Origin of the sequence: Streptomyces sp. 4N509B (assembly GCF_052245655.1) — a bacterium.
In the GTDB taxonomy this organism is placed as follows: domain Bacteria; phylum Actinomycetota; class Actinomycetes; order Streptomycetales; family Streptomycetaceae; genus Streptomyces.
The window spans coordinates 54,818-111,196 of sequence record NZ_JBQQBZ010000008.1; the positions used below are offsets into that span (position 1 = coordinate 54,818).

General features: G+C 73.7%; 50 protein-coding genes and 1 pseudogene (2 of these 51 only partly in view). 19 read left to right on the forward strand and 32 right to left on the reverse strand.

Annotated features, from left to right (window positions below):
- The 6 genes from ACTWP5_RS10850 to ACTWP5_RS10875 form a co-directional block, all read right to left on the reverse strand.
- Positions 1-674, reverse strand: the 5' portion of a protein-coding gene (locus ACTWP5_RS10850; RefSeq protein ID WP_443220623.1) for a serine hydrolase domain-containing protein. The gene continues 448 nt to the left of window position 1, outside the view; the window shows 674 of its 1,122 coding nt (coding positions 1-674); the start codon lies at positions 672-674; its stop codon lies beyond the left edge, outside the window.
- Positions 671-1,603 (reverse strand): DUF6895 family protein, encoded by a 933-nt coding sequence (locus tag ACTWP5_RS10855; RefSeq protein WP_443220624.1) that lies wholly within the window; start codon positions 1,601-1,603, stop codon positions 671-673. Before ACTWP5_RS10855 ends, ACTWP5_RS10850 begins: the two co-directional genes overlap by 4 nt.
- On the reverse strand, positions 1,600-2,337 hold the full coding sequence (locus tag ACTWP5_RS10860; RefSeq protein ID WP_443220625.1) for a hypothetical protein: 738 nt from the start codon (positions 2,335-2,337) through the stop codon (positions 1,600-1,602). Before ACTWP5_RS10860 ends, ACTWP5_RS10855 begins: the two co-directional genes overlap by 4 nt.
- 92 nt (positions 2,338-2,429) lie before the next feature.
- Positions 2,430-2,597, reverse strand: a complete 168-nt coding sequence (locus tag ACTWP5_RS10865; protein WP_443220626.1) for a hypothetical protein — start codon at positions 2,595-2,597, stop codon at positions 2,430-2,432.
- A gap of 287 nt (positions 2,598-2,884) precedes the next feature.
- Positions 2,885-3,787 carry a hypothetical protein gene (locus ACTWP5_RS10870; protein ID WP_443220627.1) on the reverse strand — a complete coding sequence of 301 codons (903 nt, stop codon included), beginning with the start codon at positions 3,785-3,787 and terminating at the stop codon, positions 2,885-2,887.
- Positions 3,784-4,866, reverse strand: coding sequence for an SPFH domain-containing protein (locus ACTWP5_RS10875; RefSeq protein ID WP_443220628.1), 1,083 nt, complete (start codon positions 4,864-4,866; stop codon positions 3,784-3,786). Before ACTWP5_RS10875 ends, ACTWP5_RS10870 begins: the two co-directional genes overlap by 4 nt.
- A gap of 145 nt (positions 4,867-5,011) precedes the next feature.
- Here ACTWP5_RS10875 and ACTWP5_RS10880 point away from each other — a divergent pair, with 145 nt between their 5' ends.
- Entirely contained in the window at positions 5,012-6,832 is a 1,821-nt protein-coding gene (locus tag ACTWP5_RS10880) for a pectate lyase (RefSeq protein ID WP_443220629.1), read from the forward strand.
- Between the two features lie 158 nt (positions 6,833-6,990).
- Here ACTWP5_RS10880 and ACTWP5_RS10885 read toward each other — a convergent pair whose 3' ends face one another.
- Complete coding sequence (locus ACTWP5_RS10885; RefSeq protein WP_443220757.1) at positions 6,991-7,497, reverse strand: gluconokinase; 507 nt, start codon at positions 7,495-7,497, stop codon at positions 6,991-6,993.
- 363 nt (positions 7,498-7,860) lie between these two features.
- Between ACTWP5_RS10885 and ACTWP5_RS10890 the strand changes: the two genes are divergently transcribed.
- Complete coding sequence (locus ACTWP5_RS10890; RefSeq protein WP_443220630.1) at positions 7,861-8,889, forward strand: zinc-dependent alcohol dehydrogenase; 1,029 nt, start codon at positions 7,861-7,863, stop codon at positions 8,887-8,889.
- Positions 8,890-9,092: 203 nt separating this feature from the next.
- The gene (locus ACTWP5_RS10895; RefSeq protein WP_443220631.1) at positions 9,093-9,887 is read left to right on the forward strand and encodes a FadR/GntR family transcriptional regulator; all 795 of its coding nucleotides are present in this window, start codon (positions 9,093-9,095) and stop codon (positions 9,885-9,887) included.
- Positions 9,888-9,912: 25 nt separating this feature from the next.
- On the opposite strand, the gene ACTWP5_RS10900 is transcribed toward ACTWP5_RS10895, so the two are convergent.
- From ACTWP5_RS10900 to ACTWP5_RS10935, 8 genes are all read right to left on the reverse strand, one after another.
- On the reverse strand, positions 9,913-10,695 hold the full coding sequence (locus ACTWP5_RS10900; protein WP_443220632.1) for a thioesterase II family protein: 783 nt from the start codon (positions 10,693-10,695) through the stop codon (positions 9,913-9,915).
- A gap of 130 nt (positions 10,696-10,825) precedes the next feature.
- Positions 10,826-11,632 (reverse strand): ABC transporter permease, encoded by an 807-nt coding sequence (locus ACTWP5_RS10905; protein ID WP_443220633.1) that lies wholly within the window; start codon positions 11,630-11,632, stop codon positions 10,826-10,828.
- Positions 11,629-12,696, reverse strand: coding sequence for an ABC transporter ATP-binding protein (locus tag ACTWP5_RS10910; protein ID WP_443220634.1), 1,068 nt, complete (start codon positions 12,694-12,696; stop codon positions 11,629-11,631). Before ACTWP5_RS10910 ends, ACTWP5_RS10905 begins: the two co-directional genes overlap by 4 nt.
- Positions 12,693-13,241 (reverse strand): YceI family protein, encoded by a 549-nt coding sequence (locus ACTWP5_RS10915; RefSeq protein ID WP_443220635.1) that lies wholly within the window; start codon positions 13,239-13,241, stop codon positions 12,693-12,695. Before ACTWP5_RS10915 ends, ACTWP5_RS10910 begins: the two co-directional genes overlap by 4 nt.
- A 216-nt stretch (positions 13,242-13,457) precedes the next feature.
- On the reverse strand, positions 13,458-13,763 hold the full coding sequence (locus ACTWP5_RS10920) for a transcriptional regulator (RefSeq protein ID WP_443220636.1): 306 nt from the start codon (positions 13,761-13,763) through the stop codon (positions 13,458-13,460).
- Complete coding sequence (locus ACTWP5_RS10925; protein WP_443220637.1) at positions 13,760-14,266, reverse strand: hypothetical protein; 507 nt, start codon at positions 14,264-14,266, stop codon at positions 13,760-13,762. The genes ACTWP5_RS10920 and ACTWP5_RS10925 overlap by 4 nt, the downstream gene beginning before the upstream one ends.
- 152 nt (positions 14,267-14,418) lie before the next feature.
- Positions 14,419-15,024, reverse strand: coding sequence for a cold-shock protein (locus ACTWP5_RS10930; RefSeq protein ID WP_443220638.1), 606 nt, complete (start codon positions 15,022-15,024; stop codon positions 14,419-14,421).
- Between the two features lie 455 nt (positions 15,025-15,479).
- Positions 15,480-16,118 (reverse strand): GNAT family N-acetyltransferase, encoded by a 639-nt coding sequence (locus ACTWP5_RS10935; protein WP_443220639.1) that lies wholly within the window; start codon positions 16,116-16,118, stop codon positions 15,480-15,482.
- Between the two features lie 325 nt (positions 16,119-16,443).
- Here ACTWP5_RS10935 and ACTWP5_RS10940 point away from each other — a divergent pair.
- Positions 16,444-16,605, forward strand: a pseudogene (locus ACTWP5_RS10940) (AAA family ATPase); the annotation flags it as partial.
- Between the two features lie 271 nt (positions 16,606-16,876).
- The gene (locus ACTWP5_RS10945; RefSeq protein WP_443220640.1) at positions 16,877-18,760 is read left to right on the forward strand and encodes a LuxR C-terminal-related transcriptional regulator; all 1,884 of its coding nucleotides are present in this window, start codon (positions 16,877-16,879) and stop codon (positions 18,758-18,760) included.
- Between the two features lie 165 nt (positions 18,761-18,925).
- On the opposite strand, the gene ACTWP5_RS10950 is transcribed toward ACTWP5_RS10945, so the two are convergent.
- From ACTWP5_RS10950 to ACTWP5_RS10960, 3 genes are all read right to left on the reverse strand, one after another.
- Positions 18,926-19,948 carry a 3-oxoacyl-ACP synthase III family protein gene (locus tag ACTWP5_RS10950; protein WP_443220641.1) on the reverse strand — a complete coding sequence of 341 codons (1,023 nt, stop codon included), beginning with the start codon at positions 19,946-19,948 and terminating at the stop codon, positions 18,926-18,928.
- A complete protein-coding gene (locus ACTWP5_RS10955) occupies positions 19,948-20,610 on the reverse strand; it encodes an SRPBCC family protein (protein ID WP_443220642.1) in 663 nt (220 codons plus the stop codon). The genes ACTWP5_RS10950 and ACTWP5_RS10955 overlap by 1 nt, the downstream gene beginning before the upstream one ends.
- A gap of 73 nt (positions 20,611-20,683) precedes the next feature.
- Positions 20,684-22,414: a thiamine pyrophosphate-binding protein gene (locus tag ACTWP5_RS10960; RefSeq protein WP_443220643.1), complete on the reverse strand. Its 1,731-nt coding sequence runs from the start codon at positions 22,412-22,414 to the stop codon at positions 20,684-20,686.
- Between the two features lie 206 nt (positions 22,415-22,620).
- Here ACTWP5_RS10960 and ACTWP5_RS10965 point away from each other — a divergent pair, with 206 nt between their 5' ends.
- The 5 genes from ACTWP5_RS10965 to ACTWP5_RS10985 are packed head-to-tail and all read left to right on the forward strand — an operon-like array spanning position 22,621 to position 27,088.
- Entirely contained in the window at positions 22,621-22,872 is a 252-nt protein-coding gene (locus ACTWP5_RS10965; RefSeq protein ID WP_443220644.1) for an acyl carrier protein, read from the forward strand.
- Positions 22,869-23,765 (forward strand): class I SAM-dependent methyltransferase, encoded by an 897-nt coding sequence (locus ACTWP5_RS10970; RefSeq protein ID WP_443220645.1) that lies wholly within the window; start codon positions 22,869-22,871, stop codon positions 23,763-23,765. Before ACTWP5_RS10965 ends, ACTWP5_RS10970 begins: the two co-directional genes overlap by 4 nt.
- Before the next feature lie 6 nt (positions 23,766-23,771).
- Positions 23,772-25,094 carry an FAD-dependent oxidoreductase gene (locus ACTWP5_RS10975; RefSeq protein WP_443220646.1) on the forward strand — a complete coding sequence of 441 codons (1,323 nt, stop codon included), beginning with the start codon at positions 23,772-23,774 and terminating at the stop codon, positions 25,092-25,094.
- Positions 25,091-26,092 (forward strand): SDR family oxidoreductase, encoded by a 1,002-nt coding sequence (locus ACTWP5_RS10980; protein WP_443220647.1) that lies wholly within the window; start codon positions 25,091-25,093, stop codon positions 26,090-26,092. Before ACTWP5_RS10975 ends, ACTWP5_RS10980 begins: the two co-directional genes overlap by 4 nt.
- A 27-nt stretch (positions 26,093-26,119) precedes the next feature.
- Positions 26,120-27,088, forward strand: a complete 969-nt coding sequence (locus tag ACTWP5_RS10985) for an SDR family NAD(P)-dependent oxidoreductase (protein WP_443220648.1) — start codon at positions 26,120-26,122, stop codon at positions 27,086-27,088.
- Between the two features lie 161 nt (positions 27,089-27,249).
- Here ACTWP5_RS10985 and ACTWP5_RS10990 read toward each other — a convergent pair whose 3' ends face one another.
- Positions 27,250-27,882 (reverse strand): TetR/AcrR family transcriptional regulator, encoded by a 633-nt coding sequence (locus tag ACTWP5_RS10990; RefSeq protein ID WP_443220649.1) that lies wholly within the window; start codon positions 27,880-27,882, stop codon positions 27,250-27,252.
- 90 nt (positions 27,883-27,972) lie between these two features.
- On the opposite strand from ACTWP5_RS10990, the gene ACTWP5_RS10995 reads away from it, so the two are divergent.
- The 7 genes from ACTWP5_RS10995 to ACTWP5_RS11025 all read left to right on the forward strand — a co-directional run bounded on the left by ACTWP5_RS10995 (position 27,973) and on the right by ACTWP5_RS11025 (position 36,594).
- On the forward strand, positions 27,973-29,442 hold the full coding sequence (locus ACTWP5_RS10995; protein WP_443220650.1) for an MFS transporter: 1,470 nt from the start codon (positions 27,973-27,975) through the stop codon (positions 29,440-29,442).
- A 62-nt stretch (positions 29,443-29,504) separates the two neighbouring features.
- Entirely contained in the window at positions 29,505-30,512 is a 1,008-nt protein-coding gene (locus tag ACTWP5_RS11000; RefSeq protein WP_443220651.1) for an acyl-CoA desaturase, read from the forward strand.
- Positions 30,509-32,191 carry an AMP-binding protein gene (locus ACTWP5_RS11005; protein WP_443220652.1) on the forward strand — a complete coding sequence of 561 codons (1,683 nt, stop codon included), beginning with the start codon at positions 30,509-30,511 and terminating at the stop codon, positions 32,189-32,191. Before ACTWP5_RS11000 ends, ACTWP5_RS11005 begins: the two co-directional genes overlap by 4 nt.
- Before the next feature lie 22 nt (positions 32,192-32,213).
- Entirely contained in the window at positions 32,214-33,395 is a 1,182-nt protein-coding gene (locus ACTWP5_RS11010; protein WP_443220653.1) for a pyridoxal phosphate-dependent aminotransferase, read from the forward strand.
- Positions 33,396-33,399: 4 nt separating this feature from the next.
- Positions 33,400-34,056: a DUF6875 domain-containing protein gene (locus ACTWP5_RS11015; RefSeq protein ID WP_443220654.1), complete on the forward strand. Its 657-nt coding sequence runs from the start codon at positions 33,400-33,402 to the stop codon at positions 34,054-34,056.
- A gap of 39 nt (positions 34,057-34,095) precedes the next feature.
- Positions 34,096-34,737 (forward strand): hemerythrin domain-containing protein, encoded by a 642-nt coding sequence (locus ACTWP5_RS11020; RefSeq protein ID WP_443220655.1) that lies wholly within the window; start codon positions 34,096-34,098, stop codon positions 34,735-34,737.
- A 261-nt stretch (positions 34,738-34,998) separates the two neighbouring features.
- Positions 34,999-36,594, forward strand: a complete 1,596-nt coding sequence (locus ACTWP5_RS11025) for a PQQ-dependent sugar dehydrogenase (protein WP_443220656.1) — start codon at positions 34,999-35,001, stop codon at positions 36,592-36,594.
- A 119-nt stretch (positions 36,595-36,713) separates the two neighbouring features.
- Here the strand turns inward: ACTWP5_RS11025 and ACTWP5_RS11030 are convergent, their stop codons facing one another.
- From ACTWP5_RS11030 to ACTWP5_RS11050, 5 genes are read right to left on the reverse strand one after another with little or no spacing between them, the layout of a single operon-like run.
- A complete protein-coding gene (locus tag ACTWP5_RS11030) occupies positions 36,714-38,045 on the reverse strand; it encodes an ABC transporter substrate-binding protein (RefSeq protein ID WP_443220657.1) in 1,332 nt (443 codons plus the stop codon).
- Positions 38,042-39,019 (reverse strand): hypothetical protein, encoded by a 978-nt coding sequence (locus tag ACTWP5_RS11035; RefSeq protein WP_443220658.1) that lies wholly within the window; start codon positions 39,017-39,019, stop codon positions 38,042-38,044. The genes ACTWP5_RS11030 and ACTWP5_RS11035 overlap by 4 nt, the downstream gene beginning before the upstream one ends.
- Positions 39,016-40,653, reverse strand: a complete 1,638-nt coding sequence (locus tag ACTWP5_RS11040) for a VWA domain-containing protein (RefSeq protein WP_443220659.1) — start codon at positions 40,651-40,653, stop codon at positions 39,016-39,018. Before ACTWP5_RS11040 ends, ACTWP5_RS11035 begins: the two co-directional genes overlap by 4 nt.
- A 42-nt stretch (positions 40,654-40,695) precedes the next feature.
- The gene (locus ACTWP5_RS11045) at positions 40,696-42,885 is read right to left on the reverse strand and encodes a tetratricopeptide repeat protein (RefSeq protein ID WP_443220660.1); all 2,190 of its coding nucleotides are present in this window, start codon (positions 42,883-42,885) and stop codon (positions 40,696-40,698) included.
- On the reverse strand, positions 42,882-44,642 hold the full coding sequence (locus ACTWP5_RS11050) for a S1 family peptidase (protein WP_443220661.1): 1,761 nt from the start codon (positions 44,640-44,642) through the stop codon (positions 42,882-42,884). Before ACTWP5_RS11050 ends, ACTWP5_RS11045 begins: the two co-directional genes overlap by 4 nt.
- 101 nt (positions 44,643-44,743) lie before the next feature.
- Between ACTWP5_RS11050 and ACTWP5_RS11055 the strand changes: the two genes are divergently transcribed.
- Positions 44,744-45,037 carry a trypco2 family protein gene (locus tag ACTWP5_RS11055; protein ID WP_443220662.1) on the forward strand — a complete coding sequence of 98 codons (294 nt, stop codon included), beginning with the start codon at positions 44,744-44,746 and terminating at the stop codon, positions 45,035-45,037.
- A 96-nt stretch (positions 45,038-45,133) separates the two neighbouring features.
- Here the strand turns inward: ACTWP5_RS11055 and ACTWP5_RS11060 are convergent, their stop codons facing one another.
- Positions 45,134-46,390 carry an MFS transporter gene (locus ACTWP5_RS11060; protein ID WP_443220663.1) on the reverse strand — a complete coding sequence of 419 codons (1,257 nt, stop codon included), beginning with the start codon at positions 46,388-46,390 and terminating at the stop codon, positions 45,134-45,136.
- A 257-nt stretch (positions 46,391-46,647) separates the two neighbouring features.
- Between ACTWP5_RS11060 and ACTWP5_RS11065 the strand changes: the two genes are divergently transcribed.
- Positions 46,648-47,895 carry a PP2C family protein-serine/threonine phosphatase gene (locus ACTWP5_RS11065; protein WP_443220664.1) on the forward strand — a complete coding sequence of 416 codons (1,248 nt, stop codon included), beginning with the start codon at positions 46,648-46,650 and terminating at the stop codon, positions 47,893-47,895.
- A gap of 147 nt (positions 47,896-48,042) precedes the next feature.
- Here ACTWP5_RS11065 and ACTWP5_RS11070 read toward each other — a convergent pair whose 3' ends face one another.
- The 7 genes from ACTWP5_RS11070 to ACTWP5_RS11100 form a co-directional block, all read right to left on the reverse strand.
- Positions 48,043-49,005 (reverse strand): TIGR03557 family F420-dependent LLM class oxidoreductase, encoded by a 963-nt coding sequence (locus ACTWP5_RS11070; RefSeq protein WP_443220665.1) that lies wholly within the window; start codon positions 49,003-49,005, stop codon positions 48,043-48,045.
- A gap of 103 nt (positions 49,006-49,108) precedes the next feature.
- Positions 49,109-49,519, reverse strand: a complete 411-nt coding sequence (locus tag ACTWP5_RS11075; RefSeq protein WP_443220758.1) for a ChaB family protein — start codon at positions 49,517-49,519, stop codon at positions 49,109-49,111.
- 173 nt (positions 49,520-49,692) lie between these two features.
- Positions 49,693-52,344 (reverse strand): FAD/NAD(P)-binding protein, encoded by a 2,652-nt coding sequence (locus tag ACTWP5_RS11080; RefSeq protein WP_443220759.1) that lies wholly within the window; start codon positions 52,342-52,344, stop codon positions 49,693-49,695.
- Positions 52,345-52,935: 591 nt separating this feature from the next.
- Entirely contained in the window at positions 52,936-53,190 is a 255-nt protein-coding gene (locus ACTWP5_RS11085) for a hypothetical protein (protein ID WP_443220666.1), read from the reverse strand.
- Positions 53,187-53,504: a hypothetical protein gene (locus ACTWP5_RS11090; protein ID WP_443220667.1), complete on the reverse strand. Its 318-nt coding sequence runs from the start codon at positions 53,502-53,504 to the stop codon at positions 53,187-53,189. The genes ACTWP5_RS11085 and ACTWP5_RS11090 overlap by 4 nt, the downstream gene beginning before the upstream one ends.
- A 241-nt stretch (positions 53,505-53,745) precedes the next feature.
- Positions 53,746-54,945: a helix-turn-helix domain-containing protein gene (locus tag ACTWP5_RS11095; RefSeq protein ID WP_443220668.1), complete on the reverse strand. Its 1,200-nt coding sequence runs from the start codon at positions 54,943-54,945 to the stop codon at positions 53,746-53,748.
- Positions 54,946-55,301: 356 nt separating this feature from the next.
- Positions 55,302-56,379 carry the 3' portion of a helix-turn-helix domain-containing protein gene (locus ACTWP5_RS11100; RefSeq protein ID WP_443220669.1) on the reverse strand. Its footprint extends 143 nt past the window's final position, so only the last 1,078 of its 1,221 coding nucleotides appear in the window; its start codon lies beyond the right edge, outside the window; its stop codon occupies positions 55,302-55,304.

Below are 56,379 nucleotides of genomic sequence, written 5' to 3' on the forward strand. Positions count from 1 at the left end.
GTCTCACGCAGCCCGAGGGGCTGGAGGATCCGCGTCGTGAGCAGCGTGTCGAACGGTGTGCCGCCGGCCGCGTGGGCGAGGGCGTGGCCCAGCACACCGACACCGAAGTTGGAGTACCGCATGCGCGTGCCGGGCGTGCTCCGTGGACGGCTGCGGGCCAGCGCGCGGAACACGTCCGCGGTCGTGAAGTCCGCGTAGGGCTCGACCATCAGGCGCGGCACGGGATGACGCAGCAGGAGGGGCAGGAGGCGAGGCAACCCGGGCGGGGTGTGGGGCAGCCCCGAGGTGTGGGTGGCGAGGTGGGCCAGCGTGATGGCGGTGCACCGGGCCGGCAGCACGGCCGCTGCCGGGAGGCGGCGGGCGAGGGGATCGTGGTGGTCGAGTACGCCGCGGGCCGCCTGTTCGGCCAGGAGCAGGGCTGTGAACGTCTTGGTGATCGACCCGATCTCGAACCGGGTGGAGCTGTCGGCGAGCACACCGCCGTGGTGCGCGGTGCGCCCGCGTACCACCAGCGCGCGGCGGCCCCTGCGATGGAGTCCGACCGCGACGGTGCTGGCGCCCGGCGCCGAGGACAGCAGGGACCGGGTCGCCTCCCGCACCGTGGCGGGGTCGAGCCGGTGGCTCGCGTCCTCCGGCGGCCCGTCGACGGGGGCGTCGTCGGCGGGCGGGGTCATGCCTGGCTCGCGAACGAGCCGGGGTCGCCCAGCACGCGGGCGAGAGCGACGGTCGCGGCGATGGCGGCCACGATGGTGGTGTGCTGGTGGTCGCGGAAGCGGGTGGCGGGGTCGTCCTCGACGGGCTGACCGTCGCGGGGCGTGAGACCGTCCGGGTGCTGGAGGTCCGCGAGGCGCCGCCAGTCGTCGACCTCGGCGCGTGGTGCGGGCAGGCAGCAGTCGGCGACGAGGAGTTCGCCCACCAGGTCCCACTGGCGCGCTTCCGTCCAGACGTCCAGCCACACCGGCAGCCAGCGGGTGAGGTACGCGACGATGTCGTCGGGAAGGCCGCTCGGCCGTCGACCCCAGTCGGTGAGGTGGAAGACGGTGTGGGTGACGGCGTACCCCGTCGTCCAGTCGATGTGCCAGGGCTGGGGGGTGCCGCCGAGCCAGGTGGCGCGGGTCAGCGTCTCCCAGGCGAGGGCCGCCGCGCCGCGGTCGTGTCCGGTGACGCGCAGGGCGTTGGCGACGGCGAGGCGCCGGTTGGGGACGTGCTCGACGATCTGTGCGGTGCCCGCCGCGGCGAGGTGGGGGATCAGCCGTTCCAACCCGGGGTGACGGAGCCCGGAGCGGGCGAACGGCACGTAGAACTCGACGGCGTCGGTGGTCAGGGGATGGCGCAGCAGCCGCTCGTACAACAGCGCTCCCTCTCCCACCTGGGCCCAGCAGAACTCCAGGAGCTCGCGGGCCAGGGACCGGTCGCGACTGCCGGCCGCGCCGTCGCGCAGGACCAGACACGCGGTCAGTGCCGTTTCTCCGAGCGCCTTGTAGGCGTCCAGGTTCTCGCTGAGGTCCTCACCGGTCAGCGCCCCGAACCGGCGGTGGGTGTGGAGCCAGCCGAGGGCACGGGACCTGACCTCGTGGGCGATCCGGGCCAGGTCCGTGGTCATGAGGGCTCCAGGCCGAGCAGTCGGACGGCGACGGCCGCGTCCAGCAGGCAGCGGTCACCGCCGCCGCGCAGCGCGATGTGCCGCGTCAACAGGGCCGCGTCCAACGGAAGCGCGGCGCCGTCCGCGGACAGCCAGGCCAGCCATCGGGTGACGCGTGCCGCGGTGGCGAAGTCGCCCCGCAGGAGCGCGCGGGTGGCGCCACGCGCCAGGGCGAGGGCGCCGTGCCGTGCGGCGTGGTGTACGGGACCGTCCAGGCCGGGCAGGGCCAGCGATGCCAGCTGCCCCATCCGGGAGGACCAGGGCACCCACCCCTCGGCGCGGTCCGGGCGGCCCACCGCTTCGGCGGCCGAACGGCGGCGGGGCGCGTCGTCCCCGCAACGCGGCGGTCCGGGCGGCGCCGGCGCGGGGACGACGGGGGCGGCCGGGGCGAGACGGGCCAGCACCGTGGCGAGGCCCCAGTCGATCCAGGCCCTGACCCACGGCGGTTCGGGCCCGAGCGGGGGTGCGGCGGGCGGCTTCGGTGTCGGAGACAGCGCGGCGAGGCTCAACCGGATGGCGGCCGACTCCTCCGACGGGAGGGCTTGGCCCGTGAGCAGATACGGCGCGAGCAGGTCGGCTCCGAGGAGGCGGACAGCGGTCACCACGACCGCCGGTCCGCAGGCCGCCGTCCCGGCCGTGCCGTGGCTCGGGGGTGGTGCGTCCCGTGAAGCCGCCTCCAGCTGTCGGGAGACCACGGCGGTGCTCCCGGTGTTCCGCAGGACACCGAGAGCACCGCGGGCCAGAAGCTCGGCCGACGCGCTGTGAAGAGCGCGTGACTGCTCGGTGATCACCGGCGATGAGACTTCTTCGGCTCGTTCGGCTCCTTCGGGGAGAGGATGAGGAGCCAGGCGGCGGGCGGGGTGTGCAGCGGAGCGCCGCTCACCGGCGCCTCGGCGCGGACCATCAGGTCCTCCAGCAACTCCACGTCGACGGCCAGGTCTTCCTGACGCAGCATGTCAACCAACATGATCGCTCCAGATGAGGGGAAGCGGTTAGTGGCGAGATGCCCTTGTCCTATCAGCGAAAGCCCATATAGATGATGTTTCACCCAGATGAGTGAGTCCATCGGTCCGGTGTCGGTTTGGTGTGTTTCGGGTTTCGGAGGGCTCGAACGGGAGCGGCCACGCGGCGACGGTGGCCGTTAGGCGGCGGCCGGCGCGGACGGCGTTGCCCTGGGCATCGGGCCCCGACGGGTCGAGGTCGGGTCGGGACCAGGCCAGGGCAGGCCAGGGCAGGCTCAGCTCAGCTCAGCAGGCGCAGGGCCGTGTCCGCGACGCCGAGGCGGACGGTCTGGCCCCAGGTGAGGTCGAGCGCGTCCGACTCGATGCCGTCGCCGAAGGCGACCAGGCGGTCGGTCTCGACCGTGAGGTGGAGCCGCTGGCCGGAGGCGAGTTCGCCCGTCGTGCGGGAGGTGCCGGTGGTGGGGGAGGGCCACGCCTCGCGGACGCACCAGACCAGGCGGGGGTCGCTGGGGCGCGGCAGCGTCAGGCCCTCGCCGGGCTGCCGTTGCGCCCAGAGCGACAGCAGCCAGCCCGTCGCCCCCGTGCCGGTGCCGACGACGACGCCGGAGGACGCCTGGGCCTCGCCGGCCTCCCGCGTGCCGGGCGGGGCGAGGCGGTACCGGGCGGTCTGGTGGGTGGGGGAGCCGACGTAGATCTCGTTGAGGGCGAGGAGCCGCTCGGCGTCGTCGGCGACCGCCTCGACCATGGTCAGCTCCTCGACGCCGCGCGCGGCGGGAGCGGCCGGCAGCAGCCGTGCGGCGTCGGTGGGCCGGTGGCGGACGAGGACGCCCCGGTTGCGGCCGGGCTCGGCGTCGATGCCGACGACCGGCTGGCCGGCGAGGTACTTGGCGACGTTGGCGACGAGCCCGTCCTGCCCGACGACGACCACCACGTCCTCGGGCCCGAACAGGAAGCGGTCCAGGTCGGCCCGCTCCACGCGGCTCTGGCGCCAGGTGGCCGGCACCGCCGAGGCGACCGCCGCCAGGGCGCGGCGCGTGCGGTGGTGGCGCTCGGCGACCTCCTCGATGGCGCGGCCCCGCGAGGAGAGGAAGAACGCGGCCTGGCCGTGGGTGCCGTGCCGCGCCAGCAGCTCCTCGTACTCGGTGGTGCGGTGGACCAGGACCGCGCGCGGCGCGAGGCTCACGCCTCACCGCCCGAACGACCCGCCTGTCCTGCCTGTCCCGCCTGTCCTGCCTGTCCCGCCTGTCCCGCCGGCCCTGCCTGCCCCGCCGGCCCGTTGAGCCTGGCGAGGAGGCCGGTGAGGACGTCGGGGGTGAGGGTGACGCTGTCGATGCGCGGCAGGTTCTCCGCGAGGCGGGTGGCGGTCAGCGCGTGGAGGATCGCCGGGTCCGCCGTCGCGTGCACGCGCAGCCACGCGGCCTGGGCCTCGGCCTTCGCCTCGCCCACCGCGCGGGCCGCGTCCGCCTCGGCTTGGGCGAGCTGCACGGTGCGGGCGGCCTGCGCCTTCGAGCGCACCGCGTCGGCCGCCGCCTTCTCCTCGGCCTCGCGGCGGGCGTTGGTGCCGCGCTGCTCGACGAGCCGCTCCTCCTGCCGCGCCAGCTCGATCCTGCTGGCCAGCTCGTTCTCGGCGATGGCGCGCTCGCGTTCGACGGCCACGGCCCGGCGTTCGTAGGTGGCACGGTCGGCCTCCTGCTGGATCTGCTCGCGGGCGGGGGTGCGCAGCGCCCGCTCGACCTCGGGCTCGGGGCGGATCGCGACGACGCGGACCGCCACCACCTCGATGCCGGTGGCCGGGAGCCGGGGCTCGGCGGCCAGGCCCTCGGTCACGCGCTCGCGCACGGCGGCGACGCCGTCGACCAGGGCGGAGGACAGGGCGGTGCGGGCCAGCACGTCGAGGGCGTGCTGCTGGGCGGACTCGGTCAACAGCGTGGACAGCTGCTCCAGCGGCGCGCCGCGCCATGCGCCGGTGTCCGGATCGATGGAGAAGTCGAGGCGGGCGGCGGCGGTGGCGGGGTCGCTGACGCGGTACGTCACGGTGGCCTGCACGGAGACGTCCTGGAAGTCGGCCGTGCGGGCGTGGAAGGCCATCGCCAACTCCTGGTCGGCGACGGGCACCTCGGAGAGCGAGGCGGACAGCGCGCGGAACCAGAACGTGAGCCCCGGGCCGTCGTGGACGAGCCTGCCGGCCCGGTGGTGGCGTATGTGGGCGGTGGGTGCGGAGCGCAGGTGGCGCCAGCCGAGGCGCCGGGTGATGTCGGCCATGGTGGGCCCCCCTTTTTCGTCAAACTGACGATATCACGCGGGTCTGACAGTGGCCACGGGTGTCCGCGCGGCGAGCGGGATGGTGGAATCTGCCGGTCCGTGAGGTGATCTGTTTCCTCATGGGGGCGAGTGGAACGATTCAGTCATGGACATGCCCATGGGCCGCCGCGCCTTCACCCGTCTCGCCGCCGCCACCCCGCTCGCCGCCGTCGCCGCGACGACCACCGCCGTCGCCGCCACCGGCCTGGCCCCGGCCGCACCGCCCGCCCGCGCCCCACGGGGCCGCGTCGTCGCCGCCATGCGCCGCGCCGCCGTCTTCATGGACGAGCGCGTCTCCCACCAGGGCGCCTACGTCTGGAACTACCTCCCCGACCTCTCCCGCACCTGGGGCGAGATGGAGGCCCGCCGCACCATGTGCTGGGTCCAGCCGCCCGGCACCCCGGTCGTCGGGCACTGCATGCTCGACGCGTACCACGCCACCGGCGAGGAACGCTTCTACCGCGCCGCCGAACGGACCGCGCTGACCCTCGCGCGGGTCCAGCTGCCCTCCGGCGGCTGGAACTACGTCCACGACCTCGCGGGCGAGGCGTCCCTCGGGGAGTGGTACGAGACCGTCGGTGCCAACGGCTGGCGCCTCGAGGAGTTCCAGCACCTCTACCCCAACGGCACCTTCGACGACGCCGGCACCGCCTCCGCCGCCCAGCTCCTCCTCCGCCTCTACCTGGAGCGCCGTGACCGGCGGATCGGCGCCGCGCTGGAGAGCGCCATCGACTTCGTCGTGTCCGCCCAGTACCGGGGCGGCGCGGCCGACGGCGGCTGGCCGCAGCGCTTCCCCCACCACGACGGCGCCGTCGACGCGATGCCCTGGCCCTCGGCCGAGTACCTGCCGCCCTGGCTGCCGGCCGACGTCCAGCACGGCATGGAGGACGGCGACTACACCCGCCACGTCACGTTCAACGACAACGTCATGGGCGAGAACATCCGCTTCCTGCTGATGTGCGTCGTCGCCCTCGGCCGGCGCGAGCTGATCGGCCCCGTCGAACGCGCCATGGCCATGCTCCACCGCCTCCAGCAGCCGGGCCCCCAGGCCGGCTGGGGCCTCCAGCACCTCGCCCAGGCACGCGGCGGACGGTCCGCCGGTGCCCCGGCCGGCGCCCGCTCCTACGAGCCGCGCGCCCTCGCGCCCGAGGCCACGCAGAACAACGTCCGCCAGCTCTTCGACTACTTCCGCATGACGGGCGACCACTCCCACCTCGACCGCGTGCCCGAGGCCATCGCCTGGCTGGAGAGCTGCCCGCTCACCGAGCAGCAGATCGCCGAGAACCCGCTGTTCGCGAACAGGACCCACCCCACCTACGTGGAGATCGGCAGCAACCGCGCCCGCTTCGTCCACCGCTTCGGCTCCAACATCCGCAACGGCGCCTACTACGTCGACCACGACCACACCCACACCCTCAGCCACTCCCACGGCGCCAAGCGGCTCAACGTGGAGGGCCTCAAGACGACCTACGAGGAGCTGATGTCCCTGACGCCGGCCGAGGTCGCCGACCTGAGGGCCAGGTCACCGCTGACGGAGGGCGGGCCGATCGAGCTGCCCCGCTACTTCGCGGTCCGGGACATCGAGCTGACCGACCTGTTCCGGGAGGCCGCCTTCGAGCTGCCCGAGGTCGGCGAGGAGCAGGCCGCCGAGATCGTCGCCGGGCTCGGCGACCGCGACCACTGGCTGGCCCCGATCGGCGCCACCACCAACCCCTACCGCGACCCGGGGAGCGGGCCGGCGACGCCGTACCACGGCAGGTCCTTCATGAGCACCCACGTCGGCGACGCCGACGACACCTCGCCCTACGACCCGGGGAACCCGCCCGCCGAGCCGCCCTACAGCCCGCGCGAGCCCGAGCAGGGCATCACCACCGACAGCTTCACGTCCCACATGGCGAGCCTCGTCGCCTACCTGGACAGCCTTTAAAGGCTGTCCCGCAATCCCCGGCGGGCTCGCGACGCCCTGCGACTCCGCTTGCCGCGTTGTCGTCGGTCGCCAGCCCGCAAGGCTGACTCCCTCCTCCGCCTTGCAATCGAAGCCACAGGACGCCGCTCCCTGATCCACCAGGGATTGCGGGACAGCCTTTAGGACGCGTCGTCCGCTCCCGCCGCCAGCCGCCGGACCTTCTCGGCCGCGCGGTCGGCCACGTCCGCCGGGTCGACCGCCACCGAGACGGTCACGCCGGCCTCGTCGTTCGCCAGCGGCTGCAACGCCGCGAACTGGGAGTCCAGCAGCGCGGGCGGCATGAAGTGGTCGGCGCGCTCCGCCATCCGGGCCGCGATCAGCTCGCGGTCCCCGCTGAGGTGGACGAAGACCAGGCCCGGCTCGGCCGCCCGCAGCCGGTCCCGGTACGCGCGCTTCAACGCCGAACAGCTGACCACGCCGCCCGCGCCCCGCTCGGCGCGCTCCCGCGCCCAGGCGCCGATGGCGTCCAGCCACGGGCCGCGGTCCTCGTCGGTCAGCGGCGTGCCGGCGGTCATCTTGGCTATGTTGGCCGGGGAGTGGAAGGAGTCGGCCTCGGCGTACGCCACGCCCAGCCGCTCGGCGAGCAGCGCGCCGACCGTGGTCTTGCCGCTGCCTGACACGCCCATCACCACCACGACGGGAAGCTCAACGGGCACGGTGCGTCTCCTTCGTCTCCTGCGGGCTGGCGCGCCCCGCCCTGTGCCGGGAGCCACCGCTCGTTCACGCCCCTACGTAAGCCGATACGTACGACGTAATCAAGGCTCCCGTGACTCGCCGTGGCCCGGTTCAACCCACGGTGTCGGCGTACGCTCCTGGCCGCCGCGCACTCCGCCCCTCGCTTCAAGCCCGCTTAAGCGTCTCCTGGTTCTCGCAGCCGTCATCGTCTACCGTGACCCGCACATTAGACTGATTGTCAACGGGGATTGCCATGCTCATGATCAAAACACACCTGCCTGTCGGAGTTCCATGGAGACGGAAGGGGCGGGGCGATGCGTGAGCTGGTGTACGTCGCCCGCCACACCGTCGAGTGGCGCGAGGCCCCCGACCCCGAGCTCGGGTCCGACCGGGCGGCGATCGTCGAGCCGGTCGCCACGACCACCTGCGACCTCGACACCGCGATCCTGGCCGGGAAGAGCTTCGTCGAGCCGCCGTTCGCCCTCGGGCACGAGGGCGTGGCCCGCGTGGTCGACGTCGGCGACGCGGTGACCACCGTGGCGCCCGGCGACCTCGTCGTCGTGCCCTGGGCCATCAACTGCGGCACCTGCGACCACTGTCGCGCCGGGCTGACCGCCCACTGCACCTCGGTCCCGTACATGGCGATGTACGGGCCGCCCATCGGCGGCACCTGGGGTGGCCACTTCGCCGACCTGGTGCGCGTCCCGTACGCGGACGCCATGCTGGTCCCGCTGCCGGCCGGGCTCGACGCGGTCGCGATGGCCTCGGCGAGCGACAACTGGTCGCTGTCCTGGCGCCTGGTCGTGCCCCACCTCAGGGCCCGCCCCGGCGCCCGGGTGCTGGTCATCGCGCGGGGCAGCATCGGCCTGTACGTCTGCGACATCGCCCGCGCGCTGGGCGCCTCCGACGTGCTCTACGTCCACCCCGACCCCGAGTTCCGCAAGATCGCCGAGAGCTTCGGCGCCCGCACCGCCGAGGCGTTCGAACCGGTCCCCCACGGCTTCGACCTCGCCATCGAGGCCACCGGCCACGTCGACCGGCTCGCCCTCGCGGTCAAGTCCCTCGCCCCCGAGGGCGTCTGCGAGTCGGCCGGCAACCACTTCCGCCCCGGCGAGCTCCCGCTGCTCGACATGTACCTCACCGGCGTCACCCTGCGCATCGGGCGTGACAACGTCCGCGCCCACATCCCCGACGCCCTCGAACTCGCCGCCTCCGGCACGGTCGCCCCCGAACGCGTCGTCTCGCACGTGCTCGACTGGGAGGACCTTCCCGAGGCCCTGCTCGAGAAGCACCTCAAGCCCGTCTTCGTCCGCGACGCCGCCCCGTCCCAGACCGTGGGCTGACGACCCCACCGTCACCGTCGCGGGGCACCGGCCGAGCTGGACCCCCACGGCTCGGCCGGTGCCTGCCGGCGCTGCTCTCCCCGCACCGCGTGCGGTCGGCGACGCCCGGGGCGCCGCCGCGCCCGGCCCGACGGCCTCGCGCGTCAACGGGTGACGTCCCCACACGGGAGGTCCGCCGGCCGCGCCGCACGTATGCTGCCGCCATGGCTGACACCGCCGAGCAGGTGCCGGGGGCCGGACCGGAGACGGGACCGGGGCCGGGAGAGGGACCGGAGCCGGAGCCGGAGCGGGAACCGGGGGCCGGGCGGGGACAGGGGCTGCACGCGCTGCTCCTGTCGGTGCTGGGCCCGGAGATCATCGCCGGCGCGTACCCGCCCGGCAGCGTGCTCAGGACCAACGAGGTGGCCGAGCGCTTCGGCGTCTCGCGCACCGTCGTCCGCGAGGTGGTCCGGGTGCTGGAGTCCATGCACCTGGTCGCCTCGCGCCGCCGCGTCGGCGTCACCGTCCAGCCCGCCGAGCGGTGGAACGTCTTCGACCCGCAGGTCATCCGCTGGCGCATGGCGGGCGCCGACCGGCCCCGGCAGCTGCGCTCCCTGACCGTGCTGCGCCGCGCCATCGAACCCGTCGCGGCCTCCCTGGCCGCCCGCCACGCCACCCCCGAGCAGTGCGCCGACCTCACCCGTCACGCCATGGACATGGTGGCCACCTCGCGCGGCCAGCAGCTCCAGGCGTACCTCGTCCACGACGTCGCCTTCCACGAGGTGGTGCTGCGCGCCTCGGGCAACGAGATGTTCGCGCGCCTCGGCGACGTGGTCCGCGAGGTGCTGACCGCCAGGACCCGTCACCAGGTGATGTTCGACGACCCGGACCCGGCGGCCGTCACCCTCCACGTCCGGGTCGCGGAGGCGATCAGGAGCGGCGACGCGGACGGCGCGGAGCGTGCCACCCGCGAGATCGCCGAGGGCGCCCTGCGCGAACTCGACATCCTCGCCCCCTGACCGCGCCCCGCGCCCGCGCCGTGCGCTAGGACGCCTTGGCCATCCGCTCCCCGACGATCCGGATCACGTCCGCCGCGTGCTCGACGAGGAAGAAGTGCCCGCCCGCGTAGGTGTGCAGCTCGAAGTCGCCGTCGGTGTGCTCCTCCCACGCGGCGGCCTCCTCCGCGCTGACCCGCGGGTCGACGTCCCCCGTGAACGTGGTCACGGGGCAGACGAGCCGCGGCGTGCCCGGCTCGAACCGGTACCGCTCCACCGCGCGGTAGTCGTTGCGGATCGCGGGCAGCACCATGCGCAGCAGCTCCTCGTCGCCGAAGACCCGCTGGTCGGTGCCGCTCAGCTGCCGCATCTCCGCGATGATGCCGTCGTCGTCCCGCTCGTGGACCCGCTCGTCGCGGTGGCGCGAGGGCGCGCGCCGGCCCGAGGCGAACACGCGCAGCGGCGCGCGGCCGGCCTGCTGGAGCCGGACACCCAGCTCGAACGCGAGGGTGGCGCCCATGCTGTGGCCGAACAGCGCGAACGGGCGGTCGACCGTGGCCAGCAGGGCCGCGAGCACGTGCTCGGTCAGCACCCGCAGGTCGTCGATGCCCGGCTCGCGGTACCGGTCCTGCCGCGCCGGGTACTGCACCGAGAGCACCTCGACGGCCGGGCTGAGCGCCTGCGCCATGGGGTGGAAGAAGGACGCGGAACCGCCCGCGTGCGGCAGGCAGACCACCTGCGTGGTGGCCTGGGGCGAGGGGGCGAAGCGCCGTATCCAGAGGTCGGCGTCCCTGCCGGCGGTCGCGGGCGTGCTCGTGTGCGTGTGGGTCATGTCCGTCCCCGTCTTTCGTTCCCTGGCCGTGCCGGCGGGTCTGGCGGTGCCCGTGAGCGCGGCCGTGGTCGTGTCGTGCCGTGTCGCGCACCATCCTGTCTGACAGCGCGTCCGGATCGAAAACCGCGGCCTACTCGGGCCGCGGGTCCCAGCGGAAGAAGCGTGCCGCGACCAGCGCGCCCACCCCGCCCCACAGCGCCAGCACCGCGAGTTCCCGCCAGGCGGGGCCCGCGTCGCGGGCGAGCGCGGCCAGCAGCGCCTCGTTGAACGGCCGCACCGGCAGCACGTCGGCGACCCCGTTCAGCACCTCGGAGTGGATCGGCAGGTACGTGCCGGACACGAACACGAGGGGGAAGAGGACGAACTGGACGACGGCGGGCGCCGCCTCCGCGTTGCGCACCAGGGCGGCGACGCCGACCCCCAGCGAGCAGAAGCTGGCCGCGCCCGTCACGAGCGTCACCACGAGCGCGGGCAGCTGCGCCGCGTCGGGCAGCGGCACCCCGTAGAGCCGGCCCACGCCCAGGATGAGCGCCACGTCGACCAGACTGACCATCACGCAGTGCGCCAGCAGGCCGGCGACGTACGCGCCGGCCGGCAGCGGCGTGGCGCGCACCCGCTTGAGGATGCCGCTCTGGCGCCGACCGGACAGCACGATCGCCAGCTGGCTGTAGCAGGCGCCGAGCACCGAGAGGGCGGCGATCGTGCCGACGTAGTACTGGAGCGCGGTCAGGCCGAAGAAGTAGTCGCTGCGGCTGTCGCCGTCCATCACCGCGCCGAAGACGGTGACGACCACGACGGGGAAGACGAAGGTGAAGAACGCGCTCTGCGGGTTGCGCCAGAACGTCAGCTGCTCGTAGCGGATCTGGTGTGCGACGAGGGCGAGGCCCCGGCGCGGCGTCCGGCCGGCGGGTCCCTCGGAGGTGGCGGCGGCGCTCATCGCGCCTCCCCGAGGCCGGCCCCGGCTGGCTCGCCCGGCTCGGCCGGCGTGTCCGACACGTCGGGATCGGCGTCGGCGGCGGTGTCGGCGGCGGCGGTGTCGGCGGCGGCGGTGTCGGCGGTGTCGGCCTCCGTGTCGCCCTCGGGGCGGGTGAGAGCCAGGTAGACGTCCTCCAGGCTGGGGCGTTCGACGGTCAGCCGCTGAAGCGTCGCGCCGTGCGCGAGCGCCCAGCCGGTCAGCTCGTGCAGCGCCTCGGTCGGCGTCGTCGTCTCCACGGTGAGCAGGCCGTCCTCCCCGGGTCCCTGCGCGGGCACCGGCGGCGCGCCCACCCCCTCGGGCGGCGCGAAACGGATCCGGGTGCGCGCGGTGTCCCGGCCCCCGAGCGTGGCGGGCGTGCCCTCGGCGACGATCCGCCCCGAGGCGATGACCGCCACCCGGTCGGCCAGCGCCTGCGCCTCCTCCATGTAGTGCGTGGTCAGCAGGATCGTGGTCCCCGCGTCCCGCAGGTCACGCACCACCTGCCACGCGTCGCGGCGGGCGTTGGGGTCGAAGCCGGTCGTCGGCTCGTCGAGGAAGAGCAGCGCGGGGTCGCCGACCACGCCGAGCGCCAGGTCCAGCCGCCGCTTCTGGCCGCCGGAGAGCTGCCGGACCTTCCGCCGCTCCTGTCCGGCGAGGCCGACGAGGTGGATCACCTCGTCGACGTCACGCGGCGCCCGGTAGTAGCCCGCGTTGCGGGCGACGGTCTCGCGGACCGTGAGGTACGGCTCGACGGCGATGTCCTGGAGGACGAGGCCGATCCGCTCGCGCAGCTCCCTGCCGCGCGCCCGGTCGCCGGGGTCGATACCGAGCACCCGGGCGCTTCCGCCGTCGCGGCGGCGGAAGCCCTCCAGGATCTCCAGCGTCGTGGACTTGCCGGCGCCGTTCGGGCCGAGCAGCGCGAAGATCTCGCCGTGCTCGACGTCGAAGCTCACCCCGCGCACGGCCGCCACCCGGCCGTAGCTCTTGCGCAGCTCGGTCACGGTGACCGCCGGGCCGCGTCTCGCCGCCGCGCCGTCCCCGTTCACTGGCGTACGAAGGTGACGTCGAGCGTCAGGTCGAGGTGGCGGGAGGCCAGGCCCCGGCTCGCGGTCACGCCGAACGTCGTCCGGTCCACGGGCGTCCTCGCGCGCACGGAGAACGAGCCTTCGGCCGCCCGCGTGAGGTCGGCTTCCTCGACGGTCAGGGTCACGGGCCGCGTGACCTCGCGCACGGTGAGGGTGCCGGTGACGGTGCGGGCCTCGGGGTCCACGGCGGTGGCGGTGAAGCTGATCAGCGGGTGGCGCTCGGTGTCGAGGAAGCGGGGGGAGCGGACGATCGGGTCGCGCTGCCTGTGGCCCGTGTCGAAGCTGGCCGCGTCGACCTCCACCGCGACGGTGGAGTCGGCCAGCGGCTCGGCGACCTCGACCGTGCCGCCCTTGAGGGAGAAACGTCCGCGCACCGCCTGGAGGTTGAACAGGTGCCGCGTCACGAAGGTGATCGTCGAGGCGGCGGTGTCGACGGCGTAGCGACCGGGGGGAGGCGCCGCCACGGCGGTGACGTCGCCGGCGGGGGAGTCGGGTTGAGTCGTCATGTGCTCATCAGAACATGGGAGTCCGCGCGGCCGTCGCCAGGACCCCGGACGGGCGCACGTCGCTCCGTGCGGTGGCCGGGAGGACGAGGGCCACGCGTTCGCCGTGGGGCCTTCGTCGTGGGCGGATGGCCGGTGCGCCAGCGCGTCGTCACCGCACGCGTTCGTGGGCGCGGCGGGGCCTGGCCCCGGCTCGGGAGGCGTACCGCGCGCGGGCTGTCAGGGGCCGACGATGGCGCGCAGCGCCGCGAGGTGGGCCTGGTAGGCCGTGCGGCCCTGCTCGGTCAGGCGGAGCCAGACGCGTTGGCGGGTGTCGCGCACGGCCCGGCGCTGCTCGACGTAGCCCGCCTCCATCAGCACCGTGACGTGCTTGCTGAGGACGGAGGGGGAGACGCCGAGTTCGCGTTGGACGGCCGCGAACTCGGCCTCGGCCGCGGTGGCGAGCAGCGCGCAGACCCGCAGTCGGTTCGGGGCGTGGATGGTGGCGTTGAACCCGTCGGTCGGCTCGTCGGCGGCGGGGCTCACGTGGCCGGTGCCGCCGTCCGGTGCTTGTGGACGAAGACCAGGTGGAAGCCGACCGACACCCCGGCCCCCAGGACGGAGCCGGCCAGCAGCCACAGCGGCTCGTCCGTGACGCGGAACAGCAGGGGCGAGCCCAGCAGCAGGAGGGGCAGCCCGACGAGCAGCGGCACGGTCAGGCGCCTGCCCAGCACGTCGAACCGCAGCGCCACGCCGGTCCTCTCCTGCCAGCGGACGGCGGCGACCCGGAACGCTGCGACGTACGCCACGAGCATCACGAGCATGAGGACGGTCCAGGCGACGTTGGGCATCAGCCACTCGGGGCTGGCGACCATGCCGCCGTAGACCGGTGGCAGGGCGGCGATGAAGAGCGTGAGCGTGACGAGGAACCAGCGCTGCCAGGGGGTGGCGGAGAGCGCGGCGGCGGTGGCCGCGGCCCGCTCGGCCTCGTCGAGCGCGGCGCGGGCCTGCTCGGGGGTGGGCCTCGCGGAGGCATCTTCGGTTTCCATGACGGAAAGAGTAGCCGCGTGTTTCCGAGTCGGCAAGACGTCGGTTGCCGTTATGGAAAAAGAAGCGGGGCGTCGGCGGCCCGTCTACCCGGCCGCCGACGCCCCGCCGCACGTCCGTGACGTGCGCGTGCGTCCGTGGAGGTGCTCGACGCCTACTCGACCCACCCGTGGTCGGCGGCGAAGCGCACCAGAGCCTCCCGCAGCTCCAGCACCTGCCGGGCCGTCAGCTCGGGCCCGGCGCTCAGCAGCAGCTCGGTGGCCAGCCGCGTGAACTCCGCCTGGGGGAAGACCTCGCAGGTCTCCTCGCCCTCCGGCTGGGAGCTGGCGGCCCTCTCGGCGGGGGCGGCCGTGGGCGCCGCCACCGTGGGTGCCACGGCGGGCGCCGCCGTGGGCGCGGACGCCGGTGACGAGCCGTTCGCCGAGCCGTTCGCGGCGGGCACCGGGGCGGCCGGGGCGGCCGGGGCGGCCGCGGCGGCGGTCGCCGGCTTCGGCGCCAGGGCACCGCTCGGCAGCGGTCCACCGGCCACCGGCTTCGCCGGCACCTCCGACACCCCGCCGTCGAGCAGGCGCACCTCGTAGGCCTTCAATCCGCGTCCCCCGTCGAGTACCCCGAACTCCACCCGGTTCCCGCAGGCGATCGACGTCGCGCGGTCCACCAGCTCGTTCGCGTGGACGAACACGTCCTCACCGCCGTCGTCCGGGGCGATGAACCCGTATCCCTTGACCTCGTCGAACCGAACCACCGTTCCCTGTGGCATTTCTCCTGACCTCTCCCCAACTCAACCGGCCAAAAAGCCCAAAGCCAGAGCAAGAACAACAACCCGCAGATGCGCCCACGAGCCTAGTCACGGGCGCCGGGGCGCAACAACCCCTACCTCTCCCCTCACCGGCTCCGCGGCGAGGGGGTGGCGGAGCCGGGTGTCGTCGCGCGGCCGTGCCGGCGTCGGCGGGCCGCCCCACGATCCGGCCACGCGATCTCCCGCCGCGCGGCGTTCTCCCCACGCAAGTCGACTTCTCGCATTCGAGTTTTGTCGACAAGTCATCCCGTTTGGAGGGCGCTTACCGCGAGCACTCCCCGCGAAGAGCGATCCGTCGTCCGTCGCGATTCCGTCACGCGCCCCGATTCGCGTCCAATGCGCGTCCGATTGGCCTTTGATTCACCCCCGATTCGCCCCCGACGCGCGCCGGCGGCGCGCTCGCGGAGTGAATGCGCCTACGTCGCCGCCGTGCCGGCATACCGCGCCACGCGCTCCTCCAGCCTCCGCCGGCACGCCGGCCACTCGTCCGCCGTGATGGAGAACATCGCGGAGTCCCGCAGCCTGCCCTCCTCGCCCGGCGCCGAGGAGGGCTGCGAGCGACGCAGCACCCCCTCGAAGCGCGCGCCCACCGCCTGGATCGCCGCGCGCGAGCGCTCGTTGCGCGCGTCCGTCTTCAGGTCGACGCGGCCCACGTCCCACGTCTCGAAGGCGTGGCGGAAGAGCAGCAGCTTGGCCTCGGCGTTCAGGCCCGTGCCCTGGGCCGAGGCCGCGAGCCAGGTGTGGCCGACCTCCACGGCGAAGAGCCGGTCCTCGCCGGGCCAGCGCCGGGGCGTGCAGTAGGAGGTGGCGCCCACCACGCGGCCCGTGGCGCGGTCGACCTGGGCGTAGGGGACGAGGACGAGGCCCGCCGCGACGCGTTCGAGCTGGGTGTCGACATAGCGCTCCGCCTCGTCGGCCGTGGGGACCCGGGCGTAGGCGTACGACTGGCGGTTCTCCTCCGCCGCCCTCCCCAGCCCGTGCGCGTGGCGGCGCTCCAACGGCTCCAGACGCACCCGTGCGCCCTCCAGCACCTGACCGCCGTCAAGGATTCCCATCGCGCCGACCCTCCGCATCGTCCGCACCCGCCGTGAGTGCCTCGTTCGTCCCGGTCAAGCCTGCGCCCCGGAGGTCACGCCGTCGAACGAATATCCTCGGGGCCACGACGACCGTCGTCGCGGCGCGCCCCGTATTTGCGGAAAGTGTCACGGTATGTATGTGGCATGTTAATTATGTCACTAGATACCTTGACTGGTGTTCATGATGCATGCAGGGTGTGCTCGACCAGGGTAGACCATCGTACGGGGGTGCTAGATCGTGCTACCTGCTGTCTCGTCTCGGCAGTTCCCACCCGCCGAGACGGACGCCATGTCGGACATTCCGATGGAACGTCCGAGTTCATTTCTTCTTCAACTTCCACCCAGTTCCCGACTCGTCGGCCGGGAGCGTGAGCTGACGCTGCTCCGTGGATTGCTGACCCGCCCCGGACTCGTGACGTTGACCGGTCCCGCCGGGATCGGGAAGAGCGCGCTGGCGCGGGCCGCGGTCGCGATGACCGCCGGCCTGACGGGAGCCGGCGTCGCCGCGTTGAACGTCAGCGAGGTCTGGGACGACGACGTGGCGGCGGCGCGGCTGCGCGCCCTGCTGCCGGCCGGCGCCGGCGGCGGTGACGCGCCGACGGACCATCACCACCGCCACCTCGTCGTCCTGGTGGACAACTGCGACCGCGTCATCGCGGGCGTGGCGCGCGGCGTCACGGAGCTGCTGGGCGCGCGGCGTCACGGAGCTGCTGGACGCCGGCCGTCCGGTGTCCGTGGTGTGCACCACGCGGGTCCCGCTCGACGTCTACGCCGAGTACCTCGTGCCCGTCGGTCCCTTATCGCTGGGCCCGCAGGGGGACGCGGCGCGGCTGTTCACCGAGCGGGTCAGCCCGTACTACCGCCACGACGTGACGGGGAACGCCGGCCGCCGGCTGGTCGCGCAGATCTGCGAGGCCGTCGACGGCATCCCGCTGGCGATCGAGCTCGCGGCCGAGGCCGTCGGCTCGTTGACCCTCACCGACCTGCTGGCGCGGCTGCGGCGCGGCGAGTACCAGCAGCGCAGGCGGCTGCGGGACGTGCCCGAGCGGCACCGCTCCGTCGGGCACGTGCTGGCCTGGGGTGAGGCCGCGCTCTCGCCGCAGGACACCGAACTCCTGCGGAAGCTCGCGGTCTTCGACTCGGTGATCGACGTGGCGGCGGCGCGGCACGTGACCGGGCTGCCCCGCGACGAGGTGGTCGACGCGCTGCGCGCCCTCGTCCACAAGAGCCTCGTGATCAGCGTCGGCGACGGGAACACCGGGGGCTTCGCCTTCCGGGTGCCGCACCTGGTGCGCTGGCACTACCGGCGGATGCTGGAGCACGACGCCTGGGCGCTGGCCACGGCGAGGGAACGGCACGCCGGAGCGTGCCTGGCCTTCGCCAGGGAGGCGCAGCAGGCGCTGCGCTGGCCGGGCGGACCCGGCGCGGCCACGGCGGCCGAGCCGGACGCCGACGCGGAGCCGGACGCGCACCGGGGTCACGAGGCGGACCAGGGCGCGGGCCGCGTGGCGGAGGAGGTGCGCGCGCGATGGCTCGCGGCGGTGCGCGACCGGCTGCCGGACCTGCGCTCGGCCGTCTGCCACCTGCGGATGGGCGAACGGCCCGGGGACGCGCTCCACCTGCTGCTCGCCCTCGGGGAGTCCCTGCTCGGCACCGAGGTGGCGCCCGAGTACGTCGCGCAGCTGGAGGAGACCATCCACGAGGCCGAGGCGTGCCACGGCGAGGAGGCCCGGCCCTTGGTGGGCGAGGCGATGCTCGTCATCGCCGAGTGGGCCGTCGAGCGCGGCGAGTTCACTCGGGCGTGGACGGCCCTCGTCCGCGCCGGCGGACACACCCGCTGGCGCGGCGAGACCACGCGGCGACGGATCGCGGCGCTGCTGCGCCAGGCGAGGCGGCGGGCGGGGGAGGCGTCGGCCGTGGAGCGGCGGCGCCGTCCGGAGCACGGCGAGCCGGACGGGACCGCCGGCCCCGCCGGGGCGGCCCACCCGGACGACGGGCGGGCGGCGACGGGCCGGCCGGCCGGCCCCGGCGCCCCGCCCGGCTCACCCGTCACGAACGGCGTGAACGGCACGAGCGGCGTGAACGGCATGAGCGGGACGAACGGCGTGAGCGGCTCGCCCGGCGCGAACGGAAGGGCGGGGACGAACGGCGTGAACGGGGTGCACCGTCACCCGGCCGGCGACCCGTCCTCCCAGGCGGCGACGTTGACGGCGCTCGGCTCCTGGCTGCTCGCGGCGGCCGAGACGCTGCGCACCGAGCCGGACGCGGCACCCGTGCCGGGGCCGGTGGTGCGGCGGGCGCTGCTCGTCGGCGCGGAGCAGGTGGCGGGCCAGGAGCTCACCTCTCGACCGCTGGGTCCGCCGCCCGCGCCCGCCCCGGCTCAGCGGGCGGACCGGGTCTCGCGGGCCGCGCCGGGCTGGGAGGTCCTGACCTCCCTGCTGACGCCCCGTCAGCGCGAGGTCGCGCTCCTGGTGGCCGAGGGGCTGACGAACCGGCAGATAGCGCGCCGGCTGGAGATATCCGAGTGGACGGTGGTCAACCATCTCCGCCAGGTGATGCGCAAGCTGCGCTGTCCCTCCCGGATCCACGTGGCCCGCGTCCTGCGGCACAACGAGGAGTGACACCGCGCCACCGGGCGCGGACCGGGCGGACCGGGCGGACCGGGCGGTTCCCGAGGCGGGACCGCGAGCGGCGGCCACGTCGCGCGGCCGTGGCCCCGGCGTGCGCGCACGGGTCCGGGTCCACCGACCCCGAGAGGTCGGTGGACCCGTCCGTGCCGCGTCGGGTCAGGCCGCCGTGCCCGTGCGCCAGCGGACCGCCGCCGCGCCGGCGAAGTCACCGGCGTGGGCGAAGCCCGCGAGCATCAGCAGGCTGCCGTCGTGGATGCGGCCCTCCCGCACCCCGTGGTCGAGGGTGACGGGCACCCCCGCGCCGAACAGGTTCCCGAACCGGTCGTAGGTGTCCAGGTGCCGTTCCGGCTTGATCTCCAGCTGTTCCTTCCACTTCTGGAGGAAGATGCGGTTGGGCTGGTTGGTGATCAGCACGTCGAGGTCGGCGGGCGTGATCTCCATCCGGTCGCAGACGGCGCGCACGACCTCCGGCACCAGCCGGTTGCCCCGTTCGACGATCTCGGCGACCTTGCCCGGGGTGAAGCCCGGGTGCATCTGCCCCTCGCCCGGCTCCCAGTACCTGCGGCCGTCGCTGATGCTGAGGCCACAGTCCTTGGCGTACTCCCCGAGGTTGCGCACCTCGACGTCGAGGATCGGCGACTCCTCGGAGGCCGCGACGTACGCCACCGCGCACGCGTCGCCCGGCACGACCGCCTCGGGCAGCTTGCGTATCTCCGGCTGGTTCATCACCGTTCCGGCGACGTTCTGCGCGACGCACAGGAGCGCCGAGCGGGCCTGCCCACTGCCGATGAGGGCGCGGGCCAGCCGCAGCATCTGGAGGAACGCGGCGCAGCCGCAGTTGTGCGTGTCGATCACCCACTCGGGCTTCAGCCCGAGGCGGTGGCTGATCTCGGCGCCCGCGCCGGCGAACGGCAGGTCGGGCAGGGAGGAGTAGGTGATGACCAGATCGATGGTGCGGGCCTCGTCGGGACCGATGCGGTCCAGCAGCGCGAGGCCCGCCTTCTCGATCATGTCCGCGGCGGACTCCTCCGGCCCCACGTGGTGCCGGAAGGTGGGTGCCTTGAACATGTCGTGGCCAGCCAGCTCACCGCTGGTGTCCTGGATGTCCAGGAAATACTGCGTCGGGACCTTGTTGGGCGGCAGGTACGACGCCACCTCCAGCAGGCTGACCGTCTTCATTAGCTGTCGGCCCCTGCCTGGTTCGCGCCGTGGCCGTAGTGGAACTCCAGGATCTTCTTCAGGTTCTGCATCTCGATCGCGTGACCGGCGTAGAAGAGGTTCCAGAAGTCGCCGACCCACGGGCGCTCCGGGTTGGGGACCGTCTCCGGGTAGGGGTTCTTGTCGTAGTACGGGTGGCGGCAGTTGGTCCACAGCACGACCGAGCCCGGCTTCTTCAGCACCCGCTGGGCGTCGACGATGCGGTAGAGGTAGATCATCCACAGCTCGTCGCCCTGGTCCCAGGCGCAGTGCATGTCGATCGTCAGCGCCTCGCGGTTGGGCTCGAAGCGCATGTAGATCTTGGTGTTGTCGTCCGGGAGCGTGTCCTTGCCCACGAACAGGCCCGGCTTGCCCTCCACCGGCGCGAAGTCACGGGTGCTGTAGGTGTACTCGTTGAGGTTGCGCATGTCGTTGAGGTAGTCGAAGACGACCTCCGGCGGCGCGTCGATGTACTCCTCGATCGTGCAGAAGCGGCCGTAGACCTCGTCGTAGGTGAACGTGTCCTTGGTGAACGCGCTCGCCTGCACCACGGCCTCCTCGCGGCTGGTGGTCTCCCAGCGGAGCAGTCCCGGGACGTCCTTGATGAAGTCCGGGATGGCGGGCGGCGGGGTGTAGTTGCTCACGGTGTGCCCTCTCTTGGGGATACGGGTGATCCGGTTGGTGTGGTGTCGCGTGGCGTCGGTCGACGCCACGCCCTCAGGCGGAGACCGTCCGGGGCCGCCGAAGCGGCCCGAAGGGCGGTTCCTCGTGCGGGTCGACGTCGATGCTGACCAGCAGGGGCCTGGCCGGGTCCGCGGGGCGGTCGGTCAGGGCTCGGTGGAGCTCGTGGGCGTCGCGGGCGTGGACCGCGTCGACGCCGGGGAACATCGCGCCGACGCCCGCGGCGATGTGCGCCGGGCCGAAGAGGTTGTAGGTGTAGTCCCCGGAGAAGAACACCTGCTCCCGGGTGTGGCACATGGCGTGGGCGTTGTTGTTGATGATCAGGAAGGTGATCGGCAGGCCGAGTTCGGCGGCCGTGTGGATCTCCATGCCGTGCATCAGGAACGCGCCGTCGCCCGCGACCACGTACGTCGGCGCGCCGGTCGCGAGGTGGGCGCCGATGCCGGCGCCGAAGCTGTGGCCCATGCCGCCCATGCCCTGGGCGACGATGAAGCGGCCGTCCGTGGGGACGCGCAGGTGGTGGATGACGGCGGCGCCGCCGTTGCCGGCGTCCGACACGACGACGGCGCCGTCGGGGAGGCAGGCGGCGAGGACGTCCACCGCTTCGCGGGTGGTCAGCGGCGCGCCGTCCGTGCCGCTCGTGCCGTCCGTGTCGGGAGCGTCGGCCCGGTCGGCGGCGGGGGACGCCGTCCCCGCGGGCGGGGTGGCGGCGCGGTCCTCGCCCGGTGCGCGCTCCGCGAGGAGGTCCGTGAGCGCCGCGAACTCCTCGCGCAGCGGGCCGTCGAGATGGATGAGCCCGGGGTGGTCGGCGCCGAGGAACGGGGGGTGGCTGTCGAGGCAGACCAGCGGCACGCCCTTCAGGTGCTCCTTGATCGGGCCGGCCGACAGCATCGGCAGCCGGGTGCCGGCGAGCAGCACGGCCGACGCCTCCTCAAGGCGCCGCTGGGCGGGCTCGTGCCCCATCACCCCGGTGACGCCGAGGAAGCGCGGGTGGTGGTTGTCGAAGGCGTCCTTGGCGTCGGGGGCGACGGTGACCCTCGCGTCGAGGACCTCGCTGATCCGCTCCAGTTCGGCGCGGGCCTGCCAGCGCACCACGCCGGTGCCCGCCATCACGGCCACGCCGCGGTCCGCGCGCGCCGCCGCCAGCACCTCGGCCGCCTCCCGGCGGGCGGCGCCGGGCGCCAGCGCCCGCCGGAGGGGGGCGACGCGGCGCGGCGGCTGCCAGGCGGGGATGACCGACTGCTGCACGTCCTTCGGGAGCAGCAGCACGGCCGGGCCCATGGCGCCGCCGAGGGCGGCCTCGTAGGCGGCGGGCAGCAGCTCGGTGACGGCGGCGGGGTCGTCGACCCGGGCGCAGTAGACGCCGATCTCGCCGAAGAGCCGGACCGCGTTCATCGAGTCCGCCTGGCCCGAGGTCTCCTGGAAGGAGCCGAGGCCGTCGAGTTCGGCGGGCGGCTGGCCGACGAGGGCGAGCGCGGGCACGCCCGAGGCGCGCAGCTCGGCGAGGCCCGGCACCAGGTTCATCGCGCCCGCGCCGGAGGTCACCGCGACGACGGCGGGCCGGCCGGAGGCCCGGAAGTAGCCGTCGGCCATGGTCGCCGCGGAGAACTCGTGCTTCGCCACGAGCGCGCGCACCGGGCCACCGGCGGCGTGGACGGCGTCGTACAGGTCCTCGATATTCGCGCCGCCCACACCGAATACATGGGTGAGTTCCTGGCGGCAGAGGAAGTCGACGACGTAGTCGACCACGCGCAATGAGTGACCCATGATTTCCCGCTTCTGTCCGGCATCCGCATCTGAGGGAACGTGAGGCGTTCGTCCTTTCTACGCCTCGGCGGCGGCGCCTGCCAGAGCAGTTATCTGCTAGTCAGGGGGCATGGACTAGCAGACTCTTGCTAGGGGCTTGCTATGCCGTGTGCTTGGTTGTGCTGCGTATCGTGTCGGCGACACCGTAAACGTGAAAGGGTACCTCGATGATCACTGTTTCCACGGTCTGCGAGCTCATCGCGAAGAAGCTGGGCAGTGCGGCCTCGGAAGTCGAGTTGAACGCCGAGACGGAATTCGAGTCTGTTGGCCTTTCCAGCCTCCAGATCGCCGACATCGTCTACGCCATCGAGGACGAGCTGGGTATTGAGTTCGACTCCGCGAAGGCGGCCGACGTGAAGACCGTCGGCGACCTCGTCGAGCTGGCCCGGGTCACCAAGCTCGACGGCGTCGACGCATGACCGACGGTCAGGTCGTGACCGCCGGCGCGGTGGGCGCCACCGCCGAGGCCATCCAGCACCACTACGACGTCTCCGACGACTTCTACGCCCTGTGGCTGGACGAGTCGCTGACGTACACGTGCGCGCTGTGGGAGGACCCGTCCGACCCGGCCGAGACCCTCGAAGAGGCCCAGGTCCGCAAGCTCGACTTCCTCATCGAGGGCGCCCGCGCGAACGGCGCCCGCCGCGTGCTCGACGTCGGCTGCGGCTGGGGCAGCCTGCTGTCGCGCCTGGTCACCACGCACGAGGTCGGCCAGGCCGTCGGCGTCACCCTGAGCGAGCGCCAGGCGCGGTGGGTGGAGCGGATGGGCCTGCCGCGCACCGAGGTGCGGCTGGAGAGCTGGCAGGACCACGAGCCGGAGGAGGGCTACGACGCGATCATCTCGATCGGCGCGTTCGAGCACTTCGCCGCCACGGGCCTGACCCGCGCCCAGCGCGTCGGCGCGTACCGCGAGTTCTTCGAGCGGTGTGCGGGATGGCTGCCGCGCGGCGGCAGGATCGCCCTCCAGACGAACATCAAGGGCAACAACGTGCAGATGGACCGGCAGACCGTGAAGGATCTGCTGTTCATCATCGAGACCATTTTCCCGGAATCCGAGATACCCGCGCTCTCGGAGGTCGTCGAGGGCAGCGAGAAGCGCTTCGACATCGTGGCGATGCGGAACGACCCCGAGCACTACAGCCGCACGGTGCAGGAGTGGTACAACCGCCTGCGCGCCCACCGCGAGAAGGCTGTCGCAAGTGTCGGTGAGGAGATGGTCGCGCACTACGAGCGTTATCTCAGCAGCTCGGTCACCCACTTCGAAAATCGCCATCTCGGCTTGTCGAGGGTCATCCTCGAAAAGGTGCGGTAAGGGGAAATGGACGATCTCAAGCACGAAGTCTACTGGCACACCACACAGGAGGTGGAGCCGGGCGAACCGCTGACGGAGTCGGTGGACTGCGACGTCTGCATCGTCGGCGGTGGCTACGCCGGACTGTGGACGGCCCACTTCCTGAAGCAGGCCGAGCCGGCCCTCGACATCCACGTCGTGGAGGCCGAGTACTCCGGCTACGGCGCCTCGGGCCGCGCCGACGGCTTCGTCACCCCCACCATCGGCAAGGACATCCAGGCCCTGGTGGAGCGCTTCGGCGAGCAGAGGACCGCGGACGCCTCCCGCGAGGTGGGGCGCTCCATCCTGGAGATCGGCCGCTTCCTGCGCCGCAACAAGGTCGACGCCGACTACGAGCCCAACGGCTACCTGCTGGCCGCCACCTCCGCCGCGCAGATGCGCCGGCTGGAGGAGGACCGCGCCCTCGCGTCGCGGCTGTCCGGCGGCGCCGGTCCCGTGCTGATGTCGGCCGAGGAGACGCGGGCCAGGATCGGCTCCCCGGCCCTGATCGGCGCGCTGCGCACCGACGGCGGGCTGATCAACCCCTTCAAGCTGGCGCGCGGCCTGGCCCGGGTCGTGCGCGAGCAGGGCGTCGTCATCCACGACCGCACGCCCGCGCTCCGCGTGGAGCCCGGCGTGAGGCCCACCGTCACCACGGCGAAGGGCCGCGTCGTCGCCGACACCGTCGTGCTCACCACCAACGCGCACCAGTTCCGGTTCGCGCCGTTCCGGAACAAGCTCGTCCCGGTGTGGAGCTACGCGATGATCAGCGAGCCGCTGACCGACGAGCAGCTCGGCCGCATCGAGTGGCCGGCCCGCGAGGGCCTGGTCGAGGCGAAGACGTTCCTGACCTGCGCCCGCTTCACCGCCGACAACCGCCTGATGTTCGCCGGCGGCCCCGCCCTGTACTTCTACGGCCGGGACACCGACCAGCGCCGCATGAGCGAGCCGCGCGTCTACCGCGAGCTGCTGCGCGAGTTCGAGCGCTTCTTCCCGATGTGGAAGGACGTGACGTTCCGCTACGCCTACGGCGGCACCGTGGACATCACCCGCGACTTCGCCCCCCACTTCGGGCGCCTGCCGGGCAACGTCGCCTACGGCTACGGCTTCTGCGGCAACGGCATCTCCGCCACCCATCTCGGCGGCAAGGTGCTGCGCGACCTGGTGCTCGGCAAGGACTCGGACTACTCCCGGCTGCTGTACGTGGACGACGAGGGCCGCAAGCAGCCGTCGTTCCCGCCCGAGCCGCTGCTGACCGTCGGGGTGCGCGGCATGAGCCGGCTGATGGAGTTCAAGGAGGCCAGGGCATGAGCGCGCAGCCGACGGTGCTGGTGACGGGCGCCACGGGCGTGGTGGGCCAGTCGATCCTGCGCGAGCCCGCGCAGGTGCGGCTGATCGCCGCCGCGCGCGGCGCGGTCGAGCCCGGACGGGCCGAGCGGGTGGTGCGCTGCGACGTGACCCAGGACCGCTTCGGACTCGACGCGGACGCGTACGAGCAGCTGGTCCGCGAGGTGGACGTGGTGATCCACTCCGCCGCGCTGACCGAGTGGGGCCTCACGCCCGACCGGTACGCGCCCGTCAACATCGAGGGCACCCGCCGCGTCGCCGAGTTCGCCGAGGCCGCGGGCGCGACCGTGCACTACATGAGCACGGCGTTCGTGGCCGCGGTGATGCCCGAAGTGGTCGCCGCCCCGTTCAGCGACACCAACATCACGGCGCCCTACGTCCGCTCCAAGCTGGCGGCCGAGCAGCTGCTGAAGGACGCGGGCCTGCCCCACACCGTCTTCCGCCCCACCAACCTCATCGGCGACGCCGAGACCGGCTGGACCTCCCGCGGCCAGATCGTGCAGGTCCTCTCCGACTGGATCTGCCGGGGCCGCGCCCCGTTCATCCCGGTGCACCCGGGCAACCGCATCGACATCGTGCCGCAGGACGTGCTCTCCAAGGCCGTGCTGCGCGCCATCGAACAGGACGTCGACGCGGGCGAGTTCTGGGTGACCTACGGGGAGGAGGCCATGGACATGGAGGACGCGCTGCGGGTGTGCGCCAAGCACACGGAGCAGACCAGGGGCAGGACGCTGAAGCCGGTCCCCGTGATCCACCCCGACAGCGAGCAGGCGCGGGACCTCGACGGGCTGCCGTCGATGACCCGGTCCTTCCTGGCCGTGCTGCGCGACGTCAGCGAGGTGACCCGCGCCAGCGGCGGCGTGCTGCCGACCTCCATGCCCGAGCTGCGCAAGCGGTTCGGCGTGCCGCACGTCGCCGACACCGACGCCTACCTGCGCACGCTCCAGTACGCGGCGGGCTGAGCCGTGGCCGACACCGAGGAAGAAGCGATGAGCGAAACCAACGACAGCCCCACCCCGGGCCCCGTCGACCCCTGGAAGCCGCCGAACCTCGACGGGAGGGTGGCCGTCGTCACCGGCGCCAGCCGCGGCGTGGGCAGCGGCATCGCGCTGGCGCTCGGCCAGGCCGGCGCCACGGTCTACGTCACCGGCCGCAGCTCCCGCTCGGGGGCGCGCACCGAGGGGCTGCCCGGCACGATCGACGACGTCGCCGAGGAGGTCACCGCCCGCGGCGGCACCGGCGTCGCCGTCCGCTGCGACCACGGCGACCCGGAGGCCAACCAGGCGCTGGCCGACCGCGTCCGGGCCGACCACGGCCGGCTCGACCTGCTGGTCAACAACGCGTGGGCCGGCTACGAGCGCTCCGCCGAGGTGCGGTTCGACGCTCCCTTCTGGGAGCAGCCGATGTGGCGCTACGACCTGTGCTCCGCCTCGCTGCGCGCCCAGTACGACGTCACCCGGCTGCTGGTGGGCCTGATGCTGCCGCAGCGCAGCGGCCTGATCGTCAACATCGGCTTCACCGACGGCGACATCTACCTCGGCCAGGCCGCCTACGACGTCTTCAAGCACGCCTCGGACCGCATGAGCCGGAACTTCAACGCCGACCTGCGCAAGAAGAAGACCGGCGTCACGGCCCTCGCGCTCCACCCCGGCTTCGTCCGCACCGAGCGGGTCGAGGAGGCGTGGGCGGCGCTCGGCTCGGGGCCCGCGGCCGTGGTCCACTCGCCCGAGTACGTGGGGCGCGCCGTGGCCGAGCTGGCCGCCGACCCCGACGTGGCGCAGCGCGCCGGGCAGATCCTGGCCGTCGGCGACCTGGCCGAGAGCTACGGCTTCGACGACGTCGACGGCCGCCGCCCGCCCGCCTTCCGCCTGGAGGGCGCGCTGTCGCTGGCCACCCGCATGGACCGCCTCAACCGGGTGGTCGAGGCCGCGAGGAAGCAGCGGGACGGCGCGGCGTGAGTCCGCTGACCCCTCCTGGGACACCGACCGGCCCCGCGCACCCGCGCGGGGGCGGTCACCCGCGCGTCGCCCAGGGGCCCGTCCGGCGGACCGCGCCGGACCGGGCCGTGGCGCCGGGTGCCGCGCTGCCCCCGTCCCACTCGGGCCGCCGCGGACGGCCCTCAGGGCGCGGGCGGCAGGCAGCGTTCCAGCAGGGCGCGGGTCTGGCGGCGCAGGCCGTCGGGGGAGGGCGGCCCCGGCAGGCACACCCCCGCGAGCAACACCCCGTCCACCCCGGTGACCAGCGCGTCGGCGTCCTCCGCGGAGGCCGGCGCGCCCACCTCCCGCAGGAACGCCTCGGCGGCGCGCTGGAACAGGCCGCGCCAGCGGGTCAGCTCCTCCCGCAGCGAGGGCTCACGGGCGGCGTGCAGGAAGAGCTCGAAGCGGGCCACCGTCTGCTCCCGCGCGGTGGTCAGGAACGCCTCCAGCGCCGTGGCCAGCAGCTCCGTCGCCTGGTCGAGGACGGGCTCGGCGCCCGCGCCGCCACCGGCCGCGACGGGGCGGCGGGCGCTGCCGAGCACCGTGGTCATCGTCCGCCGGTCGCGTTCGGCCAGGTGGTCGATGATCTCCCGGATCATGGCCTCGCGGGTGCGGAAGTAGTACGTGGTCGAGCCGTGGGTGAGGCCCGCCTCCCGCTCCACCCTGCGGTGGCTGAGGTGCTGAAGACCCTCCCGCGCGACCAGCGAGATGGCCGCGTCCAGCAGCCGGAGACGGGGAGGGGGTTGGTCGCGACGGCGACGTGTTGACCGAGACATTTCGCCAAGCCTAGTGTCCTACGTTCGTAGAATTTAATCCTACGACCGTAGAAGACACCTCGTCAGGCAGTCGCACCCCAGGGAGCAGACATGACCCAAGCGCCCTCGAAGTCCGCATCGAGCCCGGAGGCGAGCCGCCGGGCACGGGCGGGCGCGCTCGTCCTCGCCGTCACGTGCGGCGCGCAGTTCGTCGTGATCATCGACGACACCGTGGTCGCGATGGCCCTGCCCTCCATCCGGGAGGACCTCGACTTCGCCGCCGCGTCCCTCGCGTGGGTCGTCGACGCCTACATGCTGCTCTTCGGCGGCTTCCTGGTGCTCGGCGGGCGCTGCGCCGACCTCTTCGGCCGCCGCCGCGTCTTCCTGACGGGCCTTGGCATCTTCACCGTCGGCTCCTTCCTGTGCGGCATCGCGAACTCCTCCGAGCTCCTCGTCACCGCCCGCGGCATCCAGGGCCTGGGAGCCGCGTTCCTCTCACCCGCGGCGCTGTCCATCCTCGTCAGCACCTTCACCGAGGCGAGCGAACGCCGCCGGGTGCTCGGCATCTGGGGCGGGCTGACCGGCGTCAGCGGCGTCAGCGGCGTGCTGCTGGGCGGACTCATCACCGACGTCATCAGCTGGCGCTGGGTCTTCTTCATCAACCTCCCGCTCGGCGCGCTGCTGTTCGCCCTCGCGATGTCGCCCGCCATGGCCGACCGCGACGTCCCCGAGCGCCGCAGCCGCATCGACGCGCCCGGCGCCCTGCTGATCACCGGCGGCCTGTTGCTCCTGGTCCACACCGTCATCAGCACCGAGCACCGCTCCTGGGACTCGCCGGCCACCATCGCGGGCCTGGCCGTCGCCGCCGTGCTGCTGGCCGCGTTCGTCGTCTGGGAGACCCGCGCCCACGAGCCGCTGATCCGGCTGTCGATCTTCCGCAGCCGCTCCGTGGCGCTGGCCAACATCATGATCCTGCTGGCCGCCTCCGGCCTGTACGGCATCTTCTTCTTCCTCACCCAGTACATGCAGCTCGTGCAGGGCTGGTCGCCGATGCGCTCCGGCCTGTCCTGGGTGCCGTTCGGCGTCACCATGGCCGTCTTCTCCGGCGTCGCCATCCAGCTGCTGCCGCGCCTGGGAAGCCGCGTGCTGTGCTTCCTCGGCCTGACCCTGGCCACCGTCGGCCAGGCCCTGCTGCTCGGCACCGAGGTCGGCGGCGGCTACGCCGGCGACGTGCTGCCCACGCTGCTGCTGTGCGCCGCCGGGTACGGCCTGGCGCTCGTGCCGCTGGTGGTCGCCGCCGTCCACGGCGTCGACCGCGCCGACACCGGCGCCGCCTCCGGCATCCTCAACTCCGGCCAGCAGGTCGGCGGCGCCATCGGCGTCGCCGTGCTCGCCACGCTCGCCAGCAGCCGGCTCACCGACGAGCTGGCCTCGGGCACCACGGGGCCCGACGCGCTCCTGTCCTCCTACCAGGAGGCGTTCCTCGCCGGGACCGTGCTGACCGCGGTCGCCGCCGTGATCGCGCTGGGTCTGCCGTCCCTGCGGACGGAGTTCGACCCCGAAACGACCCAGGGCGTCTAGGAACCCCCCGACGCACGACAGATCACAGAAGACAACGACAGAACAGAGAGAGGGCACAACCGATGGACGGAAGAGAACACCGCTGGTTCATCCTGGCGGCCTCCGTGATACCCCTCATCGGGGTCTTCGCCGGCATGGTCCTGCTGTGGAACAGCGTCTTCGGCGTCAGCGACCTCATCGTCCTGGTGTTCATGTACGCCGTCGCCGGCCTCGGCATCTCCGCCGGCTACCACCGGCTGCTGGCCCACCGCGCGTTCGAGACCTCCAAGCCCATCAGGGTCGCGCTGACCACCGCCGGCGTCATGGCCGGCCAGGGCCCGCCGATCATCTGGGCCGCCCACCACCGCCGCCACCACCGCGTCGCCGACAAGGAGGGCGACCCGCACAGCCCGCACCTGGACTTCGAGCCCGGCTTCAAGGGCCTGATGGCCGGCCTGTGGCACGCCCACCTCGGCTGGCTGTTCAACGGCAAGCTCACCTCCGACCCGATGCGGTACTGCCCCGACCTGGTGCGCGAGAAGTCGATGCGCTGGCTCAGCGAGAAGTTCATCCTCGTCGTCGCGGCAGGCATCGTGCTGCCCGGCGTGCTGGGCTTCGTCATCAGCGGCTTCGAGCCCGCCGCGTTCCTGACCGGCATGCTCTGGGGCGGCCTGGTCCGCATCTTCCTGGTCAACCACATGACCTACGCCGTGAACTCCGTCGGCCACTACTTCGGCCGCCGCCGCTTCACCACCACCGACGAGTCCAGGAACGTCTTCTGGCTGGCGCTGCCCTCCTTCGGCGAGGCCTGGCACAACAACCACCACGCCTTCCCCCGCTCCGCCCGCCACGGCATGAAGTGGTACGAGGTCGACCTGTCCGCGATCTTCATCTGGAGTCTGGAGAAGACCCGCCTGGCCTGGAAGGTCATCCGCATCGACACCGAGCGCCTGGAGATGCGCGAGGCCGGCGTCAGCCGCGTCGAGTCCGCCGGCGCCGACCGCCAGAAGCTCCTCGCCAGCCAGCAGGAGCTGCCGCCGCTGGCCAACCGTTCGGGCGACGCCGCGCCCTCCCTGGTGGACGTCGAGTGACCGCGGCGACCCCCTCCCCGGCGTCACCCGCGCCCGCGCACCCCGGGCTGTGGGAGGCGCTGCTCGGCGGCTCCCGCAACGGCTCGCTCCACGCCTGGGAGGGGGACCGCTACACGCGGACCAACTGGACCCAGGTCGCGGCGGAGGCGCACGGCATGGCCGCCACCCTCCGCGCGGCCGGGGTCCGCCCCGGCGCACGCGTCGCGGCCGTCCTCGACAACACCCCGCACGCCGTGCGCGGGCTGCTCGCCGTCTGGATCGCCGGCGGCACCTTCGCGTCCCTGCCGCTGCCCTCACGCGGCGTCACACCCGAGGAGTACGGCCGCCAGCTCGACGTCCTCCTCGACCGGCTCGACCCCGAGGTGCTGCTGCTGGACGACCAGCTGCTGCCGATGGTGCCGCCCGAGGTCGCCGCCCGGCTGCCGGTGCTGACCTGGGCCTCGCTGCCCGGCGACGGCCGCGTCGAGCCGAGCCCGCCCGGCATGGACGACATCGCGTTCGTCCAGTACTCCTCCGGCAGCACCAGCGTTCCCAAGGGCTGCGCCCTCACCCCCCGGGCCATCGCGCAGCACCTCGGCATGATGCTCGACATGTGCGGCTGCGAGGTCGGCAAGGACACCATCTCCTGCTGGCTGCCGCTCTCCCACGACATGGGCGTCTTCGGCTGCCTGGTGATGTCCTGGGCCTGGGACTTCGACCTCGTCCTGTCCACGCCCGAGCGCTTCGCGATGGCGCCGCGCTCCTGGTTCCGCGACATGGCGGAGTTCCAGGCGACGATGACCGCCGGCACCTCCACCGCCCTCCACCTCGCCGCCCGCGGCCAGAGCCGCACCAACCCGCTGCCGAAACCCCTGGCGCTGCGCAACCTCGTCCTCGGCGCGGAACGCGTCGACTGGGAGACCATCGTCCAGGCCACCGAGCGCTTCGCCCCCTCCGGGCTGCGCCCCGAGGCCCTCATGCCCGCCTACGGCATGGCGGAGGCGACCCTCGCCATCACCGCCACGCCGTGGGACGAACGCCCCCGCATGCGGACCTTCGACAGCGACGCCCTGCTCCACGGCACGGTCGTCGAGGTGGAGCCGGACGCGCCCCGCGCCGTCCCGCTGGTCTCCAACGGCCCCGCGCTGCCCGGCGTCGAGGTCACGACGGAACTCCCCGACGGCGACGACGGCATGCCGGAGATCCACATCTCCTCGCCCAGCCTCGCCGAGTGCTACTACCGCGACCCGCAGCGCACGGCCGAACGCTTCCACGACGGCCGGCTGCGCACCGGCGACCTCGGCTTCCTCCACGAGGGCGAGCTGTACATCGCCGGCCGCGCCGACGACCTGATCTCCGTCGGCGGCCGGAAGATCTACACCAGCGAGATCGAGTCCGCGCTCGACGGCCTCAGCGCCCTGCGCCGCGGCTGCTCCGTCCTCGTCGACCTCGCCACCCCCGGCAGGTCCGAGCTGGTGCTGCTGATGGAGCCGCGCCGCCGGACCCTCGACTGGCGGGCCGTCGCCGACGAGGCCGCCGCCCTGACCCGCGGCAAGGCGGGCGTCGCGGTGACGGAGTGCCGCTTCCTCGAACACGGCGCGGTCCCCAGGACCCCGAGCGGCAAGGTCCAGCGCAACCGCTGCCGCGCCCTGCTGTCCGAGGACCGCCTGAAGACGATCGCCAGCGTCCGGCTCGGCTGACCGACCACCCCGGAGGGAACACATGAGCACCGACCTGGAGACCGCACCGCAGACGGGCCCGCCCGCCTCGTTCTTCCGGACCGCCGCCCCCGGGGACGAGGCGGACCACCTGCGGCTCCACCTCAACGAGAGCCCGTACGGGCCGCCGCCGGGCGCCCTCGACGCCGTCCACGACGAGGCCAGCGGCCACCTGTCGCACTATCCCGACAGCGAGCACCGCCACGTCCGGGAGGCCCTGGCCCGCCACTTCGGCGTCCGGCCCGAGATGGTGCTGGTCAGCAACGGCACCGACGAGCTGGTCCTGCTGACCTCCCTCACCTTCCTGCGCGAGCCCGGCGCCGAGGTCACCCTCACCACCACCACCTTCCCCGGCTACGCCGCCTCCGCCGCCTCCGTCGGCGCGGCCGTCCGGGGCCTCCCGCTGCGCGAGAGGCGGGTGCCGGCCGCCGCGATCGCCGAGGCGCTGGCCGACGGCACCGACCTGGCGTTCGTCTGCAACCCCCTCAACCCCACCGGCGCCCTGCTGCGGGAGGCCGAGACGCGGCTGCTGCTGGACGCCGCGCGAAGCGCCCGCGGCGTGCTCGTCTTCGACGAGGCCTACCTCGACTTCGCCGGACCCGAGCACGAGCACGCGCTGGCCGCCGTGCGCGACGGCGCGCCCGCCCTGGTGATGCGCACCTTCTCCAAGGCGTGGGGCCTGGCCTCCGTCCGCATCGGCTGCCTCATCGGCCCGGCCGAGCTGGTCGCCCGCGTCGAACGCACCGCCCGCGCCCTGCCGTTCCGCGCGAGCCGCCCGGCGCTGCGCGCCGTCCTCGCCGCCGTCGCCCGGCCCGACCACCTCGACCGGGTGCGCACGGAGACGGCGCGGGCCAGGGAACTCCTGGTCAAGGGGCTGGAGTCGATCGGCGTGCCGACCACCGCGTCCCACACCAACTTCGTGATGGTCGACGTGCCCGGCGACAGCGCCCGCGTCGCCGAACGGCTCGCCGCCGAGCACCGCGTGCTCGTCCGCGACCTCACGCTGCTGGACCTCCCCGGCAGCCTCCGGATCACCGTCGGCACCGTCCCGCAGGTGGAGCGCTGCGTCGCCGCGCTGGCCGAGGTCCTCGGCGCGCACCCGGCCGCCCCCACCCCCGCGGACGGCGTGGCCCCGGCGTCCGCCGCGGCCCACGCCACCGAGCGCGCCACCGAACACGAGGAATGACCCCATGAGCACGAGACCGATCACGCACGAGGAGCGGCGCTTCCTCCCCCTGACCCCCGAGCAGGACCGGACCCTCTCCCACTGGCTCGACACCTACGTCAGCGCCCCGCACGCCGAGTTGGGCCGCGAGGGGCCGGTCTGCCCCTTCGTCCCGCCCGCGATCCGCGCCGGCAGCCTGCGCCTGCTGCGCAGCCCCTGGCGGCCGGGCGACGGCCTGACGGAGCTGGTGGAGCGGATCCACGCCGCCATGGACCTGTTCGACGCCGGCCCCATGGTCAGCCGCAACGGCGGCCTGGACAGCCTCATCGTCGTCTTCGACGGCATGACGCGCGAGGACTGGACGCTGGTCGACGAGGCCCACCTCACCACCAAGCACGACGCGGTGGAACGCGGACTGATGCTGGGTCAGATGCACCCCGAGTGCACCGCGCCCGCCAGCCGCAACCCCTTCTTCCCCGTCAACCGGGCACCGTTCCCGCTGATGGCCGTCCGCCGCATGGCGTTCCACGACATCCTGTTCCTGCACGGAAACCCCGTCTGGTTCGAGAAGTACCGCTCAAGCTATGGTCAGCACTACCGCATGCCGTCGAAGGTCGACCCGTACTTCGTGCGTCTCTTCGACACAGGCGCGCTGATCGCCGCCGGTGGCAGCCTCGTGTGACGACCACCGCCAACCCGCCGTTTCCGTGAAGGAGTCCTGGTGACCCCCCCGACGAGTGCCCTGCCCAAGCCACACCAGACGATGATCCTCGCCCACCGGGCGATGGTGCGCGACCTCGACCGCATCGCCCGCACCGCCGCCGAGCTGGCGGAACGCCCCGACGCCGAGCGCGTCCGGGCGCTTCGGGCCTACGGCCTGCGCATCGCGGAGATCATCCACCACCACCACGAGGGCGAGGACGACATCCTCTGGCCGGCGCTGAAGGAGCGCGGCGCCGACGAGGAGGCGCTGGAGCTGATGCAGCGCGAGCACGCCGACCTCCACCGGGGCCTGGACGAGATGCGCGAGTCCCTCGAGGCCCTCGGCGAGGACGCCGCGGGCGCCGGCGCGTTGGAGAAGGCCGCGCGCGCCACCCACGACCTGCTGCGCGAGCACGCCGCCGACGAGGAGCGCGAGCTCGCCGGCCGGCTCGCCCCGGCGCTCGACGCGGCCGTGTGGAAGCAGTTCGAGCGCGGCATGGTGAAGTCGGCCGCGCGCTGGACGCTGTCCTTCATGCCGCCGTGGCTGGCCTCGGTCGCCGGGGAGGACGAGCGCGGCGGCGTGCCGGCGCCGCCCGTGGCCCGGCTCATGCGCGGCCGGCTCCGCCGCCAGCAGGAGGCCGCGTTCGGCGCCCTCGCGTGACCGTGATGTGACGGTCGTGCGTCAGCTCCGGGTGGCGATCCGGATGGTGTGTCCAGGCGGCGGAGGAAGCCGGGTGTGCGGTGAAGGAGCACCGGGTACGGTCCCGCCAGGCGCGGCAGACGTTCGAGACTGAACAATCCCGAGCCCAACTCGGTCGATTCCAGCCCCAATTCGACCGACCGAGCCCGGCCGGGACGTCGAGGCTCGCCGCGCACCATCCGTCACAGAGGACATGACCAACCTCGCCACCTGGAGCCGAACATGTTGAGACGGTCGACACGCACGAGACGTCGCTGGGCAGGCCCCATCCTGCTGGCCGCGTCGCTGTCGCTCGTGATCCCCCTGGCGGCCACCGCCACCGCCTCCCCGGACACGACCCCCAGCACGACCACCACCGCCCGGACCGAGACCACCACCGAGACACGGGCCGACACCGCCCAGACCGCCAGCGTCCCGCTGGCCGAGGTCCGCGCCGGCGCCACCCAGGTGGCGTTCGGCCTGCGGCGCCCCATCGCCCTCGCCGCGCCCGACGACGGGAGCGACCGGCTGTTCGTCGCGGAGAAGCGCGGCACCGTCCGCGTCTACCACCCCGACACCGGCCTCGCCGCCGACTTCCTGCTCGACATCAGGGAGCACGTCGACGAGACGGGCAACGAGCGCGGCCTGCTCGGCATCGCCCTGCCGCCCGACTTCAACGACAGCCAGGAGCTGTACCTCGCCTTCACGGCCAAGCCCGAGGGCGCGGTCTCCCTGGCGCGCTACAGCCTCGCCGACGCGAGCCTGGAGGTGCTGATCACCCAGGAGCACGCCGAGTACAACAACCACAACGGCGGCCAGATCGCCTTCGGTCCCGACGGGTACCTGTACTGGAGCATCGGCGACGGCGGCGGCTCGGGCGACCCGTTCGACACCGGCCAGCGCCTGGACACCCTCCTCGGCAAGATCCTCCGCGTCGACGTGAGCGCCGCCTGCGGTGAGCTGCCGTACTGCATACCCGAGGACAACCCCTTCGTCGGCGTCGAGGGCGCCCGCGAGGAGATCTGGGTGTACGGCGTCCGCAACGCCTGGCGCTTCTCCATCGACCAGGAGGACGGCTCCCTGTGGGTCGGCGACGTCGGCCAGGGCCTGTGGGAGGAGGTCGACCACCTCAAGCGCGGCCAGCAGGCCGGTGTCAACCTCGGCTGGTCCTGCTACGAGGGCGACGCCCTCTTCGACGAGGCCCAGTGCTCGAACGACGTCGAGTACACCGAGCCGGTCTTCACCTACTCCCACTACGAGGGCAACTGCTCGGTGACCGGTGGCCTGGTCTACCGCGGTCAGCAGTACGCCGACCTGGTCGGGGGCACCTACCTCGTCACCGACTACTGCACCACCCGTGTCTGGGCGCTGCGCGAGGACGGCCAGGGCGGGTACCTGGAGGCCGAGATCGGCTCGCTGCCCACCCAGATCACGGCGTTCGGCACCACCGCCGACGGCGAGATCTACGTCGTCAACGACCTGCCCGGCGGGCTGCACCGGATGACGTTCGAGCGCGTCGAGCCGACGTGCGCGGTGGAGCGGACCGTGGAGGCATGGGGCACCGGCATGTCCGTGGACCTCACCGTCACCAACACCGGCGACACGGCCGTCGAGGGCTGGAACGTGAAGTTCCCGCTGCCGCTCGGCCAGACGATCATCGGCGACTGGGAGACGGACCTGACCCAGGCCGGTGACATCGTCACCGCGTCGAACTCCAACTACAACAGCGTGATCCCGCCCGGCGGCAGCGTCACCCTCGGGTACCTCGTCAGCCACGACGGCGAGCCGACCGTTCCGCAGCGGATCTCGCTCAACGGCCAGACCTGCGCCGTCAGCTGACGGCCGCACCGTTCCCGGGTGACGTCGCCCGACGCACCCGACGGAACTGACGCGCCGACACCCAGGGCCCTGGGGACGGGCACCTCCGTCCCCAGGGCCTTGACATGTCCCGCTCTACCTCAACGATCCCTCGTGGACGGCTCGGAGCAGACGGACTCCAGCCAGGGGCCCCGCTGCTCCCCCCGCGTCTTCTCCAGGTCGCGGAGAAGGCGGTTCCGCTCCGCCGCGGCGTCCGCCGCGGTGCCCGCGGCGAGGTAACGGATCACCGCCTGGTGGAAGGCGTCGCGCATGTTGGCCGGCATCACGTCCGAGGCGTCGAGGCAGAGCCTGCCGCCGGAGTGGAGGAGACCGCTCAGCTCCCCGGACACCACGTCCTCGCCGTAGGCGTCGGGACCGATGGCGGGGTGGGCGGAGAGCGGCGGCGCCACCTCGTGGGCGGGGGCGTTCTCGATCCACGTCCGCTGCGCCTGCGCGGAGGCGAGGTAGTCGATCAGCTCCCTGGCCTCCGGCGAGTCCTGGAACATCGCGGCGAAGTCTCCGGAGACCTCCCACAGCGCCTCCCGGTCGGGGACGCCCCCGGGCAGGATCAGCTCGGCGGAGGGGACGAAGCGCGGCGTGTCGGCGTCGAGGTAGTAGCTCTGGCTGACGGAGCCCATGTGGTTCAACGCGCAGCGCGGGCCCTGCGTGTCGTCGACGAGCCGCCGGGCGGCGTCGGAGAAGGTGCTCGTCAGGGCGTCGGTGGCGCGGTGGGAGCCGCCACCGGACAGCAGCGCCACCCACCGGTCCCACACCGCCCGCATGGTGGGGGAGTCCCAGACGCCGTCGCCGCGCGCCCACGCCTCGTAGACGCCCGCCCCCGCCTGTTGGAGCAGCAGGTCCTCCACCCAGTCCGTGCCGGGCCAGCCGGAGGTCGCCCCCGAGCCCAGGCCCGCGCACCAGCTGTCACCGTCGCCCGTCAGGCGGTCGAGGTCGGCGCGGCGGTGCTCCGCCGTGTCGTACCAGACCAGGCTCTTGACCTCGACCCTGACGGGGAACCAGTAGCGCCGCTCCCCGATGGGAGGGCTCCACAGCTCGCCGTACCCCTCCAGCACCCCCTCCTCGACGTGCCCGTCGAGCGGTGCCAGCTCGCCGTTCGCCTGGTGCTGCCGCAGCTCGCCGAGGCTGGAGAGGATGGCGACGTCCGGCGGCGAACCCGACTGGATGTCGGCCCGCAGCACCTCCTGGACCGCCCTGGTGCCCTGGTAGTCCACCTCGATGCCGTGCTCCTCCTCGAACGCCCGAAGGACGCTGACGAACGCCTCCTCCTCGCCGTCCGTCCAGTTCGCGATGACGGTGACCGTGCCGCGCTGCGGTTCCGCGGGCACGCTCCACAGGGCCTCGACCAGGACGAGCGCCAGCAGCAGGGAGCCGACGAGGGCGGAGGCGGCGTTCCGCCGCTGGGTCAGGGTCACGTCAACCACCGTTCCTGGTGCTGGTACTCGACGACGCGGGGGACCATGCCCCACAGGACGAGGCCGCCGATCGCCGGGCCCGAGACCCAGATCCACGAGGAGAGCACGACCCGCCAGCCGGGCTCGTCCAGCCGGTCGGCGACGTCCTGCTGCGAGGTGTCGGGCGACGCCGACGCCGACGCGGACGCGGACGCCGCGTCGCTGACGCCGACGCGCGGCTCCCTGACCTGTTGGAGCTCGGTCCTCGCGTCCCGCAGGTCGTTCACGGTCGATCCGGTGAACCACACCAGCAGCCCGAGGGTGCAGGCCAACAGCCCGATCGCGGCCAGCAGCGGCGGGTTGAGACGGCGGCGGAAGAGGCGGCGCATCGTCGCCTGGGTCCGCAGCACCAGCACCACGAAGGCGCAGCACAGCACGACGGCCACGGCCCACGCGGCCCACACGGGCAGGCCGGGCGAGGCCTGTCGGTTCAGCTCGGCCGTCTGCCGCGCCTGCACGTCCTCCGCGAGCAGGGTGAGGATGCCGTCGAGCGTGGTGTCGGCGTAGAAGAGGTACGCCTCGCGCAGCCGATCGTCGTTCCCGTACAGCTGTGCCTGGTCCATCCACCCGGTGTAGGCGACGATGAGGCCGATGGCGGTCTGGAGCTCCCTGAAGCCCGGCTCGCCCGCCACGCCGGCCTCGACCGCGCTCGACAGGCTCTGGTTCGCCACCGACAGCTGGGTCCTGTGGTCGCTGCCCGCGCCCACCAGCGCCGCACTCTCCGATTCCAACGTCTGTTCGGCCTCCGCGTGCGCGTTCTCGAGCGCCGTCATGGCGGCGGCCACCTCCAGCACGGCGGGCGCCGTCTGGGTGCGCATCGGCTCCACGTGACGGTGCACCCCGACGTAGGCGGACAGCAGCGTCGCGACCGTGACCGTCGTCAGCAGCAGCAGTCCGGCGGTGCGGCGGACCAGCCAGCGGCGCGTCGTGCTCATGACGCGAACTCCGTTCCGCACTCCTGGCAGTAGCGGGCGTCGGGGGCGGACAGCCGCTCGCAGTCCGCCGCGCCGCACGCGCGTGGCTCACCGGGGACGACGCCGCCGTGGTGGTGCGCGGGAGCCACCACGGGGGACGGGCCGGGCGTCGGGCCACGGGGGGCGGGCCGGGGGGTGGGGGTCGTGCGGTTCCGGCGCATCCAGAGGCGGTCCAGCCGGCGGGTGTCGAAGGACTTCTTCAGCCGGGGGCCGCTGTCGTCCGCCTCGTCGAGGTCCATCACCTCCGCCAGCATGGCGAGCATCTCGCTGTCCCCGAGCAGCCCGGCGAGGTCCACCGCGCGGCGGAACATCGACTCGGCCGTCGCCCGGTCGCCGTCGCGGAACGCGGCGTCGCCCCGGACGATGGCGGTGCCGAGGTCCTGGTGGCGGCGGAGGTGCTCCGGGCGCGGGTCCTCGCCGTACTCGGTGACGGGGCGGGCGCCCGGAATCCAGCGCACCCGCAGCGTCACCGGCGCGGGCGGCCCGCCGAGCTCCGGCGGCACGACCACCTCGGCCACGGCCAGGTCCGTCTCCGTGCCCTCCCTGCCCTCCGTGGCGTTCGTGCCGTCCGCGGCCCTCCGGGCGTTCGCCTCGCCGGCGTGGGGCGGCGGCGTGGCGTCGAGGCACAGGTGGTACTCGCGCTGCTCGTCGCCGGACCAGGCGGAGGTCGGGAACTCGACGCGCACGCGGCCTCCCTCCACGACGGTGCGGGACACGGCCGTGAGCTCCCGCTCGTCCGGGACGGTCTGGAAGAGGTACCGCAGCCTCGTGCCGGGTTCGAGGGCGATCCGGATGCGCAGGCTCGGGACGAGGCGTGCCACGGCGGCACGCATCGTCTCCTCGAAGCCGGCGGCCAGGCCGGCGCCGTCGAGCGCGATGTCCGGGCGGCCCTCCAACCTCACCGCGATCTGCTCCAGCACCTCGCGGTCCAGGTCCTCGCCGATGCCCCACACGTCACAGCGGACCACACCGCGGCAGCGGGCGAGCTCGGCCGGCAGCAGCTCGGGCTCCTCCTCGTTCCTGCCGTCGGTCAGCAGCAGCGCCTGCCGGATCTCGGCGGAGGAGCCGGCCAGCAGGCGCCGGGTCAGCCCCAGCCACTCGCTGACGGCGGTCCCGCCGGAGGCGTACAGCCGGCCGATACCGGACCTCGCGTTGCCGAGCGTGTCGGGGCCGGCGACGGCCAGCTCCTCCGTGCCCGGGTAGACCATCGTCGCGCGGTGCGTGCCCCGGACGACGGCGAAACGGGTGCCGTGCGGCAGGAGACCGACGGCGCGGCTGGCGGCCTGCCGGACCGAGTCGAACCTCGACTCGGGGTAGCCCATCGAGTCCGAGCAGTCGATGACGACCACCTGGGCCGTGGCCGCTGGCCGCCGTGGCGCACCGGCGCCGGCCCCTCGCGCCGGGGCGGCAAGTGGGGTGGTGGGCCCGAGGCCGTGGGTGCGGAGGGTGAACTGGGCGTGGACGCCGTCGACCGCCTCGCCGACGCGCCGGGTGGGTGTCTGGTCCACCGACAGGCTCACGCCGGGGCCGGCCGCCGCGTCGGTCCCGCCGCGCGGCCCGTGCCACCTCCCCGTGGGGCGGCCCTGGTCCGTCATGGTCAGGCTTTCTCCTTTCGGGTCACGCGCGGCCCCGCCGCGTCACGTGAGGGTTTCCGGGCGGGTCTGGTTGGCTCGGTCGATCAGCTCGTCGTGCTCCAGCGTCGAGGCCGCGCGCCGCGCCAGCCGACGGAGCGTGTCCTCCTGGAGTGAGCGCAGCCGGTCCGTCGTCGGCGGGCCGCCGAACAGCTCGCCGGGCCGCAGCGTGGCGGGCGGCCAGGTGTGCGTGGCGGACCAGTGCAGCGCGGACTCCCGGATCTCGGCCGTCAGCAGCAGGAGCTCGCCCTCCTCCAGGGGCCAGCCGTCGCTCGGGACGCCGCCCGGGTCACGGGCCAGCCGCTGCCGCACCGCCTCGAAGTCGGTGCCCTCCGGCGGGTGGTCGGGCAGCCACGCCACCTGGACGCGCGCGGCGGCGACGCGCGCCGCCCGGTGGTGCGGCGAGCGCTGCTCCGCCAGCTCGTCGAGGATCTCCAGGGCGCTGACCCGCCGGCCCTGCGCGAGGCGGAGCCTGGCCAGGCCGAACGCGGCGCTGCCCTCGGAGCGGTCACGCCACCACACGGCCTGGTAGAGGTGCCCGGCCCGGGCGAGGTCGTCGCGGCGCTCCTCGCGGTCCGGGTCGTGGTGGTAGTCCCGCTCGAAGCAGTAGGCCAGCGCCAGCTTGGGCGCGGGCTCGCCCGGCAGCGCGCGGCGCACGTGCTCGAACCAGTGCCGGGCGGGCCGCCGTTCGGGCGTGGCGTCGAGCACGGCCCGCAGGGCGGAACGGGTGTCGGCCGGCTCGCTCAGCGCCGCCGGCTCGCCCGGGGCCGCCCCGGGGTCGTCCTCGGCCAGCGTCAGCAGGCCGCACGCCCAGCTCACCCGCCAGTCGTGGTGGGCCCGCTGCTCGCCGAGTGCCCCGCAGGCGTCGGCCAGCCGCTGTCGGGCCGCCGGCAGGATGCCGTGGAGCAGGGAGTCGTGGAAGGCCCGCAGCTCCGTCGCCGCCGCCTCGTTGTCCGGATGGGGAACGGGGACGGGCAGCCGCCGGGCGACCCAGGCCGGTGCCGGCGGGCGCACGTCGAGCAACGGGTCGGCCTTCTGAAGCGGCCGCAGCCGCCACCGGGCCGGCTGCGGCCGGCCCAGGCCCACGCCCTCCTCGCGCCGTCCGCCGTCGAGCAGCCCCACGGCGGGGGCGAAGAGGAGGGACTGCGCGGTGTGTTGCTCGCGCCGGGTCATCGCGCGGATCTCGCGCAGCACGCCGCGCAGCTGCCGTGCCATCCCCGCGGCGGTCGTGAAGCGCGCCGCGAGGTGCTCGGAGGTGGCCCGCTCGATCACCGCGTCGAAGGACTCCCTGGCCGGTGGGGGAGCGTCGTCGGCGCCGTGCGCCACCTCCTGGAGGGTGCGGGCCACGGCGTAGAGGTCGGTCAGCTCGCAGTACCCGGCGCCGGTGTGGCGGCGCAGCTCCTCCATCGGGAGGTAGGGCGGCGTGCGGACGCCGTGGGAGGCGTCGTCGCCCTTGCGGCGCATGCCGCCCAGGTCGATCAGCTTGATCCTGGTGCCGTGGTGCATGACATTGGACGGCGACATGTCGCCGAAGAGCAGGCCGCGGCCGTGGAGGTGGCTGAGGGCCTCCAGGATGCGGCAGCCGTAGACGGCGACGTGCTCCAGGGTGAGCCGGGTGCCCAGCCACCGGGCCTGCTGGTGGGGCCTGGCCAGATCCTCCAGGGTGCGGCCCGGCACGTACTCCATCACGATGTAGTTGATGTCGTCCTTGGTGACGCTGTTGTAGATCCGGACGATGTCGGGGTGGTGGTCGAGGTCGGTCAGGAAACGGCTCTCGGCCTGGGCCATCTTCAGCTGCGTGGAGTCTCCCGGGTCGATGACGCTCTTGAGGACGACGCGCCGGTCGTTGACCTGCCGGTCGCGCGCCAGGTAGATCCAGCCCTGCCCGCCGAGGGCGAGGCAGCCGGTGACCTCGTACTGCTCGCCCACCAGGTCGTCGCGGTCGAGCTTCCGCTCGAAGGAGAACGGGGTGCGGCAGTAGGAGCAGAAGCCGCGCTCCAGGTCGCGCTGGCCGCCGTACCCGAGGCCGACGGTCCCGCCGCACCTCCGGCAGGGTTGGCCGCCCGGGGGCGGGCCCGGGGCGTGGTCGATGAGCTCGGGCAGCTCGGGAGGGGAGACCTCGGGGAGGACGAGCTCCTCGTCTCCCGTGCCCTCGGCCGTCGCGGCGGACCCGCCCTGGTCCTCGAACGTCGTCATCGCCCGCGCCCTCCCTCCCCGTCGCCGTCGCCCGTCTCGTGCCCGTCGCCCGTCTCGTGCCCGTCGCCGTCGTGCGTACCGCCGTGGTGCGTGCCGTCGCCTCCGTCGTCCCCCGTGCCACCGTCGGGGTCCTCGACGCCTCGGCGCCCGTCCAACTCGTCGATCGCCCTCCGGTACAGGTCGAGCGCGGCCTCGCCCTCCGTCAGCCGGCACGGCGCCCGGTACAGCGCCGCGCGCGCCGCGTCGTAGCGGTCGGCCAGCGCCCCGGTCCGCTCGGCGGGGGCGAGCCGGCCGGCCCTGGCCCGCTCGACCGCGAGCCGGCCACGCAGCACGTGGAGGCGCGCCTGGCACGTGGTGAGGAGGTCGACGGCGCGGTCGATGCGGCGGCGGGCGTCGTCGGTGGCCTCGACGAGGTCGGGCGGCACCCCGCCGTCCGTCGGGCCCTCGCTGCGCAGCGCGGCCACCCTGGCCTGGATCGCGTACGCCCGGGAGGTCTCGTTGAGGGCGACCGCGAGGACCGTGTCGGTCTGGGGGTTCGTCGGCGGAACGACGGTGGCGCGCAGGTCGGAGAAGAGCACGCCGCGGTCGATCGCGCGCCGCACCTGGCGGGCCAGCCTGCCGAGCGTGGCGTGGAACCGGGCCGTGGCCTCCACCTCCGCGCGTGCGGCCTCGTCCGCGGCGTGGAAGACGAGCAGCATGCGGCTCTTCTGCTCGGCGAGGACGGCCAGCAGTTCGGCGGTGCCGTCCGGGTCGTGGGCGCGGTCGACGCCGTCGAGCACGATCGTGAGCCGCAACGGCCCCGCGCGCCGCAGTCGTTCGGTGAACGGCCGGCCGCGATGGGTGTCGTCCTCGCCGAGGACACGGTCGGTGACCTGCTCGGGGGTGTCGGCCCTGAGGTCGACGGCGAGGTCCAGGGAGCCCACCGGGGGAACGGAGCCCGGCGAGGGGTGGGGGGCGCCGCCGTTCCTCCCCAGGGTGGACAGCTCCCGGTGGGCGTCGGTGACGGCCTGCGAGAGAGCCTCGACCGCGGGCGCGTCGTCGGGCCGGACGAGCACGGCGCGGATGTCGGGCTGGTGCGGCGGCCCGCCGCCGAGCCATGCTGCCAGCTCGGCGGCGAGCGACTCGTTCACGGGGCGCCCCCGGGAGGGGACGACGCGCCGGGCGCCGGTGGGCTGGCCGTCCACCGGCAGCCCGGGGAGGTGACGCAGCACCGTGCCGGTGGGGATGATGATGGTGCGGACGACGGACCTGACGGTAAGTCTGCCGACGACGATGCCGATCACGTGCTGGGAGCCGGGCGCGACGACGGCGCCCCCGCTGAAGCCCTCCCACACGGCCTCCTCGCGCTGGCTTTCGACCAGCATCCGGCCGTCGCCGCCGTGCCCGCCGGCCAGGCTGCCAGACAGGGACATGCCCTCGTCGACGCCACGGGGGAATCCGTACATCTCGACGTCGCCGTTCAGGCCGTAGGGCCTGCGGTGGAGAGGGGTGACGTGGCGGCGGGGCAGTGTCCGCTCCAGCCGCAGCAGGGCGAGGTCCGCCGTGATCGTCGACCCCGGGCCCCGGGTCTCCGGCTTCCAGCCGTCCTCGGTCACCTGCGCGGGGACACCCTGGGCGTCCTCCTCGCCGACGATGTCGACAAGGACGTGACGGTCGTTCCTGTCCACCACGTGCGCGCAGGTCAACACCAGATCGCCGGCGACCAGCACGCCGGCCCCGATGACCTTGCCGTGGTCCGCGCAGCGCAGGCGCAGCAACCAACGATGCCTGTCGCCAAGGATATTGGGCAGATTGTCGGCTCCATCCCCCATGGCGCGCAGCATACCGGCCGCCGCTGACGGAGCGTAGACTTCGCGGCATGGAGGGTGATCACTTCGTCGGACTCGCGGAGGCGATCCGTCAGGTCCGACAGGAGCTGGTGGAGGCCCAGGAGGACGGCGTCGGGCAGCCGATGCGGTTCGTGGTGCAGCAGGTCAGCCTGGAGTTCGCGGTGCAGGTGCACCGTTCGGGAGACGGGCGCACGGGGCTGCGGATCGGCGTCCTCACCGCGGACCTCGGCGGCGGGGCGTCGCGGGACACCACGCACCGCATCCAGGTCGACCTCCAGCCGGTGGACGAGGACGGGCACGTCTCGCGCGTCGGCCGGCGCTGAGCGCCGGGAGGGTCACCCGCACGGCTGCTCGGCCGAACGGGACCGGCCGACGGAGCCGGCCGACGTGGTCACGCGGCTCTGGTCACGCGGCCCTGGTCACACGGCTCTGAGGCCCACACCCAGGACCACGGCCGTCACGACCAGCATCCCCGCGAAGGTGCTCGTCAGGGTGAACGCCTCCGCGAACCACCCCACCACCATCGGCCCGACCAGCAGCCCGCTGTAGGTGAGGGTGCTGACCTTCGCCAGTGCGGCGGCCGCGTTGCCCGAGGCGGAGTCGGCCCCGGCGTGACCGACGGAGCTGAAGATCACCGGCACCAGGACCGACAGGCCGAGCCCCAGCAGCGCGAAGCCCGTGATCGCCACCGTGGGGGTGGGGGAGAGGACGACGACCGTCAGCCCGACGACGGCGAGGGCGCCGGCGCTCCGCACGAGGGCCGCCGCGCCGAAGCGCAGGTGCAGGCGGTCGCCGACCAGCCGGGCGCCCGCCTCGCAGACGCTGAAGCAGACGTAGCCGAGCGAGGCGGTGGCGAGCGTGGCGTCGAGTTCGTCGTGGAGGTACACGCCGCTCCAGTTGCCGACGACGCCCGAGACGACCAACACGATCGTGCCCGCCGCGCCGAGCAGCAGCAGGCGAGGCGTCCAGCCGGCCCGCCAGCCGTCGCCGCCGCCCCGCACGGCCGGCGCGGCGGCGGCCGGGGCGGCCACCCGGTCCGCGTCGGCCGGCAGAAGGTGGCGACCGGCCCACGCGGCGAGAGCCACCGTCACCGCCGTGACGAGCAGGACGTGCTGTGCGAGGGAGAGGTCGGCCCGGAGCGTGGCGCCGCCGACCAGCGAGCCGATCGCCGCCCCGATGCTCCACGCCGCGTGGCAGCGGTTCATGACGGGCCGCCCGAGGGCGCGCTCGACGGCGATGGTGTGCGCGTTCATCGAGATGTCGATCAGGCCGTCCACCGCGCCGAACAGCAGCAGCACCACGGCGAAGGCCGCCACACCCTCGACGGGCGCGAAGCACAGGAGGGCCAGTGGCAGGGCGACCATGGTGGCCCGCAGGATCGGGGCGCTGCCCAGACGCGCCACCAGCCTGCCCGTCAGCTGCATCGACACCAGGCCGGACAGGATCGGCAGCATGAGCAGGACGCCGAGCTGGCCGTCCGACAGGCCCAGCTCGATCTTGATCGTCGGGATGCGGACGAAGAAGCTGGCGAAGACGAGACCGGTGATCAGGAACGGTGCCGGCGCCGCCCAGCGGCCCAGGCCCGGACGGACGGCCACGCCACCGCCCGCGTCATCGCCCGTGTCGACGTCCGCGTCGCGCGAGGGGAGGGGCGCTTCTTCGCCCGGGACCGTCATCGGCAGCCTCGTCCTCTCCGGGGCGGGTGTGGGGCCGATCCAGGCTGGCCGGGGGCGCGCCGCCCCGCAACGGGTTTTGTGCCGGGGGCGGTGCGCCGTCCCGGCGCCGTCCTCGTGGAGTCGGTCGACGAGGGAGCGTGCCTGCGTCGGAGTGGGAGCCGGAGCGGGCGGTGCCGGGCTCGGGGTGGAGGGGGCGCGAGGGCAGCGAATATCGTAGATTGTCCGTATTGGACGGATTCATCGAGGGGCGGCGAAGCGTGGCAAGGACGTCGCAGACCGACTACGCGGCACTGTTCGCCGTGCTGCCCCGGCCAACCATCGTGCTCTCCCCCGATCTGGAGATCATCGACGCCAACCACTCGTACCTGGAGCTCACGGGCCGGGAGCGCGGCGATCTCGTCGGGCGACAGGTGTTCGAGGCCTTCCCGGGGAACCCCGGCGAACCCGACGGCGGCGAGGGCCCGGCGGCGGTCGCCGGCATGCTGAAGCGCGCGAGCGACACCCGCGCGCTCCAGGTCCTGGAGGTGCAGCGCTACGACGTCCAGGTCAGCGCCCAGCCCCTGACGTTCGAGGAGCGGTGGTGGTCGGTGTACGTCACCCCCGTGGACGGCCCGGACGGTGAGCTGGCCTGGCTGCTCGTCCAGGTGGACGACGTGACCGACGCGGTGCGGTCCCTCCCCGAGAGCCCGGAGGGCACCGCGGAGCGACGGGCCAGCCCCCGCACCGCCGCCGGGCTCTACGCCCAGGCCGCCGAACTGCGCCGGCTCAACGCGGAGCTGCGGCGCGTCACGGGACGGCAGCGGCAGGTCGCCCTCCGGCTCCAGGAGTCGATGCTCCACTCACCCGACCTGCCCAGGCATCCCAACGCCGCCGTGCGGTACCTGCCGAGCGCCAGCTCGCTGCACGTCTGTGGCGACTGGTACGACGTCACCGACGTGAACCCGGCCCGGTACGCGGTGGCCGTCGGCGACGTCGTCGGCAACGGTCTGGAGGCCGCCGCCGTGATGGGCATGCTGCGCAGCGCGCTGAGCGCCCTGATGCGCGCCGAGGTCGGCCCCGGCCGCGCGCTGGCGGTCCTCGGCCTCTACGCCGGCTCGGTGGAGGGCGGGACGAGCGCCACCGCCGTGAAGCTCCTCATCGACACCGACTCCCACGAGCTCATCTACAGCAGCGCCGGGCACCCGCCGCCGCTCCTGCTCCACCCCGACGACCGGGTCGAGGTCCTCGACCAGGCCACGGATCCGCCGCTGGCGACCTGGCCGGAGGAGGCGTCCCGGGTCGAGGCGAGCCTGCCCTACCAGCGCGGCGACACCCTCGTGCTCTACACGGACGGGCTCATCGAGCGGCGCGGCGAGGACATCGACGTCGGCCTCGGCCGGCTCGTGGACGCCCTCACCGGCGGCGGCGAGGTGGAGCCCGAGGAACTGGCCGACGCGCTGCTCGAACGCCTCGGGGTCGTCGGCGGCGCCGCCGACGACATCGCCCTGCTCGTCATCCGCCTGTGACGGGCCATGACGGACGGTGACGAGCTGAGGCGAGCCGGGCGGCAGGACGGACGGGCGCCTCGCCGGCGCCCGCCCGCGTCGGGCCCGGCCGCCCGCGTCGGCCCGTCCGTCCGTGCCGCCGTCCTGCCTCGGCCGGCGGTCAGCCGGTCAGCGGGGCAGCCGGGGCAGGACCCGGTCGCGGTAGAAGTCGAAGAAGCCGCGCATGTCGGGGCCGATCTGGCTCACGTACACCCGGTCGAAGCCGGCCTCCGCGCACGCGGTCAGCGAGTTGACGTGCGCCTGCGGATCGTCGCCCAGCGCGAAGGGACCCTCGCGGACGTGGTCCGCGGTCACCAGCTGCACGGCCTGCTCGAAGTGCCTGGGCTCCGGCAGCTGCGCGGCCAGCTCCCCCGGAAGCAGCATGTTCGGCCAGCGGTGCAGCACGGTCCGCACCGCCCGCTCCCGGTCGGTGTCGTAGCAGACCTTCGTCCCGCAGGACGTCAGGCGGCGCTCGCCGCCCGTCCGCTCCCGGTACTCGCGCAGCAGATCGGCCTCGGGCCCCATGGTGACGAAGCCGTCGCCGACGCGGGCCGCGAGGTCGAGGGCGGCCGGCGCGTACGCCGAGATGTCGATCGGCACCGGCTCCTCGGGCAGCGTGTACACCCGGGCGTTCTCGACCGTGTAGTGCCGGCCCCGGTGGCTGATCCTCTCGCCGGTCAGCAGCCGGCGGATGACGTCGACGGCCTCCTCCAACATCTCCTGCCGCACGGCCGCGCGCGGCCAGGCCGTCCCCAGGATGTGCTCGTTGAGCGCCTCGCCCGAGCCCAGCCCGAGGCGGAAACGGCCCCGGAGCTGCACCGCGCTCGTCGCGGCGGCCTGCGCGATGATCGCGGGGTGGGTGCGGACGGTGGGGCAGGTCACCGCCGTCTCGACCGGCAGCGACACCGCCTCCGACAGGGCGCCGATCGTGCCCCACACGAAGGGGCTGTGCCCCTGCGCGTCGAGCCACGGGTGGTAGTGGTCCGAGATCCACAGGGCCTCGAACCCGGCCTCCTCGGCCATCCGCGCCTGTTCCACCAGGGCGCGGGGGCCGTGGTCCTCGCTGGCGAGGAAGTATCCGTACGACGTCACGGCGCTCACACCTCTCGTCGCTCGCTGCGGCCGTGCCCGGCCGTTCGCTCTCGTCAGACCCCCGCTGGCTCGCGCGGTGCCGCGCGGTCGCTCGCGGCCTCCGTCACGAGCGGCGTCCCCGCGCCGACCTGGTGCGCGAGCGGTTCTCCGAGCGGATCGCCTTCAGCAGCTCCGCCTTGTCCATCTTCGAGCGGCCCTCGATGCCGAGATCCTTCGCGACGCCGTACAGGTGCTGCTTGGACGCCTGCTCGTCGACTCCCTCACCGCTGCGGCCACCGCGCTGGCGTGGCCGCGCGCTCTGCGGGTCGGAGGGGCCCCTGCGGCCCTTCTCCTTCCGCTCCCAGTGGTCGCCCACCTTCTCGTAGCTGTGCTTGAGCGCGCCGTACGCGACGCGGTGCGCGCGCTCACCCTCGCCGTACTGCTCCACGGCGGAGTCATGGGCCTTGATCCACGTGCGCTGTGCGCCGGCCGGCGACCGTTCCAGCGTCGACGGCAACTCCTTGCGCCCCGGCACCGCCCTCACCTCCTCGATCTCGGGCCTCACGGGGTTACTCCCGCTGTCTGGGCCCGAGTGCCCCGACGCGGCGCGCGAAAACGGGAGGATTCGCCGGCCGGGCGCCCGGCCGGCTGGCGCCCGCCCGGCTGGCGCCCGGCCTGGTGTCGGCCCGGGGAGGCGCGGGGTGGAGGTCAGGCCCGCAGGGCGGTCAGCCGGCGGTGGTCGGCGGGGGAGTCGCGGCGGTCGAGCCGCGACTGGAGCAGCCGCCTGGCGGCCTCGCCACGCCCGCCGGACACCAGCGCGTACAGCAGGGTGTCCTCGACGACCTCGCGCTGCGCCGCGCTGCCGCCGACCCGCCGCAGCAGCGGCCGCACGCGTTCCAGCCCGGCGACGGCGTCGGACCAGCGCTCCTCGACGACCGCCGCGAGCGCGTCGCACAGCGGCGCGACGACCTCCCGCTGCACGGGGTCGGCGTCCGCCGCGTGCCCCCGCAGCCGCCGCAGCGCCGGCAGGTCGCCGGCGCAGCTGAGCGCCAGCGCGCTGTGCAGGGCGGTGAACGGCGTCGCGGGGCGTTCGAGGATCTCCCGCTCCACGGCCGCGAGCACGTCACCCACCGGCTGCTTCCCCGTCCAGCAGCCCGCGAGCCTCGCCCGCCACAGCAGGGACCCGGAGTCCACCAGCGCCCGCACCCCGCCCACCCGCTCGGGGGAGAGCTGGGAGAACCACCGCCGGCGCACGGACTCGGAGTCGTCGAGGGCGAGTTCGTGCAGGGCCACGTGCCAGGCGAAGTGCGCGCGGTGGCTCGCGCCCCTGCCCCGGTCGCCGATCCACCCGTCGAGCCAGTCGCGTCCGCGCGCGTGCGCGCCGGTCTCGTAGTACACGTGGGTGAGGGCGTGGACGGCGTGCCCGGAGGCGGGCTCGGCCGCCAGCGCCCCGCGGGCCAGCTCGGCGGCCTCGTCGTAGCGCCCCTCCTCCTGACGGACGAACGCCAGCAGCGAGGCGGGGAACCAGTGGCCGCCGTACGCGGGGGCGCAGCGCTCGACCAGGCCGCGGGCGGCGCCGGAGTCGAGGTCGGTGACCCCGGAGAAGGCGATCGTGGGCACGGCGACGGCCAGCGCCAGTGCGTCGCCCGGGTACGCGTCGAGGTACCGGACGAGGGCGGCGTCGCCGTCGCGGCCGGTGACGCGGCGGGTGACGACGTCGACGAAGGCGCGCTCCCGCTCGCAGGCGCGCTCGCGCACGGCGCGCTGGGCGTCGGCCAGCGCGCGCGGCACGTCGACGGCCGCGCCGGCCTCGTGGCCGACGAGGGCGAGCGCGGCGTGGCCGAGGGCGAAGCCCGGGTCGAGCGCCACGGCGCGGGTGAAGCAGTCGGCTGCGCCCGCGCGGACCTTCAGCAGCCGGTCGAGACCGGCGCGGTACGCGGCGGCGGCGCTCGCGTGCGTCGACAGCGGCAGGCCGTGGAGGTCGGTGGGGCGACGGCGGGCGGGCGCCGGCCGGCGCAGCGGCTCCAGCACGGCGGCGGCCACCTCGGCGGCCTGCCGGCGGATCTCGGGGATCGCGGTGGTCTCCCACAGCTCGCCGCGACGGAGCGCGCCGAGCGTGTACAGGCGGAGCGCGGCGTGCCCGGGGGCGGGCCGCAGCCGGCCGCCGTCGGTCGCGACGCCGATGCCGAGCGGCCCCGGGGTCGCGAGGCCGTCCGCGAGCAGGCCCTGCCACAGCGGGTGGGGGTGGTCGGCCAGGCGCAGCGCGGGCCCGGTGCAGTTGATCACCCAGCCGACTCTCACGGTGCGGCCCGAGGTCAGGGTGACCGCCAGGCCGCCGTCGCCCACGGGGGCGACGTCGCGCACCCGGCCGGTGTGCGGGCGCAGCCGCCCGGCCGCCAGCGCCCGCCCGACCGCCTCGGCGGTGACGGGGGACATGCGGTGGCGGTGAACGTTCCACCGCGAGGCGTCGCGGGCGAGGAACTCGGCCCGCTCGCCGTCCGACAGCGAGGCCCACAGCTCCTGCGTGAGCGGGCGCAACCCGTCCACGGCGGGCCGCCAGTCGCCGTGGGCGCGCAGGGCTTCGGCGACGTGGCGGCGCACGGCGGACCGCAGGTCGTCCAGCGGCAGGGCGACGAGGTCGGGGCGCGGCGCGAGCGGCGGCAGCGGCACCAGGGCGTGGGTGCGGGGCAGTTCGCCGCCGCGGGAGACGGCGTGCACGCGGCGCCCCGGGCGCTCCAGCGTGAGCGCGACGTCGACGGCGGTGAGGCCGGTGCCGACGAGCAGCACGTCGCCCTCGCCGTCCCTGGCGGCGTCCAGGGCGCCGGGCGCCCACGGGTCGGGGACGAGGCGCCCCGACCCCCACAGCGGGGCCGGCGCCCAGTCGAGGGCGGCGGGCAGGAGGCCGGTCGCCAGGACGACGCTGTCGGCCGTCAGGGACTGACCGTCGGCGAGGCCCAGCAGGGCGCGCCCGCCGACGGTCCGGGTACAGCTCGTGGCGATGGTCCGCAGCCGGCGCACGGACACGGTGCCGTGGCTGCGGATGATCGCCTGGCCCAGCGCGTCGGCCAGGTACGCGCCGTAGCGGTGGCGGGGGAGGAAGGCGCAGGGCGACACCGTCGGCTCGCCGTGCGTGTGCAGCCAGCGCAGGAAGTGCGTGGGGTCGTCCGGGTAGCAGCTCATGCCGCTGGCGGGGATGTTGAGCCGGTGGCGGGGGTCGGGCGTGGCGTAGGCGACGCCGCGCCCCGCCTCCGGCGCCGGGTCGATCAGCACGAGGTCGAGGGGGGTGGTGCGGCGGACGGCGGTCTCGCACAGCTGTATCGCGGTGAGCGCGCCGGCGGCGCCGGCACCGACGATGCCCACGGTGTACCGGGTGGGGCGGGTGGGGATGGTGGTCACGGGTACCTCCAGCGCGATGGCGTCAACGACGACCGCAGGCAGCTCACATACTGCCGACGAGGGCGGCTCCGTCACCAGGCTGGCGACGGAACGGCCGCCGCCCCTTTGTTTCCTACCATGTAGCTGGGATTGCTAGGAATATCGCGTCGCCATCCCGTTGACGGCGTGTCACCCGGGCGGCCCAGCGTACGACGTTGTCCGAGGCGTGGACGGCCATCCCGTGCGGGGCGGGGCGGGAGTTGGGGGTGCTGCCGCCCGCCCCGGCCTGTACGGGGGATGGGCGGGGCGGGCGGCGTCCCCGCGCGGCTTGGCCGGGCGGGGGTTTGTGGTGCCCACCCCGGGGGTGTGGGTGTGAATCAGCGGTCCCGGGGTGGGCGGTTGTCCCTCACCGCGTTGCGGCACCCCAGTGAAGGGGCGGACCGGGGCGGGCGCGGCATGGGGGCACCTCCCAGCCGCAGGCTGGGGGAGCGCCGCCGGGCCGCTCGGGGCTGGTCCGGTCGGGGGACTTACCCGGCCGTCCCGCTCGGGGGCGGCCGGGATTCTCTGTGGGGCGGGCTAGGTGGGGTGGTCAGACGTGAGGGTGAGCTTGTCGAGGTTGGCCCGCCACTCCCAGCCGGAGCCGTCGGTGGGCCGCAGGTGCGCCTCCGTCCACAGCACTCGCTCGCGTCCCAGCACGTCATAGGAGACGTGCTCGACGACCAGCCCGAGCCGGCCGGTCCTGCCGGTGCGCGGTTCGACGACGCGTTGCCCGATCCACGGGTGCGCCACGTCCCGCAACACCTCCCTGCCGTTGTGGAGACCCCCGATCACCGAGCTTCTCCCGTCCCCGCGACGGTGGCGGTGAGCGCCTCACGCAACAGGCCCGGGTCGGTCAGGCAGTCCCACCCCGGCTCGGGCCGGACCAGCCACTCCACCCACCGCGTGGGACACGCACCCAGCGACGGCACCAGCAGGCGGCACGCGACGCCGTACACCTCGACCGGCAGAGTGGCGCGCCAGCCGTCGGCCGCACCCGGCGCGACCAGCCAGCTGTAGACGCCGTCACACCGGTCACCGACCACCGGCCCCGACCGCCCCGCCAACGCCCCCAGCGCCACGGCGCCAACAGCCTCGGGGACTCTCACGGCATCCCACCACCGCCCACACGCGACGCGCCGCGCGCCGACATCGGACGGCGGCAACCACACAGGCAGGGACGAGGCGGGGGGCGCGGATGAGGGGTGTTCGACCATGATCGGCTCCGGTGACATGCCGAGTGCTGACAGTCACAGAGTGCCCGTCGAAAACCACCCCGGTGTTGACCCAGAGTCAACGCCGGGGTGTTGCCCGTTGGCGATGTTCGATTGACGCGCAGCGATGGGAGCGTTACACGCCGCTCCACTGAGCGAACTTCCGCAGCCGCTCCGAGGCGCGAGGACGCGCTCGAAGCAGCGTGCCCACCGTCGCGCGGGTCGACGCGTGATACCGCGTCTGGAGCGGCGACACCTGCCGTGCCCGCTCCAGCGACTCCAGCGCCTCGTCATGCCGTGCGGTCAACGCCTGCGAGCGGGCGTAGTCGAGCCAGAACGCGCCCGACCGCGCCTTGCTGTATCCCTTGGGCAGATGCACCTGCCCCGCCAGCTCCACGGCCTGCCCGTGCCGGTCGTGGTCACCGGCCGCCGCCACCTGGTGCTGAGCCACGTTGGTGGGACCGAACGCCAACATGTAGCAGGTCGTCTCTCCTATCTCCGCCGCGATCCCCCGAGCCTCCGCGAACCACTCGTCAGACTCGTCCGGGCCGGACATCAGCGCGGAGAGCTGGCCGCCCTTGAGTAGGAGGCCACCTCGCATCGCGCGCGTCTCGGTCGACCCATCGGTGTCGAGGTCACGCAGGCCCTGCTTGACCAGCCGCAGCCCGCGTTCGAGGGCAGGCCCTTCCGCGCTCAACTGCGCGCGCTTCAGCCGCTCGGCGGCCACCTGCCTAGGGTCGCCGGACTGCATCGCGGACATCGCCATACGCGACAGGGCGAGCCGGGCGAGGTCCATGTACCCGAACTTGTAGGCGACGCTGAAGGCGCCCAGCGCGGCCTCGGCGAGGAGCCAGTGGGCCCGCTCGCGGTCGCTTCCGGTGGTGATCCACGTGGCGTGCGACAACTCGCCCAACAACGCAGGCGTCTCCTCGGCGAGGGCGGCGTACTCCGAAGCAGCGCGCAGTTCGCGGACGCGGCTGATCGCCGTGCCCAGGTCTCCCAGGCCGCGCGGCGCTGGGTCGTCCTCGTCGGGTGAGATCCCCCAGTCGTCCAACGCGTTGGCGAGGGGCGCGATGAGCCGGTCGAGTTGGTCTCGGCGTAGCTGCTCGATGTACGGCTTACCGTGGAGGACTGTGACGCTGACCGACAGCGCTCGGGCGGTCGCCGCGATGACCTGTTCGCTCGGCTGGCGGTCGCCTTGCTCAATGCGGGACAGCATCGAGGCGGAGACGTGTGCGCGAGTGGCCAGCTCGCGAAGAGAGTAGCCGCGCAGGGCGCGGATTTCGTGGATGCGTTCTCCTACGGTCCTGCTGCGGTGAAGGGCACCATCAGGCATACTGGGGCTCCACTTCCGTTTCTGACTGGTAATCGAAACGGTAACCCCGGCGAACGCGGGGGTACAGCCACGGCCTCACTTCGGTGGGGCCGTTCGCTGTTCGGCCCCGAACTTGTCTCGCGCGCTGGCATACTCGCGGTCCGTGGCGCGTCTCGCCGCCGAGTGCTCCCAAGAACGCCGCCTCGGGCGTTTCACGCACGGGTCGCCGTGGCGACGGCTCAGGAGACCAGCTCCGACCTCGCGCTTGCGACGAGCCGGCCCTCACGGTCATTGCGTTCAAGTGATGACTGACCGTATGAGCCCGATTACATCTGAATATGAATCAGGGGAATATCCACACGTCAGCCGCCTGAACCTCAGTCGTCAAGGCTGAACCGGCCCACCATCCGGCGCAGACGCTCGCTCGTCCCGACCCGCTCGGCAGCCCTGATCCGCCGCAGCGTCGCCCGCGCGATCGGGTGGTTCCGCACCAGTTGAGGCGCCGTCCGCTCCGCACGCTCCAGCTCGTCCAGCGCCCGCTCACGCCGCCCCGACCACAGGTAGGCCCGCGCCAGATCCATCTGGTAGTGCCCCAGCCGTGACTTCGGCAGCGTCGCCAGCTCCCGCGGCGAGATGTCCTCGTGGAGCCGCAGCGCCTCGTCCTGCTGGCTCATCTCCAACTCGACGTTGACGCCGTGAATCAACACGTTGGCCGCGCTGAACGTCAGGCTGTGCCGGTCGAAGGAGGGCACGGCCGCGGCCTGCGCCGCTGCCTCCCGCGCCTGCGCGATCCGATGCCGGGCTTCCCCCTGACGGCCCTCCCGCGCGGCGGAGACGGCGGCACGCAGGTGGTGGTGCCCCCACACCCGCACGGCCAGCGGGTCCCCCCGCTCGTACAGCGGCTCGACCGCGCGCAGGGCCTTGTCGGACAGCCAGATCGCGCCCTCCCAGTCCGCGGTCGCCCACATGTCCCGCACCCGCATGCCGTCCGCGACGGCGGGCATCAGCTCGTCCCCGGATCGCTCGGCCGCCCACGCCGTTCGCTCACACAGCATCGCGATCAGCTCGGGATGGCCGAGGGCGTAGGCGGCGTTGTGGCCGAACTTGCAGGCGATGGCGTACACGCCGAACGCCTCCTCGCGCTCCCGGCCCGCAGACACCTCGGCGAGCGCCCGCGCCTCGCGCAGGAGGTCCGGCAGGCGCCGCAGCATGACCGTGTACCTGGCCTCGTCCCGCAGCGTGTGCAGCTCTGCCGTGTCACGCCACAGCTGGGCCGCCGGCCGTGGCGGGCCGTCGAAGACGGGCGCCAGGTCGTAGCGGCGCAGCTCGCGGAGGATCGCCGACGCCGAGACCTCCCACTGGTTCGTCGCGGCGGACGTCCGGTAGGGCCGGTCGATCAGCTCGTTGGGGTGGACGTGCAACACGTCCGCCAAGGAGTTGATGACGCTCGCGCGG

What these genes read in the sequence shown, in the direction of transcription:
- ACTWP5_RS10855 (WP_443220624.1), bottom strand. Translation starts at nt 1,603, where the DNA reads ATGACCACGGACCTGGCCCGGATCGCCCACGAGGTCAGGTCCCGTGCC.
- ACTWP5_RS10865 (WP_443220626.1), bottom strand. Translation starts at nt 2,597, where the DNA reads ATGCTGCGTCAGGAAGACCTGGCCGTCGACGTGGAGTTGCTGGAGGAC.
- ACTWP5_RS10875 (WP_443220628.1), bottom strand. Translation starts at nt 4,866, where the DNA reads ATGGCCGACATCACCCGGCGCCTCGGCTGGCGCCACCTGCGCTCCGCA.
- ACTWP5_RS10880 (WP_443220629.1), top strand. Translation starts at nt 5,012, where the DNA reads ATGGACATGCCCATGGGCCGCCGCGCCTTCACCCGTCTCGCCGCCGCC.
- ACTWP5_RS10885 (WP_443220757.1), bottom strand. Translation starts at nt 7,497, where the DNA reads ATGGGCGTGTCAGGCAGCGGCAAGACCACGGTCGGCGCGCTGCTCGCC.
- ACTWP5_RS10890 (WP_443220630.1), top strand. Translation starts at nt 7,861, where the DNA reads ATGCGTGAGCTGGTGTACGTCGCCCGCCACACCGTCGAGTGGCGCGAG.
- ACTWP5_RS10895 (WP_443220631.1), top strand. Translation starts at nt 9,093, where the DNA reads ATGGCTGACACCGCCGAGCAGGTGCCGGGGGCCGGACCGGAGACGGGA.
- ACTWP5_RS10900 (WP_443220632.1), bottom strand. Translation starts at nt 10,695, where the DNA reads ATGACCCACACGCACACGAGCACGCCCGCGACCGCCGGCAGGGACGCC.
- ACTWP5_RS10905 (WP_443220633.1), bottom strand. Translation starts at nt 11,632, where the DNA reads ATGAGCGCCGCCGCCACCTCCGAGGGACCCGCCGGCCGGACGCCGCGC.
- ACTWP5_RS10915 (WP_443220635.1), bottom strand. Translation starts at nt 13,241, where the DNA reads ATGACGACTCAACCCGACTCCCCCGCCGGCGACGTCACCGCCGTGGCG.
- ACTWP5_RS10925 (WP_443220637.1), bottom strand. Translation starts at nt 14,266, where the DNA reads ATGGAAACCGAAGATGCCTCCGCGAGGCCCACCCCCGAGCAGGCCCGC.
- ACTWP5_RS10930 (WP_443220638.1), bottom strand. Translation starts at nt 15,024, where the DNA reads ATGCCACAGGGAACGGTGGTTCGGTTCGACGAGGTCAAGGGATACGGG.
- ACTWP5_RS10935 (WP_443220639.1), bottom strand. Translation starts at nt 16,118, where the DNA reads ATGGGAATCCTTGACGGCGGTCAGGTGCTGGAGGGCGCACGGGTGCGT.
- ACTWP5_RS10950 (WP_443220641.1), bottom strand. Translation starts at nt 19,948, where the DNA reads ATGAAGACGGTCAGCCTGCTGGAGGTGGCGTCGTACCTGCCGCCCAAC.
- ACTWP5_RS10960 (WP_443220643.1), bottom strand. Translation starts at nt 22,414, where the DNA reads ATGGGTCACTCATTGCGCGTGGTCGACTACGTCGTCGACTTCCTCTGC.
- ACTWP5_RS10965 (WP_443220644.1), top strand. Translation starts at nt 22,621, where the DNA reads ATGATCACTGTTTCCACGGTCTGCGAGCTCATCGCGAAGAAGCTGGGC.
- ACTWP5_RS10970 (WP_443220645.1), top strand. Translation starts at nt 22,869, where the DNA reads ATGACCGACGGTCAGGTCGTGACCGCCGGCGCGGTGGGCGCCACCGCC.
- ACTWP5_RS10975 (WP_443220646.1), top strand. Translation starts at nt 23,772, where the DNA reads ATGGACGATCTCAAGCACGAAGTCTACTGGCACACCACACAGGAGGTG.
- ACTWP5_RS10980 (WP_443220647.1), top strand. Translation starts at nt 25,091, where the DNA reads ATGAGCGCGCAGCCGACGGTGCTGGTGACGGGCGCCACGGGCGTGGTG.
- ACTWP5_RS10985 (WP_443220648.1), top strand. Translation starts at nt 26,120, where the DNA reads ATGAGCGAAACCAACGACAGCCCCACCCCGGGCCCCGTCGACCCCTGG.
- ACTWP5_RS10990 (WP_443220649.1), bottom strand. Translation starts at nt 27,882, where the DNA reads ATGTCTCGGTCAACACGTCGCCGTCGCGACCAACCCCCTCCCCGTCTC.
- ACTWP5_RS10995 (WP_443220650.1), top strand. Translation starts at nt 27,973, where the DNA reads ATGACCCAAGCGCCCTCGAAGTCCGCATCGAGCCCGGAGGCGAGCCGC.
- ACTWP5_RS11000 (WP_443220651.1), top strand. Translation starts at nt 29,505, where the DNA reads ATGGACGGAAGAGAACACCGCTGGTTCATCCTGGCGGCCTCCGTGATA.
- ACTWP5_RS11010 (WP_443220653.1), top strand. Translation starts at nt 32,214, where the DNA reads ATGAGCACCGACCTGGAGACCGCACCGCAGACGGGCCCGCCCGCCTCG.
- ACTWP5_RS11015 (WP_443220654.1), top strand. Translation starts at nt 33,400, where the DNA reads ATGAGCACGAGACCGATCACGCACGAGGAGCGGCGCTTCCTCCCCCTG.
- ACTWP5_RS11025 (WP_443220656.1), top strand. Translation starts at nt 34,999, where the DNA reads ATGTTGAGACGGTCGACACGCACGAGACGTCGCTGGGCAGGCCCCATC.
- ACTWP5_RS11035 (WP_443220658.1), bottom strand. Translation starts at nt 39,019, where the DNA reads ATGAGCACGACGCGCCGCTGGCTGGTCCGCCGCACCGCCGGACTGCTG.
- ACTWP5_RS11040 (WP_443220659.1), bottom strand. Translation starts at nt 40,653, where the DNA reads ATGACGGACCAGGGCCGCCCCACGGGGAGGTGGCACGGGCCGCGCGGC.
- ACTWP5_RS11045 (WP_443220660.1), bottom strand. Translation starts at nt 42,885, where the DNA reads ATGACGACGTTCGAGGACCAGGGCGGGTCCGCCGCGACGGCCGAGGGC.
- ACTWP5_RS11055 (WP_443220662.1), top strand. Translation starts at nt 44,744, where the DNA reads ATGGAGGGTGATCACTTCGTCGGACTCGCGGAGGCGATCCGTCAGGTC.
- ACTWP5_RS11060 (WP_443220663.1), bottom strand. Translation starts at nt 46,390, where the DNA reads ATGACGGTCCCGGGCGAAGAAGCGCCCCTCCCCTCGCGCGACGCGGAC.
- ACTWP5_RS11095 (WP_443220668.1), bottom strand. Translation starts at nt 54,945, where the DNA reads ATGCCTGATGGTGCCCTTCACCGCAGCAGGACCGTAGGAGAACGCATC.